Raw genomic sequence first — 57671 nt, 5'->3', positions numbered from 1 at the left:
CGCTGTTCCTCATTGCCGATGATCAGTCCCTGTGCCTGTGCGAAGGCCACCCCCTCCGGGCAGTAGGTTTCGGTCTGGACGAGCTCCGTGCGTCCACGCAGCAGATCCGCGACGGCTCCGGCGATCGACGTGCCGTGTCCCTGTCGTCGGTGCGCGGGCAGGATCCCGATTTCGACATCGGCAGGGGCGTCGGTGACGATGTTGATCTCGGCGCCGCCGACGGGTACTTCGCCGAGGTGGGCCACGAGTGCGATGTCGGCCTTGTCGGAGCGCGGCTGTGCGAATTGGGTGAGGGTCGACTCGAGGCTCTGCCACCAGGCGGCGGTGCGGCCGACGGTGTAGGCCTCACACATGAGCGCACGCCATTGCGTGAGCCCGTCGACGTCGTCGGGCTCGATGCGGGCGATCTGGACATCGACCATGACTTGAGTCGACCACGCTTCGACCCGGATTTCAAGGATTCGAGGGAGGGTCCGATCCGTCCTCAGGTCCCACCTCGGCGTTGGGATCCTCTGTGGGCAGGCGGGAGCCGATGTGTGCGTTGGGACGATTCATCACCCGGTAGACGAGGAAGGCACCCACGCTGAAGACCACGATGATGGTCAGGATGAGGAAGATGACGGCGCCGAGACCCGGCTCCATCACTTGGCCATCCGACGACGGTCGAGGAAATTCGCGAAGCGGGCCCGGAAGGAACCCATGCCGATCGAGCCGGTGACTTCGATGATCGGCTTGCGGCCCTCTGGAACAGCGTTGACCACGGACTTCACCGAGCCCCAGGACTTGGACAGGTCGTCGACGTTGACGGCCCAGTCATCGGGAACGACGACGACGACCGACCCCATTCCGGCGACGACTTCGACATGGATGACCTCAAGGTCGGTCTCGACCTCGAGGAAGTTCAGTTCGACGTTCGACATCGACGGCTCGCACCTGATGTAGGGCGGGACCTGCCACCGCCCGCGGCGGAGGTCGCTCTCCCAGCCGGCCTTGATGACCAACGGCTTGCCTGAGTCGATGGCCCGGCCCGCAGGAGTCGATCGGGCGACAGCGCTACCGGGACGGAATCGATCAGAGGGCAGTTGGATGGTGAGGTCGGAGAGGACCTCGTCGAGGTCAACCGGGAAGCGGGCAGCGTGGACCTTCTCCATGCGTTCGTCGAGCTCCTCCACCGTGATGCGACCGTCGCCGGCGGCTTCGCGCAGGACTTCGATCGCTTCGTCACGCTCTTTGTGCCCGATGCGGTAGGTCTTCGCCGGATCGTTTTCGGCATGATCGTCGTCAGGGAAATGGGAGGAGGAGTTGCTCATGATCTCTATCGTGCCCGATTCACGCGCTTGTCCACAACGACAGTGGGCGCAAGCTCACGATGGCGACGAGGAACGGGTGCGTGTGTCGTGTCAGCCGTTGGCATTAGGCTAAGCATGTGTCCACCGCACTGTACAGAAGATACCGCCCAGAGACCTTCGATGAGGTCATCGGTCAAGAGCATGTGACCGATCCGCTCAAGGCCGCGATCGAACGTGGCCGCATCAACCATGCCTACCTGTTCTCCGGCCCCCGAGGGTGTGGCAAGACCACCTCGGCACGGATCCTGGCGAGGTGTCTCAACTGTGCCAAGGGGCCGACTCCGGTGCCCTGTGGTGAGTGCCCGAGCTGTGAGGACCTGGCCAACGGCGGCCCGGGTTCGCTCGACGTCGTGGAGATCGACGCAGCCAGCCACAACGGCGTCGACGATGCCCGCGACCTGCGTGAGCGCGCGATCTATGCCCCGGCCCGTGATCGGTACAAGGTCTTCATCCTCGATGAGGCCCATATGGTGACCTCGCAGGGCTTCAACGCGCTGCTCAAGATCGTCGAAGAGCCGCCGCCTCACATCAAGTTCATCTTCGCGACGACCGAGCCTGAGAAGGTCATCGGCACAATCCGCTCGCGAACCCATCACTACCCGTTCCGCCTGGTCCCGCCCGAGGCTTTGGGCAACTACATGGAAGACCTGTGCAACCGCGAAGGTGTGCAGGTTGCCAAGGGTGTGCTGCCGCTCGTCGTGCGCGCCGGCGGCGGATCCGTGCGTGACACCCTGTCCGTGCTCGACCAGCTCATCGCCGGTTCGGGTCCCGACGGCGTCGACTACGCCGGAGCCATCGCGCTCCTGGGGTACACACCTGACTCCCTGCTCAGTGACATCGTCGATGCCTTCTCCGCCGGCGACGGCGGCGGTGTCTACCGTGCCGTCGAGCGGGTCATCGAATCGGGACAGGACCCGCGTCGCTTCGTCGAGGATCTGCTCGAACGCATGCGCGACCTCATCGTCATCAATGCTGCCCCCGAGGCGGCTCATGCCTTCTTGCCGGAGGTCCCTCCGGACCGCCTCGAGCGACTGACCCTGCAGGCCAGAGGTTTCGGCCAGGGAGAGCTCTCTCGAGCGGCGGACCTGCTCAACCAGGGCCTGACCGAAATGTCAGGAGCAACCTCGCCGAGGCTGCAGCTCGAGCTGATCTGTGCGCGCATCCTTCTGCCCGGCTCGGGTCGCAGTCGCGACGCCGTGCTCAGCCGTGTCGAACGGATGGAACGCCGCATCGGCATGTCCGCTTCGGGAACGGCCGCGAACATTCCCCCTGCCCCGCAAGAGGGAGCAGCTCAGCCGGATGTCGGTGTCCAGCAGCGAGAAGCCGCACCACAGACGGCAGTCGCTCCGCAGGCCGGAGCTGTCCCACAGGATGCAGGGCAGAACGCCACAGCGCAGCCGAATTCGGGGCAGCCAGCGCAAAGTCAGGGGCAGTCAGCGCCGAGTCAGGCGCCTGCGGCGCAGTCCTCGAGTCCAGCACCGCGCGATGATTTCGACGACCTTGCCGAGATGGCTGCCGCTGCGGAATCCATGCTCAACGAGCCACCGGCCTCGACTCCCGCGGACAGTCCTCAGGAATCTTCGGAATCTCGGCCGTCCGTCCCCGAGGAAGAGCCTCGCGAACAGCCCGTGGCCGAGCCTGCGCCTCAGGAGCAGACTTCGCGGCCTCCTGCACCAGCGAGCCAGGCTACCCAGCCTCCGGTTACTCAGCCTCCGTCTGAACAGGCCCGAACGCCTCAGCCCCAGAATGAGCAGGAGACGAACGGGCCGTCTGAACAGTCGGCGTCAGAAGCAGACTCTGCTTCGGAGACTGGAACTGTGGCTGGTGCCGGAAACATCGGTGGCGAAATCGAAGCGATTCGACGGGCCTGGCCGAGCATCCTTGCCGCCGTCGAGAAACGCAGCCGCCTGACCAGGGCGATCATTGCTGCGAATGCAATCCCGCAGTCGTACTCCGATGGTGTTGTCTACCTCGGATTCAACAACGCGGGTTCGGTTCAGGGCTTCCAGCAGAGAGACCACGCAGCGAAACTGGCGATGGCGATCAACGATGTCCTCGGCATTCAGGCGCGCATCGACATCGGCGATGTCGGTCGCATCGGCGGAAGTTCGAGTCAGACGGGTGCCGGAGGCGGAACCAGCGGCAAGGGTGCCTCGGTGCCGACTGTGAACGAGACCACCGGCAACCGGGGGCCAGCCCCCGCGCAGAGACGACCCAGTCCGCAGGAAGTGGCCGCGGTCGTCGGTACTCGCGAGGTCGACAAGCCACAGGTCGATCACGAGAAATTCTGGGAGACCAGCGGTTCACCTCAGGGCCCATGGTCCGATGACGACGAGGAGGGAGAACCGCCGGCGACACATGAGGCACCACCGTCACCGACTGGCTCCGAACCCGATCGATCGGCGGAAACACCCAGCGACGCCAACGACGCTCCGGCAGGAGCGCCTGCTTCGGCCGACGAATTCACACCGGATGCCTATCAGGCCTCGGACAGTGCTGCTGGGCCGGCCTCGGACAGTGCTGCCATGCCAGACACCCCATCGTCCACGCGCGAAGAGCCAGCGGCGTCCGCTGACCCAGTGTCGGAAGAGTCAGCCCCGGACTCGGATATCGTCGTACCCGATCTCTCTGACGATGATTTCTTCAGCGGACCCTCCGACTACGCAACGGATGAGCAATCGGACTCGCCGACGCAGACTACGTCCCAAGCACCCACTGTCGCGCAAGCGGCATCGGAAGCGCCGATGGAGTACGTGCAGCCACAGTGGGAGGAACCGACCTGGCACGATGGACCAAGCGACGGGCCAAGCAATGGGGCACCGAACCTCGGCGAGTCCCCAGACCGTGAAGCTCAGTCGCCAGATCCAAGCGACGAGGCCACGAGTGCGGGGTCGGGTGCTGTGGAAGTCGGGGCACTGGTTGTGCCTCCACCGGAAGATGATGATCTCGACTTCCTCGGTGACTACGCGGATGCGGATATGGGATTGTCGGATTCTGCGGCACAGCCACCCGAACAGTCACAGCCTCAGGTACCGCCACCACAGGCTGCACGACCGCAGGGACATGGGGGTGCGAAGCCATTCAAATCCCGGTTCGCTGCTCTTGCCGAGAAGCACGGCGGCAGCACACCACAGCCCCAGGCCGCCTCGGGAGGGAACGGATACCCGCAGAATGCGGACGGTTCGTTGACTGGAAACGCGGCGATTGACGCCGACGCGGATGCCCAACCCCAGGCCTCCGGCTCCGACGAGGACGAGTATGATCCGGAGACGGACCTTGACATCTCCGAGGCCCCACAGATCGGAGTGGCTGTGATCGCACGAGTCCTCGGCGGCGAAATCATTGATGAAAGAGAAGTATGAGCGCGGTTTACGAAGGTGCCCTGCAGGACCTGGTCGAGGAATTCGGCAAACTTCCGGGCATCGGCCCGAAGTCTGCGCAGAGGCTGGCGTTCCACATTCTCCAGTCCGAATCGGCCGATGTCAGCGCCCTGGCCCAGGCTCTGACCGATGTGAAGAAGCGCGTGCGTTTCTGCGATATCTGCGGCAACGTCTCTGAGGAGACTGAGTGCACAGTCTGCCAGGATCCGCGCCGCGATCGTTCGATGATCTGCGTCGTCGAAGAACCGAAGGACGTCGTCGCCATCGAGCGCACTCGCGAATACAGGGGGCTCTATCACGTCCTCGGCGGCGCGATCGACCCCATGGCAGGAGTCGGTCCCGACAACCTGCGCATCAAGGAACTGATGCCGCGTCTGCAAAACGGCGAAGTCAAGGAATGTGTCATCGCCACCGACCCCAACCTCGAGGGCGAAGCCACGGCCACTTACCTTGTGCGGCTGCTCAACTCGCTAGGTGTGACTGTGACGCGGCTGGCCTCGGGACTGCCGGTCGGCGGCGACCTCGAATACGCCGATGAGGTCACTTTGGGCCGCGCGTTCTCCGGCCGTCGCGAAATGGACTGAGCTGACTCCAGAGCCCCGCCTCTGCTGATCGTTTTCCTGTCGTCAGGGAGCGTCTCCTTCTGTCATTGATCGTTCGAGCCCCGTCCTTGACGCCATATCGATTATCGTGAAATATATTGTTTATCGATATATCGACTAGCGATAACTATTTGCAAATCGATGCGGTGGATTCGGGCCGACGGTTCGGAGGTCCACAGAGGTTTGCCGAAGAGACAAGGCAGGATCATGACACAGGAAAACGGAGGCGACGAACCGCCCGAGGAACCAGACGATACCGTCATCGGAAACCCCAAGGGCGGGATGAAGCGGGGAGACAGCGCTGCCGAGCGGAAGGCCTTGGGGTCGGGTTACGAACTCTGGGTCGGGATGGCGATCAGTTTCTACGTGATCTATGCCGTGACAGAGTTGATTGCCGATCTGGTCCATCGGCAAATCAAGCTGCCGCTCGAATTCGAATCCGAGACTGTGGCGGCACTGGACTTCCCCGGAGCCACTGCAACACTGAGCGGCCTGACTCAGATCACTGCGTCGACGACCGATCTCGCCACCGAGGCGATAGTCTTTCTCCTCGTCGCGAAGATCGGCCTCATTCTCGGACTCCTCGCCGGCGCGATAACGATTGTGCCGGTGATCAGGGATATCGCCAAAGGCGATCCATTTACCACCCGCTCGATTAAGGCGCTGGGGGTTCTCGAATGGTGCATCGCCAGCGGATGGCTGGTGTATTTCATCGCTATGGTTCTCGGTAGCAACCTGGTTTCTCGTGATCTCGATATCGCCAAGGATGTCGGCCCTGGTATATCAACTGTGCAGGCCTTCATTGTGATGGGAATACTCGGCGGACTTGAGCTTCTGCGCCGCTGCTTCAAGTCGGGGCAGAAGGCCCAGGAAGAGCTCGAGGGACTCGTCTGATGGTCGAGGAATTCGAATCGCTGCACGTCGTCTGTCATCTTGACTCACTGCTGACACAGAGAGGGCTCAGCCTCACCGAGTTGTCGAAGCTCGTCGACGTGTCCTTAGCCAACTTATCGGTGCTCAAGAACAACCGCGCCAAAGCCATCAGATACTCCACGCTCATCGCACTGTGCCAAGTGCTGGATTGTCAGCCTGGCGACCTTTTCACCGTCAACGTCAGACCCGAATGAGACGAGCAGGCTGCATCATCGGCGCCCACCCGAGATCGCCGAAAGCGCGGGGATTTCGGCTGATCCGCCACGTGAATCTTGAGGACCTGAGCGGTGTCTGAATGATGGGCGAAGGTGAAGTGAAGCGGCTGACCTCATACAATGGTCGAGGTGCCGGAGAGCCGACACGGCTGAAATCCTGATCGATGCAAGCACGAGGCAACCATGTTTGGAATCATGGAATCGATCGCCCGGCACGGAACTTATCAGCGATAAGGAAGAGACTGCAGTGAGCATAGTCGTCCAGAAGTTTGGCGGGTCCTCGGTAGCCGATGCGGAATCGGTGAAGCGGGTGGCCAAGCGAATTGTCGAGAACCGTCAGGCCGGTCACGAAGTTGTTGTCGTGGTGTCGGCCATGGGAGACAGCACCGACGATCTCATCGACTTGGCCCAACAGGTCTCTCCGATGCCCCCAGCCCGTGAACTCGACATGCTGCTCACTGCAGGTGAGCGCATCTCCATGGCAGTACTGGCCATGGCGATTGCCAACCTCGGCGAGGAAGCACAGTCATTCACCGGTTCGCAGGCCGGTGTGATCACCGATGAGCAGTTCGGCAAAGCGCGCATCATCGACGTCACGCCAGGTCGCATCCGCTCGGCACTCGATCAGGGATATGTCGCCATCGTGGCCGGGTTCCAGGGGGTCAGCCAGACAGCGAAGAACATCACCACACTGGGACGCGGCGGATCGGATACAACTGCGGTTGCCCTTGCGGCGGCATTGGGTGCCGACGTGTGTGAGATCTACACCGACGTCGACGGTGTCTTCACCGCCGACCCCCGCATCGTGCCGAGCGCACACAAGATCGATGAGATCGGTTACGAGGAGATGATGGAGATGGCGGCCTCGGGCGCCAAGGTCCTCATGCTACGGTGCGTCGAATACGCCCGCCGCTACAACGTGCCGGTGCACGTGCGGTCCTCATTCTCACGAAATCAAGGCACCTGGGTGACCGACTCACCCATTCCTGAAGCCTTCCGGCCGGCAAAGGGATCGAAGGCCCCGGCACCAGCGGTATCAGAAACGGAGTCCAACATGGAACAGGCAATCATTTCCGGAGTCGCCCATGATCGCTCGGAAGCCAAGGTCACGATCGTCGGCGTTCCCGACGTTCCCGGCAAGGCCGCCGAGATCTTCACCACCATGGCCACCACGGAGATCAACATCGACATGATCGTCCAGAACATCTCCACGCGCGAGCCCGGCAAGACGGACATCTCCTTCACCCTGCCGATGGATGACGGCGCCAAGGCGCTCGAAGCCCTGGACGCGGTGAAGGCCTCGATCGGCTTCGACCAGGTGCGCTACGACGACCAGATCGGCAAGCTCTCCGTCGTCGGTGCGGGCATGCGCTCTCACCCCGGCGTGACCGCCATCCTGTTCGAGGCCCTGAGCAACGCCCAGGTCAACATCGACATGATCTCCACTTCGGAGATCCGCATCAGCGTCGTCACACGAGCAGACATCCTCGACGACGCCGTCCGTGCCGCGCATGCCGCGTACGGACTCGACAGTGAAGACGACGAAGCAGTGGTTTACGGAGGTACCGGACGATGAGCGTTAATATCGGAGTTATCGGAGCAACAGGCCAGGTAGGCGGCGTCATGCTTGACCTGCTGGCAGACAATCCTGGATTCGAGATCAACAGCCTGAGGCTCTTCGCCTCGGCGAGGTCAGCGGGCAAGGTCATCGAGTTCAACGGTGAGAAGATCACCGTCGAAGATGCCGCCGAGGCGGACCCCAGCGGGCTCGACATCGCATTGTTCTCCGCCGGTGGAGCCACATCCCGTGCCCAGGCGGAGCGATTCGCGGCAGTGGGCGCCATCGTCGTCGATAACTCTTCGGCCTGGCGCTCGGACCCTGACGTTCCCTTGGTCGTCAGCGAGGTCAACCCGGAGGCCCTCGACACACTACCCAAGGGCATCATCGCCAACCCGAACTGCACCACGATGGCCGCAATGCCGGTCCTCAAGGCGCTCGATTCCGTCGCTGGCCTCCAGCGACTCATCGTCAGCACCTACCAGGCAGTGTCCGGTTCAGGCGTGAGCGGAGTCGAGGAACTTGCCGGTCAGCTCGAGGCCGGCGTCGCCGACTCCCGCAAGCTAGCTCGCGACGGCAGTGCCGTGAACCTGCCTGCCCCGGACAACTACGTCGAACCAATCGCGTTCAACGTTCTGCCCATGGCCGGGTCCATTGTTGATGACGGTGAACTTGAGACCGACGAAGAGAAGAAGCTGCGCAACGAGAGCCGCAAGATCCTGGGCAAGCCCGATCTCCTCGTGGCAGGAACCTGCGTGCGCGTTCCCGTGTTCACAGGACACAGCCTGAGCATCCACGCGGAGTTCGACTCCGAGATCACCCCTGCCCAGGCCACGGAAGTGCTCACCGAGGCGCCCGGGGTCGAGCTTGATGATGTGCCCACACCGCTGAAGGCGGCAGGCAAGGATTCAAGCTTCGTGGGCCGTATCCGCGCCGACCAGTCTGCCCCGGCAGGCAAGGGTCTCGTCCTGTTCGTTGCCAACGACAACCTGCGCAAGGGTGCTGCTCTGAACACGGTTCAGATCGCGGCGCTGCTGGCGAAGAAGGTCGAGTCACAGGCGGCCTGAGCTCTGAGCTGAAACGAACCGCCCGGGAGCCGATGCTCCCGGGCGGTTCGACGTTGCGCGGCCCGGTGCGCAGCTGGCGATCAACGCGGAGTCGGAATTCATCGTCGCCGGCGACGATCTTTTCGAGATCGGCGTTGATCGACCCCCGACAGCGGTACACATAAACAAGTTGCTATATATAAATATTTATATTAGTGGTGAGCCTTCGGGCTGAGTAATGTGAACGTCGTTGACATACCGATCTTCGCTCACTCTCTGAAAGGCACTTCATGCGCTCTTCCCTACTCGGCATCATGTCCGGGGCTATCGCTCTGAGCACTGTTGCCGCACTGAGCGGGTGCGGAGGGCAGGCCTCTGGGTCCACAGAGCTCTCGGTCGTCGCCTCAACCAACGTCTACGCCGACATCGTGTCCCAGGTGGCGGGCGACTTCGCGAAGGTGAGTGCAGTCATCGACGATCCTAATCAGGATCCGCACTCCTATGAGGCGACGACACATGACCGGCTGATGTTGTCGAAGTCCGATCTGGTCGTCCAGAACGGCGGCGGCTATGACTCGTTCATGACCACGATGCTTGAAGCATCCGACGTCGAGGTCGACACCATCGACACAGTCTCGATCTCCGGACTGCCCGGTTCTGAAGGTGTCGGCAACGAATCGCATGAGCACGGTGATGAGGAAGCCAGCGGTGGCGGCCACGTCCATGATCATGGCGAAGAAGAAGGCCACGATCATGGCGACGAAGGCCACGATCACGCACACGGGGAGTTCAACGAACATCTCTGGTATTCGGTCCCCACGATGACGAAGCTGGTTGACGAGGTCGCGACCCACCTCGGCGAGGCGGATCCCGAACACAAGGATGACTTCGCAGCCAACGCAGACGACTACACGAAGACGCTGGAGAAACTGCAGTCACAGATCGATGACGCTCGGGACCAGCATGAGGGTGATGAGGTTGCGACCACTGAGCCCGTGCCGCTGTGGCTGTTTGCGGACATGGGACTGAAGAACATCACCTCCGATGAGTTCCTCGAAGCCGTGGAGGAGGGCAATGATGTGCCGCCGCTGGTTCTGAAGAAGGCCGAGGAACAGATCTCATCTGGTGACGCGTTGCTGCTTGGGTACAATACTCAGGCGGCAGGTCCACAGGCAGAGCAGCTGAAATCCACGGCTGAGGAATCCGATGTTCCGGTCGTCGACCTCGGTGAGACGATGCCGGCCGGTGCGCATTATGCGGCTTGGATGGGCGACTACATCACCGAAATCTCCACTGCGCTCGAAGGACATGAACACTGAGAATGGCCCTTGATCACGACGTTTCTCCCCAGCGAACCGCAGGTGCCGAGCACCCACCGGTGATCCGACTGCGCGATGCCGAGCTGCGGTTCGGAGAGCGTGTGCTCTGGCACGACCTCGACCTCGATGTCTCACCGGGGGAGTTCGTAGCGGTGTTGGGCCCGAACGGGACAGGAAAGACCTCGCTTCTCAAGGTGCTGCTGGGCCAGCATGCGCTGTCCACCGGCTCGGCCGAGGTCAACGGCAGGCACGTCCACGCGGGAAACTCGGCCATCGGCTACATTCCCCAGCAGCGCGGAATCGATCCGCACACCCCGATGCGCGGTCGCGATCTGGTCCGGATGGGCATCGACGGCCACCGCTGGGGGCCAGGTCGGTTCTTGAAGCGACGTCGCCAACAGGTCGATGAACTTCTTGAGTCAGTCGGTGCCTGCGATTATGCAGACGCTCCGGCCGGGACGCTTTCCGGCGGTGAGCTGCAGCGCCTGCGCGTGGCTCAAGCCCTGGCCAACGACCCTTCAGTGCTGCTGTGCGACGAACCCTTGCTGTCCTTAGATATCCATCATCAGAAGGTTGTGGCCAGCCTGCTCCATGAGCAGCGACTCAAACGCAACACTGCCGTCGTCTTCGTCACCCACGAGATCAATCCGATACTGCCCTACGTCGACCGGGTGCTCTACATCGTCGGCGGCCACTTCCTCGTCGGCACTCCCGCCGAGGTGATGACCACCAAATCGCTGACCCGGCTCTATGGTTCCCCGGTCGAGGTGGTCCGCGTGGGCGGGCGACTCATCGTCGTCGGCGGCGAAGCCGAATGCGTTGACCACCACATCCACGAGGATGAGATGAGCACGGAACGAGGTGCGATCTGATGACGGCTCAGGAGATCTTCGGCAGTCTGTTCACCTTCGAGGACTACAGCGAATTGGTGGCGCTGCTGTCCAACTCGCTCATCGCAGCCGGACTGCTCGGCGTCGTTGGGGGTCTCATCAGCGTCTTCGTGATGGCCCGCGACATTCCCTTCGCCGTCCACGGAGTCTCCGAACTCTCATTCGCCGGTGCCGCGTTCGCTCTTCTTATCGGTTTCGACGTGGTGGGCGGATCCATCATCGGCTCGATCATCGCCGCGCTCATCATCGGCGTGGGAGGGGCCAAAGCATCAGAGAAGAACGCCATCATCGGTGTGCTCATGCCCTTCGGCTTGGGCCTCGCGATCTTGTTCCTCGCTCTCTACGATGGCCGTGCCGCCAGCAAATTCGGGCTGCTGACCGGCCAGATCGTGGCAATCACGCCGGGCCAGATCATGACTCTCGTCGTGTGTTCGCTGATCGTGCTCCTCGTCCTCGTTGTGATCTGGCGGCCCCTCATGTTCGCCAGCCTCGACCCCGAGGTGGCACGTGCCAAAGGTGTGCCGGTGTCCGGGCTGACGATCGTGTTCATGCTTGTCCTCGGCCTGGCCGTGGCGTTGAGCGTGCAGGTCGTGGGCGTCCTTCTGGTGCTGGCTCTGCTCATCACTCCGGCCGCGGCGGCCACCCAGCTCTCGGCATCCCCGGTGTGGGTTCCGGTGCTCAGCGTCATCTTCGCCGTCTCGTCCTCCGTCGGTGGAATCCTCATCGCACTCGGCTCTCCGGTCGTGCCGATCAGCCCGTTCGTCACCACGATCTCCTTCCTCATCTACGTCGTCTGCCGTCTCGTTGGGCAGCGCCGGATGAAGCATCTGCATCGTCGCCGCACGGCGCGTGCCGCCGATGAGCATGAGAAGCCGGTGGCGTTCCCCAGTTGAGCCCGGTCCCAACTGGGCGAGTGCAGACCCTGAGTCCGACTAGAGTTGGACGAATGAAGAAGCGTGCACTATTCGCCGGAGCCCTCGCGATCCCCGCGGCGGCCGGCATCTGGGGTGCGGTCATCGAACCGCACCTCTTCGCCATCCGACGCCACACCCTGCCGATCCTGCCTGCCGGGGCAGAGCGCATCAAGATGCTGCACGTCTCTGATCTGCATCTGGCCCCCTGGCAGAAACACCGGGCCGCCTGGGTCAAGGCGCTGACACGCCTGGAGCCAGATATCGTCGTCAACACCGGGGACAACCTCTCTGCCGATATCGTGCCGGACGTCCTCGACGTCTTCGACGGACTCCTCGATGTTCCCGGCGTCTTCGTCCTCGGGTCCAACGACTTCTTCTCACCCACGGCCAAGAATCCAGCCAAGTACCTGCGCTCACCCTCTGAGGTGAAACACCGCGTCGAGCCCGATCTTGATGTCAAAGCGCTTATCCGCGGGTTCGAAGGCAGTGACACGCCCGCTGCGTCCCGGGGATGGCACTTCCTCGACAACGCCGAGGCGACCATGAATATCCGTGGGACCCGAATAGATTTCTGCGGGTTGGGTGACGCCCACATCGACCGCGACAGGATCCGGGTCAGCCCCGAGGAGGGGTTCAGCGACGACGTCGCCGCAAATGGCGAGAGTCTTGCGTCTCCGCGGTTTGCCGCCGAGGCGGGCGTGAAGGTGGGCGTGACCCATGCGCCGTATTCGCGCACATTGGAGGCGTTCGCCTCGGCGGGGGCCGACCTCATCATGACCGGGCACACTCACGGGGGACAGATCCGAGTGCCGTTCTGGGGTGCACCGGTAACGAACTGCGACCTCGATCGGACACGCGCGAGAGGTCTGTTTCCCTACCGGAAATCTCTCGTCGAAATATCCGCAGGATTGGGATTCTCGCCCTTCTCACCGGTGCGTTTCGCCTGCCGTCCCGAGGTCAGCCTCCTGACCTTGGTTCCCAGAGCCTGACGTTCTCAACGATTTTTGAGAATTTGCACAACTCATATTAGTTAAACTGGTTGGCATGGTGTCTCCTGAGTCAAATCCGAATCCGACCAAGGCCGGTGCGTTCCTCCAGTTCGTCGCAGTGAGTGCGGTGGCAGGAATCGTCGCAGCTGGTCTTGCCATCCCCGGAGTCGGTGTAGCTACTGCCAGCGCAAACAGTGCCGTCGAGATCTTCAACTCTCTTCCCGCGACCCTGGAGGTAGAGGATCTGGGGGAGAAATCGACGATGCTTGCCTCCGACGGGTCGGAGATTGCGGAGTTCTACTGGCAGAACCGCGTCGAGGTGCCCCTCGACAAGATCTCGAAGAACATGCAGAACGCCACGATCGCGGTCGAAGACTATCGGTACTTCGAACACGGCGGTGTCGATATCGAGGGCATCGCCCGTGCAGCGGTGCACAATATGGTGTCCTCGACGACGCAGGGCGGTTCAACGCTGACTCAGCAGTATGTGAAGAACGTGCTGGCAGAGAACGCCCATGCCAAAGAGAACAAAGAGGGCGTGTCTGCGGCCAAGGAGTCAGAGGGCACGGCCGGCTACGCACGTAAGCTGCGTGAGGCCAAGCTCGCTGTTGCAGTTGAGAAGAAGTATGAGAAGAAGGACATTCTCAATCGCTACATGAACATTAACAACTACTCCGGTTCACCTAACGCGTATGGAGTCCAGGCGGCGGCCCACAAATACTGGGGCATCGACGCGAAGGACCTGAATATTCAGCAGTCTGCGATGCTCGCCGGCATTGTGCAGAACCCTTCGGCCTTCAACCCGCAGCGGTTCCCTGACCAGGTGCTCAAACGCCGCAATACGGTGCTGGGACAGATGCTCAAATACAAGCACATCACTCAGAAGGAATACGACAAGGCGGTCAAGACCGACCTCGACCTCGACATCCACAAGACTCCCAACGGCTGTTCGGCGGCGAAGAACAACGCGGCATTCTTCTGCGACTACGTTGAAAACGTCATCAAGAACGACGACACCTTCGGCAAGACCGTTGAAGAACGCCTCGCCTTCCTGCAGCGCGGCGGACTGACGATCAAGACCAGCCTCAATCCTGACATTCAGAAGATCGCGGACAAGCAGATCAAGAGCCGTGTCCCCGTGGGCGATCCGTCCGGTGCCGGACATGCTCTGGTGACGATTGAACCGGGCACGGGCGAAGTCATCGCCATGGCCGAGAACCGCGAATACACGGTCGGTGATGTCAAAAAGAAGGATAAGAACAAGAAGACGTCCATCAACTACACCGTCGACCGGAAGCACAACGGCGGGGGCGGTTTCCAGGTCGGTTCGACGTGGAAGCCCTTCGTGCTGGCCACGTGGCTGAAATCCGGCAAGGGCCTCAACACCACAGTCAACGCCACGAAGCGTAACTTCCCAGCGAGTTCATGGAAGTACGATGGCTGCCCGAACATGGGCGGTGACTGGGACCCGAATAACGCTGGGGACGGTGAGGGCAAGGGCTCGATGACCGCGCTGGAAGCCACGAAGCACTCCGTGAATACCGGCTACGCAGCAATGGGCAACCAGCTCAACATGTGCAAGATCATGGACACAGCCATGGACCTGGGCATTCGCTACGGCAGCGGCGAGAAACTCGATTTCAAGAACAAGCAGGGATTTATTCAGGCGCTGTCACCGTCGTCGATCCTGGGTACAACAGAGACCACCCCGATCGCCATGGCAGCGGCATTCGCCGCTTTCGCCAACGAGGGTGAGTTCTGCGGTCCGAAGCCGATCACTTCGATCAAGGACCGTAACGGCAAGAGCATCGATGTGCCCGGTGAAGGCTGCAAGCGAGTCCTCGATAAGGAGGTCGCCAAGGGCGTTGCCTACGCTCTGACGCAGACGTTCAACGGAGGCACCACAAGTCAGCTGAAGATCGGCGTTCCGGCGGGAGCCAAGACTGGTACTACGAACTTCGATGTCGGACACACCTGGCTGCTTGGCTTCACCAAGACACTGTCGACCGCCGTGTGGACCGGTGACCCCGTGGGCACTCGCGACTGGCGGACTAACGGTCAGGGTGCGGTCCGCGGCTTCGTCTACGGTGCCACGATCTCCGGTAAGACCTGGCAGGCATATATGAGCCAGGCTGTGAAGGAGACCAAGGGCAACACCGGTTTCCCCAAGCCGAGCGGTAAGTACATGGGCGGTGGAGGCTCCGGCGGCGGAGGTGGCACCGGCGGCGGTGGCACCGGCAGCCAGAACGGTGGCGGCGGCAACGGCGGCGGTGGAACCGGCGGCGGTGGCGGCGGCAGCAACAACGGCGGAGGCGGCACCGGTGGCGGAGGAGACGGCGGTAACGGCGGCGGTGGCGGCGACGAGGACGAAGCACCGGGCCTCGGCGGCAACTGAGTGCCGGGCATCCTGAGAGACAACGGGGTGGGACGATCTTTACGATCGTTCCACCCCGTTCTCGTCACTGTGGGCTTTCACACTGTGGCACGGCTGGCTGTGGGGCTGCGGGTTCTCGGCTAGTGTTGGAAACGACGAAGATCGCCGGTCGCGCTCGTGCAGAACGATCGGCGTTTCGTCCATGCAGACGCTCGCTCCGGTGACGCATCGGGGACGCGGGCACACAGATACTCAAGGAGAATCATGACCAAGTGGGAATACGTCACAGTGCCGCTCATCGTCCATGCGACGAAGCAGATCCTCGACCAGTGGGGCGAAGACGGCTACGAGCTCGTTCAGGTTATTCCGGGTCCCGACAACAACGGGCTCGTGGCCTACCTCAAGCGCCCCAAAGCCTGAGCACCCAACTGACTTGAAACACCCTCATCGAAGGACCTACCATGTCGAAGACCCTAGACCGCATTGCTGAACTCGGTCTCACCCTGCCCGATGTCGCCGCACCCGCCGGCGTCTACGTACCGGCGCTGCGCACCGGCAACTACGTCTACACCTCGGGCCAGCTGCCCGTCGTCGATGGGAAACTTCCCGCGATAGGCCACATCGGCTCGGATGTCGATCTAGAGACCGGGTACGACCTGGCACGGACCGCAGGACTCAACGCTCTCGCAGCGGTTGCCGGCGTCATCGGCGACCTCGACAAGATCGTCCGCATCGTCAAGGTCACCGGGTTCGTGAACTCGGCCGATGACTTCACACAGCAGCCAGCCGTCATCAACGGAGTCTCCGAACTCTACGGTGAGATCTTCGGCGACCGCGGCCAGCACACGCGCAGCGCCGTTGGTGTGAACACTCTTCCTCTCGGCACCCCCGTCGAGGTCGAGGTCGTCGTCGAGGTCGAGGACGATGCCGTTTAACGGACGTACCCTGGCCGTCTCGTCGGAGCTGCGTTGGCTCTTGGACCAATGGCAGTCCGACGGGCGGTTCCCGGTCCCCGAAGCACCACGCCCCGCCTCGGCGATCGTGCTGATCAGGGACTCCCTCGAAGGCTTGGAAACCTTCATCACCCGACAACTTGATGCCAGAGGAGTCGAAGACCGTAACCGCTGGGCCTACCCGGTCAGCAATCTGCGTCTCGGCGACCTGCGCAACCTGCCGCTGGCCGGATGGAACTCGGCTCGCTGCGCACGGACTCTGAGCATCGAGAACAAGTCACGGGCACTGCACCACTTCTCAGCAGCGGCCCGCATCTCGTTCGCCGCAACGGGGGTCCTGCTGGCCGAAGACGTCGACCGTGACATTGTCGCCGCACCCCAGACCGATTGGCGCGGAACACGCTCACGGCTGTTCTCCAGCGAAATCTCCTGGTCTCAGATCCTGCGCGAACGTGATCTCAAGCTGCGTCCGGATCTCTGCAAACCCTGGCTGCGGTGGATCAACACGCCAACTCAGCTGCATCGCTTCGATACCACCTATTTTGTGGCCACAGTGCCCTTCGGCCAGGACATCGACTTCCTCTCTCCGAATGAGACCTCGGGCGGGTGGAAACGGCCAGCAGACATCCTCGCCGAGGCCGGTGGGGACCCCGATAAGATCAGCGCGAGCACACGCATCATCGCCGAAAGCCTGGTCGATGTGCCCAGCGTGGGAGCCGCCATGGCCCAGGTCCGTGACCTGCATCCGCTGCGGCCCGAGGTCACCGATGACGACGGTGAATGGCGAGTCGTCATCCACCCGGGACGCGACCTCTACCGAAAAGGCACTCTGCGTGACTATGCGGTCGCCGTCGGCGATGACGAGAACGACCAGAGTCCAGGGTTCCTATCCCAGAGCGACGATGATAACAATGCCGAAACCGGCGAGGAAGAGACCGAGGAATCATGAGGATCCGCGCGAACAACCCATCCCCGATGACGCTGACGGGCACCAACACCTACGTCATCACCTCAGCCGACGACACTTCGGCAGTACTCATCGATCCGGGCCCCGAGCTGGCTGAGCACCGGGAAAATTTTCTGGCTCAGATCGGTGAGCGGAAGCTCTCAGCCATCATCCTCACCCATCAGCATGCCGACCACTCGGAGATGCTGGGCAGCGTGGAGGCATGGGCACCGGACGTGCCCGTGTACGCAGTCCTTGAGAAGTTCTCCCGCCTGAGCTCTCCTGTAGCCGATGGTGACATGATCGTATTCGGCACTGACACGGCCGATATGATGGAGGTCGTGTCGACGCCGGGGCACACGATAGACAGCATCAGCCTCATCCACGATCACGTGCTCTACAGCGGCGACACAGTGCTGGGGGAGGGGACGACGATCGTCACCCACCCGGAAGGGTCTCTGAGCGACTACCTTGAGTCACTCGACCGGCTGATCCGATTCCACGGTGACGGTGTGTTCGTGAGCATCGAGCCGGCTCATGGCCCCACGATCGAGTCTCCCGCCGAGGTTCTCGCCTACTACCGAAGCCACCGGCTTGAGCGGATCGACCAGGTCAAGGCAGCCCTGGCGCAAGGAGCGAGGACCGCATCTGCGGTCTGCGACATCGTCTACCACGACGTTGATCCCAGCGTCCGTGGGGCAGCCGAGCAGATCGTGCGGGCGCAGCTGAACTACCTCGGCGCGCTCATGCCCGAGGACGGATGAGCGGCGGTCGGACGAAGCGACGGTCAAGACGGCGAATCTGGGCCAGTCCGCGGCTGTATCTCGGGCTCAGCGTGCCTGCCATCGTGCTCACGCTCTTCCACACGTGGGGCCTCGGATACTCGCTGAGCAACCGCGGCAGCCCTGATCAGCCATGGTGTCCCGCCACGCCAGAGGGCATACCTCTCGAGCATGGACTCGGTTATGACACGAGCTTCTTCCCGCCGGGGATCAGGTGCAGCGTCGGTGCCACTGGAACCGAATGGTCGGACGAACGCTTCACTGTGCTGCCCCTCGACTTCACGATCATGTCCGTCGCCGGGATAATCGCAGTCTTCAGTGTGATCGTCCTTTTCCGGAGGGCAACAACCTCCCGGCTTCTGACCGACTCATAAAAACCTTCTCGCCGACTCTTAAAACAAGGAACTCCCCAGCCATAAAGCTGGGGAGTTCCTTGTCGTGCGACCGCGGCTTGAGATCTCAGCCGCATTCGCGCAGTGATCAGCGGGCGCGGTTGCGCATGCGCTCCATGTCGAGGATGACGACGGAACGAGCCTCGAGGCGAATGAAGCCGCGAGCTGCGAAGTCGGCGAGGGCCTTGTTCACGGTCTCACGTGAGGCGCCGACGAGCTGTGCGAGCTCTTCCTGCGTCAGATCGTGTGCGACGAGGACACCGTCCGGTGCCGGCTTCGAGAAGCGAGACGCGAGGTCCAGCAGAGCCTTGGCAACACGACCGGGGACATCGGAGAACACGAGGTCGCCCACGGTCTCGTTCGTACGGCGCAGACGCTGTGCGAGAGCCTTGAGCAGGTTCATTGCGGCCCGGGGACGCTCATCGAGCCAGGTCGTGAGGTCCTCGTGCTTGAGGCTGAGCAGCTCGGACTGAGAGACAGCGGTGACGGAGGTCGAGCGTGGACCCGGATCGAAGAGGCTGAGCTCACCGATGATCTCGCCCGGCCCGATGACCGAGAGCAGATTTTCGCGGCCGTCGGAGGACTCGCGGCCGATCTTGAGCTTGCCACTGGAGACGATATAAAGTTCGTCACCGGCATCGCCCTCGTGAAAGAGCACGGTTCCCCGACGGAGACTCCGCGGGTTCATGAACTTCATCAAAGCGCTCGTCGATTCATCGTCCAAACCTGCGAAGAGCGTTGCGCCCCGCACAACTTCAATATCCACTGTGTCCTCCTTGTCGTGGTAATCACAGATAAATCTACCTGGTCAACGGTGCTGATACCAGCAAAGGCGCGGGAGTTTGCGGCATTAGTGCAAAACAAGGGGTTTTGCTTGCGTTTCTTCCGTCCTCGCCGAGGTGGGCCACGGTTGCGTGCGAACGTTCCCGTTCGCCGGGTCAGTGTAGGGCCACCTCGGCGATGTGAGGCACGCAACTGCGGAAATCCGGGGCACGGATTAGGATGGTGAGTCGTGTTGACGGTGGCAGAGAAGAGCGCGCGGAAGTTCGCCAAGGAAACCCCATTGGGCAAGACCCGACGGGCCAGGAAGATTCATCGCATCCTCGCGGAGGTGTACCCGAATGCGAAATGCGAGCTCGACTTCGAGACCCCGTTCCAACTCCTCATCGCCACGGTCCTTTCCGCGCAGACCACAGACATCAGGGTCAATGCGGTGACACCGGGACTGTTCTCTGTCTTCCCTGATGCGCACAGCCTCGCGGTGGCCAACCTCATCGAGGTCGAGGAGCTCATCCACTCGACCGGCTTCTACCGGGCGAAGTCCCGCAACATCGTCAAACTCGCCAACGAACTCGTCGACACCTACGACGGCGAGGTTCCGAACTCCTTGGACAAGCTGGTCAAGCTTGCCGGTGTCGGACGAAAGACCGCGAATGTGGTGCTCGGCAACGCGTTCGACACCCCCGGCCTGACCGTGGACACGCACATGGGGCGATTGGCACGCAGGCTCGGCTGGACCGACGAAACTGATGCGGTCAAGGCCGAACACGACATCGCGGCACTGTTCCCGAAGAAAGAACTGACCCTGCTCTCCCACCGCGTCATCTTCCACGGACGGCGCATCTGCCACTCGCGCAGACCCGCCTGCGGAGTCTGCCCATTGATGGCCTTGTGTCCCTCGTTCGGGACCGGGGAACTGGATCCGGAGAAGGCGCGCGCGATGCTCCGATTCGAAATGGCGCCTGAAGCATGAGCGCCGAAGCGTATGAGCATTCGCAGGTGGGACAGAGTTTGACAGGGCAGGGAACCTCTGGGCAAGGGATGAGCGGGCATGACTCCGTCGCACACGATCAGACGCTGCGAACCCAACTGGAACACCTGGCTGCCTCGAATGGTTCACCCGAATGGCTGCGACTCGCTCAGGCTCCCGACGACGGTTCGGTGCATGATGCCGCCGTCCTCATGCTCTTCGGCAGGGGAGGGCAACCGCGCACAGACGCCGGCCGAGCCGAGTCATCACGCTTGGCTGACTTCGGCGTCGACGATGTCGATATCGTCTTGCTCCAGCGGGCCAGCACGCTTCGCAACCATCCCGGGCAGGTGGCTTTTCCCGGTGGCGGGCGGGACCCGGAAGACGACTCCTTGGCCGCTGCGGCACTGCGTGAGGCGCAGGAGGAAGCTGGGATTGTGCCCTCGACGGTCGAGGTGCTCGGGCAGATGGACTCGCTCTACATTCCCGTCAGCAAGTTCCAGGTCACCCCTGTCATCGGGTACTGGGCGCAGCCGGGGGCGGTGCGAGTGATGGACAAGTCAGAGTCGTATTCCGTCTACCGAATCTCTGCCGCTGACCTGGTGGCACCGGCCAATCGGGGCACGTTCTCCCGGCCGGATCTGAAGCTCACCACTCCGGCCTTCGACGTCGGAGTTCTCAAGGTGTGGGGCTTCACAGCGGGCATCCTCGACTTCGCTCTCGATCACCTCGGCTGGGCGACGGACTGGGACCGCGACGTCCGTATCGATATCGACTTCTGAGGCCGGTGCTTCCTTCGTTTCGGCGGTGAGGGCTCGCGGCAAATGTCGTGTCATTGGCGAGTACTAGCCTGTTTGGTATGGAAGCAGAGACGGTTCCCGACGTCACCACCGAGATCCACCGGTGGCATGAGGTGCTGTCGAATCTGCCTCCGGCCCTCAGCGAGGTTGAGGCGATCGCTCGGATCACTGCACTCGAGGAACTGACGTCTGCCGCGACCGCTGCCCAAGCCAGGGAAACCCTGACCTTCGACATGCACCGACGCAACAGCGAAGCCGAAGACGGAGTGCCAAGCAGAATGCAGGGCAAGAGTGTCGGCGCAGAGATCGCACTCGCCCGCAAAGTCTCCCGAGCCCGAGGCAGCACGCTGCTGAAATTCTCGCGCTCCCTGCTCATCGATCTGCCCCAGACTTATTCGGCGCTGAAATCCGGCCGCACATCCGAAGAGAAGGCTCGTGCCGTTGCGAAGGAAACCGATGGGCTTCCCCGGGACAAACGTCGACAGATCGACGAGCGGATGGCCGATCGCCTCGCCGAGGTGGGAGTCGGGCGGTTGGGCAACGAAGTCCGGGCTCTGGCACAGCAGGTCGACCAGAAGGCCGCCGTTGAGCACCTTGAGAAATGCACTGAGGAACGGGCAGTCTCGGTTCGTCCGGCCCCAGGCAACATGGCCTATCTCAGTGCACTGCTGCCCATGCCCCAGGCCGTGGCCGTGTACACAAACCTGAAGAAGTCGGCGGCCTCCCTGATTGGGACGGGAGATGCAGGCCAACGCTCACAGTCCCAGGTGATAGCGGACCTGCTCGTCGAGCGGACAACTGGCCAGGAGTGTGCCGCCGCGGTTCCGACCGAGATCCATCTTGTGATGAATGATGACAGCTTGGTGTGCGCCGGCGAGGAGCCGGCCTGGCTTCCGGGTTTCGGCCCCGTACCCGCTGGAGCCGCCCGGAAGTTCGTGGCAGGGAACGAAGCGGCCGTCTTCCTGCGCAGGCTCTATGCACGCCCCGACGACGGCCAGCTGGTGCGCATGGATTCCCGGCGTAGGGAGTTCCCCGGGCTGCTGCGACGCATGATCGTCATTCGTGACGACGTCTGCCGCTCACCGTGGTGCGATGCACAGATCAAGCACGCCGACCATGCCAGAGCCTTCGCCGCCGGCGGCGATACGGATTGGGACAACGCCTCGGGCCTGTGCGCCGCCTGTAACTTCGTCAAGGAACTCAACGGTCGGAAGCACTTAGCGACTCCCGAGAAGCTGATTGTGAAGACCCCGACGGGCAACCGCTACGAGACCCGGACCAAACCCATCGACTCCCGCGCCGGCAAGTCCTCTGCAGTCGACAGTGAGGTTGAGGCAGCCGAGAGCAAACCTGGTGAGGTTGAGGCAGCCGAGGGTGAGTTCGACGTGACGAAGCGACGACGTCGCCCGGAAACCAGCCGGGCCCACGGCCCGCCGAAAAAACGAAGACAGCCACATGACAAGCCACGATCACGTCGCGAGAGCAGCCCGGTCGAATTCCTGTTCGGCGAAAAGATCTGCGCGTACATCATCACAATGCCTGCCGAGTGAATGCACTCGGTGGCGCCGGGCCGAGCCCGACGCCACCGAGTGTGGAGCTGTTCTGCTGTGCTTTGTTGCGAGATCTGTCAGTAACGCGGACCTGAAGGGTTCTTCAGTGCGCGCTTGACCGAGGCGAACAACGACTTGGCCGAATCGATCGCTGTGCCCGGAACCGGGTTGCCCTTCTTGAACAGCGGCAGGGCAATCAGAACGAGGATGATGGCGAGCACCGCGAGGATGCCGAAGACAATGAGGAAGCTTCCCCACCACGGCCAACCCAGGCCCTCGTGGAATGCGGCGGCCCCGGCGAAAATCACCATGAACGATGACAAGAACAAGAAAAACAGGGCCACGACAGCAAGTGCCGATCCAATGCCCAAGTTCTTCGCCCCGGCTGTGGCTTCAGCCTTGGCCAGCGCAATTTCTTCCTCGGCGATCGCTTTGGAATCGTCGCCGATGCCTTTGATCAGTTCGCTGATCGACCTCTCAGCCATGAGTGCTCCTATCGACAAAAACTTGGACAATCTTTCTTAAGAGTAGTCTGAACGCGCCCGGTGACCAAAGAAATACGGGCAGTAAAACGAGAAAAACCCGCCAGATGAATCCGGAACGGCTCTTTGCGAGCATCCGTTCTCACCGGCGGGTTTGCCTCAGTGTCGCCTTAATGCAGCAGGATCAGTCCTTTGACACAGATTCTTCGATTAGATCCATGACCGAGGAGTCGGCCAGGGTCGAGGAGTCTCCCACCTTGCGGTGTTCGGCGACGTCTTTGAGCAGACGGCGCATGATCTTGCCGGAGCGTGTCTTCGGCAGTTCGGACACGATATGAACCTTTTTCGGCTTCGCGATCGGCCCGATGTCCTTGCCGACGTGCTTCCGCAGCGTCTCGGACGTTTCCGGAGAGTCCTCGACATCGTTGCCCACGATGACGAACGCGACGACGGCCTGGCCGGACGTATCGTCGGCAGCTCCGACCACAGCTGCCTCGGCGACATAGGGGTGAGCAACCAAGGAGGACTCGATCTCAGTAGTCGACAGACGGTGCCCCGACACGTTCATCACGTCATCGACACGCCCGAGGAACCAGATGTCACCATCTTCATCGCGCCTGGCACCATCCCCTGCGAAATAGGTGTCCTCGAAGCGTGACCAATAGGTCTCTTTGAAGCGCTCGGGATCTTTCCAGATACCGCGCAGCATGGACGGCCACGGCTGACGAATGACGAGCAGCCCGCCCTCTGGGCCGGCGGGGCTGTTGCCCTCATCGTCGACGACATCGACGGAGACGCCGGGAATGGGACGCTGCGAGGATCCTGGCTTCGTCGACATCACACCGGGAAGCGGAGCGATCATATGCGCGCCGGTCTCCGTCTGCCACCAGGTGTCGACGATGGGGCAATTCTCACCGCCGACGACGCGGTGGTACCAGCGCCAGGCTTCCGGGTTGATCGGTTCGCCGACGCTGCCGAGCAGGCGAAGGCTGGAGAGATCGTACTTGGCTGGGATCTCCTCGCCCCATTTCATGAACGTGCGGATCGCCGTCGGTGCGGCATAGAGGATCGTTGCCTTGTACTTCTCGATGATCTCCCACCAGCGGCCCTGGTGAGGAGTGTCGGGTGTGCCTTCGTAGACAATCTGCGTGACGCCAGCGGCCAACGGACCGTAGGTGACGTAGGAATGTCCGGTGACCCAGCCGACGTCGGCCGTGCACCAGAAGACATCGGATTCGGGCTTGATGTCGAAGACGGCCTTCATGGAGTAGAGCACCTGAGTGAGGTATCCGCCTGAAGTGTGCAGAATGCCTTTCGGCTTACCTGTCGTTCCCGAGGTGTAGAGAATGAACAGCGGGTTCTCGGAATCGAAGAACTCGCATTCGTGTTCAGGACTCATGGTTTCCATGGTCTCGTCCCACCACTGATCCCGGCCGTCGACCATTTCGACGTCCTGACCGGTGCGGCGGACCACGAGAACGGTTTCGACGGGAGTGTCTCCGTGCGACATAGCTTCGTCGACGGCGGGTTTGAGGCTGGTGGCCTTGGTGCGGCGGTAGCTGCCGTCCGCGGTGATGACCACGCGTGCCTCGGCATCGATGATGCGTGAGCGCAGCGCGTCGGCAGAGAAGCCGCCGAAGACAACAGAATGGGCTGCGCCGAGGCGGGCGCAGGCGAGCATTGAGATCATCGCTTCAGGGATCATGGGCAGGTAGATTGCCACGCGATCTCCGGCTTTGACCCCGAGGTCGGTGAGGGCGTTGGCCGCTTTGGACACTTCGGCGAGCAGTTCTGCGTAGGTGAAGGAACGGGAGTCGCCGGGTTCCCCCTCGAAGTTGATGGCAACGCGATCGCCGTTGCCCGCGATGACGTGGCGGTCGAGGCAGTTGTAGGCCACGTTGAGTTTGCCGCCGATGAACCACTTGGCGAATGGAGGGTCAGTCCAGTCGAGCACTTCGCCGAAGTCTTCGTTCCAGTCAACGAGGTCACGAGACTGCTCGGCCCAGAAGCTCAGGTAATCGGCATCGGCACGTTCGTATTCGTCGGCCTTGACATTGGCGGCAGCAACGAACTCTTCAGATGGGGCAAAGGTTTCGGATTCTGCTGTGCTGTCGGTCATTTTTCCCTCCGGCTTCATTGATGGATCGAAAATTCTAGTTGCACTGTATACCCGAGAAGGGCCCCGGGGGCACCGTCGTCCGTTCGATGAACGGTGGTTTGCGGGGGTAGCAATCGCACAGAGCCTGTGCTATACGGCACACTCTATGAGCCGAGTGAAACGGGAGCGAGGCCCATCCTGATATTCAACGACAGCTGACAGGCGGCACAGAAGGAGTGCGCAGGGGGTCCTGTTCTGCAAGGATGGGGTCGGAGTCTGTCAGGATGGAAACTAGACAGACACATGAAGTTTGACGACCCTGTCCCCACGAGCGACTGGAGCAATCGATGAGTTCGCCGCAGCACCCCACCGGATCGGGACCACAGCAGTGGCACGATCCGCACGCGCAGAACCCCGGGCCGAGTAACCAACCACCGTTCGGCCAGGGGCCGGCGTACGGATCAGGACCTGCTTTCGGTGCCGGCCATGAATCTCAGTCGTCCGGGCCCGGAGGGTACGGCGGTGGTCCTGTGGGTTCGGCTGGCCCAGGTCCCTATGGTTCAGGTGGACCGGGACCCTATGGTTCAGGAGGCCCAGGGCCTTACGGTTCAGCCGGACCAGGACCCTACGGTTCGGGTCCAGTCCCGCAGAACACCGGCCCGAGCCCTTACGGTTCAGCTCCAGGACCCGGTCCCTACGGCTCAGCGCCGGGGCCATATGGTTCGGGAGGACCGGGACCCTATGGTTCTGCGCCTGGTCAGTTCGGCTCTGCGGGGCCTGGCGTTCAGAAGAGTCCTCGCACCGGACCGGGTCTTCTCGGTCCGCTGACCCTGCGCGATCTGTTCCTGCTCTTCGCGGGACTTCTTTCGCTGGTTGTTCTCTTCGTGCCGTTCAAGACCGCTGGATTCGTCTCGTGGTCGATGTGGCAGTGGTCCATCGACGCTATGGGCACCCTGACTTTCGATGTGTTCGGAATCTGGTTGATCGTGGCTGCTGTCCTTGTCGGCAAATTCGGCAACGGCAGTCTCAAGGTCGGTTCCCTCAGTCTTGATCAGGCGATCTCGGTTCTCTCCGGTGCTGCGTTCACCTTCGCATTCGTTCACCTGCTGACCTCGGTTCAGTTCTGGCACGTCGGAGCGTACCTCGCGTTCTTCGCAGCTTTGATTGCCTTCTTTGCGGGCGTATTCACAATGCTCCCCTTCTTCAACAAGGAGTTCGTGATTCGCGAGGACGTTGCCGCGCATCCGAAGGCACGCCCGGTGACCAAGAGCGTGCCGCACCCAGCCCCAGTAGCGAATATGCCAGGTGCCCACAACGGCCCGGGTGGGTTCGGTGCGCCCTACGGTAGCCAGCCCAATGGCGGCCAGCCCAACGGTCCGATCGGTTCGCAGGGTCAGCCAGGTGCCCCTATGCATCCGGGACAGCCAGGCGGCCCCGGACAGTACGATGGACAGAACCAGTTCGGCGCAGGGGGACAGCCAGGACAGCCCGGTCAGCCAGGTGGCGCCGATCAGTTCGGACAGCCCGGTCAGCAGGGTGGAGCGAATCAGTTCAGCCAGCACGATCAGCAAGGGCAGTTCGGCCAGCCAGGCCAGTCGGGGCAGTTCGCTGCGCCGGAGCAGAACGGCCAGCCCGGTGGACAAGACCAGATCGGTCAGCCGATCGGAACCGGTGGCAACAGTCCATATGCTCCACCCGAGCAGCAGGCGCAGGAGTCGTCTTTTGACTCTGCAGCGGCTGCCGATGACTCGGCGGACCAGGCAGTGCAGAGCACCGGGTCAGGTCAGACCTACCTGGGCGACCAGCACCCACAAGACCCACAGCACACTCAGAGTGAACCGACGCAGACTTTTGGCTTCGGTGCTCATCGTGAAGAGTCGCCGTGGAGCAACGACGGTGAAACAGCAGTTCAGGCTCCGGTGCCTGCTGACAGTTCAAACGTCAGCGCCCCACAGTCTGACAGTGGTGACAACGATTCGTTGGGAGCGGGCACGACTGCTGCTGTCGCAGGTGCAGGCGTCTTGGGCGCCGGTGCAGCTGTTGCTGGAGCCGCATCCGCGAGCTCGGATTCGGACCGGAGCTCGGATTCCGAAGACGGTTCTGAATCGGAACGTCGGCGCGGACGGCATGCCGCCCCCAGCACGGACACCGAATCCGAGGCAACTGGCGCACAGACCGACAGCGAAACCGATCATGTTGCAGGTGAGACCGCGACATCGTCTCCGGAAGAGTCCTCAGCACTGATCGGCGACGATTCTGCTTCTCCTGCGGAGGGCAGTTCGTTCGCCACGAAGGTCAACGCTCACGACTCGGACACCAACGTTCGTGCCTCCGAGGGAGTAGCGCTGAAGCCGGAGAACGATTCGAACGGCTCGACTGACTCAGCCGATTCAGCCGACTCTGCGAATGCCGACCGCAGCGAGGGCAGCACAACAGGAGGCGACGCCACTGTCGTCAACGGATCCGCCGCAACCAGCGTTGCAGAGTCCGATTCGGAACGTCAGACTCATCCGGAAGCTGACGAACCGACGCAGTATGTGCCCGTCGGCGGTCACAGCAATGACGACCGCAGCAGTAACGGTCACAGCGGCAGCGGCTCGGACACCGGAGAAGCAAGGGGACGTGCCGGAGACAACGCCGAGAATGCGCCCTCAGCTCCACAGTTCGGAGCTGCGAACGTTTCATCGAATTCGTCGTCGAACACCTCCACGATCGACGAGGACGAGACTGTCGTCCAGAGTGCAGTTCAGCCCGGCAATAATCCTGACGACCGCGAGGACGGGTCGGGTGAGAACCGGAATGACGCTGATCAGGGCGGGGCCAACCACGGAAATGGCCAGACCGTCATCCAAGCGTTCTGGTTCGCCGTTCCCGAACCGCGCGAAGCCGTGGATGCGACCACCGGTATGCCGGTGTTCACGATCTACCCGGGAGACTGGTTCCTCGGGCTCGAAGACAACGGTTCGTGGTTCAAGGTCCGTGATTCCGACGGTCGTGAAGGACTCCTGCGCAACACCGAAGGTGTCCAGCGGGGCTGATTCCATATCGGTCGACTCGTGTGCTCGGGCTTGTGGACAATGATCCGAGCACACGACGTCTGACCAACTGAGCTGAAAGCGCCGAACCGCGCCCATGGGGCACATGGCCAGGCCAGATGCTCAAGCCGACCAGACAGGGGCGGCTCCTGTGACTTAAGCGCACAGGAGCCGCCCCTTCTGTGTTCTGTCCACAGGCTGTCTATCCGTGCTGTCCTCAACGAGGAGGGCAGGACCACGCTGTCACCATGCAGGTAGCACTCATCACCGACCTCGGCGCCATCACCGACGAATGCGCACGAGTGGCCGAAAGCATCGGCATCTCACTCAAGGTTCTGCCTCCGGATTCGGGCGGTTGGCAGAACGCTTCGCTCATTCTCCTCGGCGAGGACGTTCGCGAAGCCCCGCCCACCGACCATGCGGACCGCATCCTCGTCGTCCTTGACGGGGATGAACCCAGCTCGGCATGGAAACGTGCGGCCCACCTCGGCGTCGAACAGTTGGCGGTTCTGCCCTCTGCCGCCGAATGGCTGAGCGGACGCATGATCGCAGCCGTCGAACCACCTGTGACACCTGGTGTGACTGTCGGAGTTGTCGCCGGGTGCGGAGGAGCGGGCGCTTCGGTGCTCTCGTGTGCTCTCGCCCGCCGCGCCGGACCGGATGTGAGCACCGTCCTCGTCGACGCCGATCCCCTGGGCGGTGGACTCGATCTGGTGCTCGGAGCAGAGCAGGTCCCCGGACCCCGTTGGGCCGATCTCAGCGCTTCACGCGGACAGCTTCGCCCCTCGACTCTGAGTCAGGCATTGCCACGCCACGAGGGCCTGGCGATCCTGTCCTGGGGTCGGGACGACATCCTCGATCTCGACCCGGATGTCTTCGATGACTTCCTGGCCGCTGCCGGGCAGGCGTTCGAACTCGTCATCGTGGATCTGCCACGCCACGCCCCACCACAGTGGACTCGCCGCTGCCATCATGTTCTCCTTGTCTCCCCGGCACGGGTCAGGTCGGCAGTGGCGGCATCTCAAGTCGCCAAACGACTGTCCCAATCCCATCCTGACGTTCGTCTCGTCGTTCGTGACACCGGCGCCGGAGGGCTCGATGCCGAGCTCCTCGCGGAATCCATCGGCCTCGACCTCGCCGGCAGCATCCGCGACGACCGTGGTCTGTCCGCGGCCGTCGACCGCGGCGAGGGCATACCGGGCGGGGCACGGCTGGGAAAGCTCGTCGACCGACTCCTGGGGGAGTGGGTGGAATGAGCGAATGGCTCGACGCCACGCTCGTGGCGGAGGTGCGCAAGACTCTGCTCGACAATCCGGGACCAGTGACCACAGCAGCCGTCGCCGAGGCGGTTCAACGGACCGGTCGGGTGCTCGGTTCCAGCGCCCTCCTCGAACTTGTGAACCGACTGTCCGCGCAACTCTCAGGTGCCGGCCCCCTCCAATCGGTGCTGGAAGTTGCCGACACCACCGATGTCTTCGTCAACGGACCACGTGAGATCTTCGCCGACACCGGAACGGGCCCCCAGCTACTCGACCTGTCTTTGGGCTCCGAGGACGAAGTACGGTCCTTGGCCGTGCGCTTGGCGGCTCTGGGCGGCCGGCGTCTCGATGATTCCTCGCCGTTCGTCGATGTCAGACTGCCCGACGGGGTGCGCATGAACGCGATCGTGCCACCGATCTCCGGTGAGCACACCACGATCTCCTTCCGCGTTCCCCGGCACGCTGGTTTTACCTTTGACCAACTATGCGCGGGCGGATTCATTCCCGACGAGGTGCACGAACTCCTCATCGATGCGGTCCGATCTCGCGCCAACATCCTCATCTCCGGTGGCACAGGAACCGGAAAGACGGTCCTCCTCGGCGCTCTTCTGGGGCTTGTCGACTCGGATCACCGCATCGTCATCGTCGAGGACTCTCGGGAGCTCATCGTCGGGCACTCCCACGTGGTCCAGCTCGCCGCGCGCCAAGCCAATGTCGAAGGCGGTGGTGAGGTGACGTTGACGGACCTCGTCCGCAACGCCCTGCGGATGCGCCCCGACCGCCTCGTCGTCGGAGAGTGTCGCGGAGCCGAGGTTCGGGACATGCTCACGGCACTGAACACCGGCCACGAGGGCGGCAGCGCCACAATCCATGCGAACACGGCCGAAGCCGTACCCAGCCGCGTGGCAGCACTGGGAGCCTTGGCGAACATGAGTCCACAAGCCGTGTTCTCGCAATTTTCCACCGCCATCGACCTCGTCATCCACCTGCGACGAATCGGAGCGGATCGAGGAATCACGGAACTGGCAATCCCGATCCGGGAGAACAGCAGCGGGGTCACGATGGAACCCGTCTGGGGTCGTCCCTCTCCGCTGTCCGAGGGAACGTTCAATCGTCGTGCGCTGAGCCGATTCGAAGCAGTGCTCGAGCAGAAGGCAGCCTGATGATCGCCGCCCTCGGAGTGCTGATGGCACTGAGCATCATCCTCAGCGCACCGCTGGATCCGGCAGCGCGACTGCAGGATCTGCTCCGCCCACGTCAGGACCGAGACGACTCCAGCCGGGGTCGACGACAAACCAAAGAGGACCCAGAGCAGGAGAAACTATGGGCGATTTCAGCGGTGGAGAACTGTGCGCATCTGCTCAAGGTGGGCATGACTCCGCAGGCAGTGATGGCGACTCTGAGCAGGCAGAATGCACAACTGGCACCGATCTCACGTGCGATCTCTCTGGGGGAAGAGCCCGGACGAGCCATTGCCACCAGGGGAGCGGCACTGCCAGCGGCAGCGGCCGCAATATTTGCCGGCATGTCGTCCGTGTGGACCGTGTCGGAACGGTCCGGTGCACCCGCAGCCGACATGATTCTCCGGTATGCGAAGGCACAGCGCAGTGCCCTCGACGCCGATCGGGAAAGACGTATCGCCATGGCCGGACCTCGCGCGACAGTCCGCGTGCTCAGCTGGCTGCCACTGATCGGTATCGGTCTCGGCCTGCTGATCGGCGTCCAACCAGGTGAACTCTTCTCGGGCCTGCCGGGGCGGTTGAGTATCGGGGGTGGATTCGCCCTCTACTTTCTTGGTCGCTGGTGGATGAGGCGAATGATGATTCGGGCGGAGCGCTGAACGATATGACCGCAGTCCTGGTGGGCGCACTCATCGCGATCGGAGCCCTGCTGTGGTCGGGCAGGTCCGACGGGCGGCTGAGACGTCTGCTCGACGGGCAGGGTGTACGAGTTGGCGGTTCCTCTGGTCGAGATGGCGTCGACCGCACTGCTGCAGATGAACCCCGCAGGAATTCGCAGCTTGATACCCGGCCGGTTTCTCGGGTAGACGATGACCTGCTCGCCTTCGACCTTGACCTCGTGGCCATCTGCCTCACCTCCGGGCTGCCGATCCCGGTTGCACTGGCATTGACCGCCGAGGCGACAGACGACCGATCACGCCTGGGGCGAATCTCGCGATCCATGACGATCGGAGGCCAAGACCTGTCCGATGATGACCGACTTGTTCCCGTTCTCGAGGTCTTCGAATTCTCTGAACACACGGGCGTCGGTCCGGCCCCACTCATCGAGTCTGTCGCGAAGGAACTGCGGGACTCCTCCCGCCGGCGACGACAGGAGGCAGCTGCGGCCTTGGGCGTCAAACTTGTCGTGCCGCTCGGAGTCTGCATCCTGCCGTCATTCCTGCTGCTATCGGTCGTTCCCGTTGTCATTTCGCTGCTATCGGATCTGACGACCGTCTTCTTCTGACACAACCTGCCGACTTCACGCTTCGACTGCGCTCGCTGACCCCACCCGTCGTGTGCCCATTTCGGCTGTTTCAAGCGACCGTCGACCGGCCGTTCAGCTGACCTTGCTAAGGTCGGGGGATGGCACCGGTAACGCCCTTCGATCAACTGTCCAACGTCGAACAAGCTGAAGCATACGCTGACAACCTCTTCACAGGTCGGCACGTACGGCTTCGTCCGCTCCAGCAAGAGGATCTTCCCTACCTCGAACAGTGGTGGTTCGACCCCTCGATCGTGGTCCTTCAGAACCACACAGTCCTCCCGCGTCCCGAAGGCGGAGTGTCCGAAGAGTTCTCGCTGTGGAGCGCGAACAAGGACACGAACGCAGTCGGCTTCAGCATCGAACTGCTCGAGACCGAAGAATTCGTCGGCCACGTGACACTCTTCGGCCGGAATTCGGTCAACCAGTCCGCCACCCTGGCCATCATCCTCGGACCCGAGTTCCACGGCCGCGGCTATGGCTCCGATGCTGTGCGTTTGGGCATCAAATACGGCTTCCTGCAGTTGGGACTCAATCGTATCGAGCTGCAGACATGGGCGTTCAACACTCGCGGTATCGCCTCATACACGAAGGCCGGATTCGTCGAAGAAGGGCGCCGTCGTGAGGCTGTCTTCTTCAACGGTCGCCGTCACGATGAAGTCCTGATGGCGATCCTCAAGGAGGAGTGGGCAGGCAGAGGCTGACCCTTGGCCGTCTGATCCACACACTCCGTGCTTCGCAGGTTGAGGCTCAGTCGATCGAACCGACTCGAGTGCGCCAGCCTGTGGAGTCTGGCTCGACTCGAGCGTGTATCGGCTGTGGACGCTGAACCTGTTTCCACAGCCTGATTGTCGGCTCTGGACGTGAGCCCGCGTCCCCTCCAACACTGAAATTCCCTTCGCAGACCGCGAACGGGGGCTTCAACGAGGAGGAGACTATGAGCACAGGAACTAAGGCGAAGGACTGTGACGGGCCGTTGTACCCGCAATGGGGCGATGCGCGCGGCGTCGGTACCGACACCAGCACCGACACCGACCCAGATACGTCTGCAGGCGCCATCGACAGCGCAGAATCGTGGCGAGAGGACGACTCCCCAGAACCATGGGGCCCCGACGCAGGAGCGACGACCGCAGAATATGCGATCACCACCCTCGCAGCCTGCGGATTCGCAGCGCTGTTGGTCGTCATTCTGAAATCGGAACCGATCAAAGAACTCGTCACCGGCGTGATCCAGACAGCGCTCGGACTCGGAGCCTGACGTGGCGACCGGATGTTCCTGTGACCGACGAGGAAAGCAGCACCGGGATGCGGGTACGGCCACGGCCGAATTCGCTGTCGTCATGCCCGCCATCGTGCTTCTCATCATCGTGCTCACAGGAGCAGCCGCCGTCGGCTTCTCCCAGCTGAGAGCCTTCGACGCAGCCAGATCTGCGGCCCGGGAAATCGCCCGCGGCGAGCCTCAGGCAGCGGTCGTGACCGAAGCGAAGAAGCACGCCGGACAGGCCTCCGAAGTGCTGGTCCGTTCCGAAGGCGGATATTCGACGGTGACCGTCACCATCGAACTTCCCGCGGCAATCATCTTCATCAACGAGGTCGAGGCCGAGGCAACGGCGCGAACTGAGGGCGACCGCTCCACTACCAGTGAGGCGCTGGGTCCTCACACGTCAGGCGGACTGCCGTGACGAATATCGTTGCCGGACTGTGTTCGATGATCCTGGTCCTCGTCACCGCCATCGGTGGACTCAGCCAAGCCTTCGCGGCCCACAGCACGGCGCAGAGTGCCGCCGATCTGGCCGTGCTCGCAGCAGCAGACGCAGTTCGCGGACTCGCTGCCGGTGAACCCTGCGACATCGCGAAGGAGGTCGCGAAGCGCAACGGGGCAGCCGTCACCGACTGTCGAGCCTCAACGTCTGAGCAGAGCGCCTATATTCAGGTTGAAGTCGACATCCCCGGTCCCCTCCCCAAAGTGAAGGAGAAGGCCGTGGCCGGGAAGTAGAACAGATGGTCAGAGATGAAGGAGCTGGTCAGTCCAAGATGGTGCGCAACAGCCGCAAAGCTGCATCCTTCTCCAAGGGTTCATTGCCGTTTCCACACTTCGGTGACTGTACGCACGACGGGCAGCCATCGGCGCAATCGCACGCCGAGATTGCATCGCGTGTCGCTCCGAGCCATCCTTCGATGACCTCATAGCCGCGTTCGGCGAATCCGGCACCACCGGCAAGACCGTCGTAGACGAAGACCGTGGCCATTCCGGTGTCAGCGTGCCGGGCGGTGGAGACACCGCCGATGTCCCAGCGGTCGCAGCCGGCAAACAGCGGCAATAGGCCGATGGAGGCATGCTCGGCCGCATGAACGGCGCCGGGCAGGTCAGCGGCGACGATCTCAGCTTCATCCAACAGGGTCTGTGGAATCGTCCACCACACTGCCTTGGTCTCCAAGGAACGTTCGGGCAGATCGAGCTCGTGTTCGGCGATGATCGCCCCGCCACGCTTGGCCCGCATCCGGTACGCGACGACATGATCTTTCACGCCGACAGTCCCGCTGCACACCGTGACTCCAGACGGCAGAGCCCGCTGCTGATCGGTGCCGACGATGTCGATCTCGGTCTGCGACCGGGCCTGCGTCGTGTAATCGACCTCGGCGCGCTCCACGAATGCAACATGATCCTCGAGATCAAGATCGAGGACAGTGAAATCGGCACCCTGATGCGTGTAGACCGCGCCGGGATGGGCGCCGGTGAAGGCCCCGGACTCATCGACAGTGCCCAAGAGTGCACCGGTGCTGGCCTCGACCAGACGGAACTGGCCGCCACCGCTGCCACGAATATCAGACATGTTCGCTGCCGGTTCATCCTTGGCCCAGAACCATCCGGTAGGGCGTGCGCGCAGGAGCTTTCGCTCGACCAGATCAGCGAGCACCTCGGCGGAGTTGGACGGAAAATGGACAAGATCGGCTTCCCGCAACGGCACCTCTGCAGCCGCAGCACACAGGTGCCCTCCCAGAACATGCGGATTCCCGGGATGGATGACTCCCGCATCGACGGGAGCATCGAAGATGACCTCAGGATGGTTCACAACATAAGTGTCCAGCGGGTCGTCACGGGCGATGAACACGGCCATCCACCGCTGTCCCGCACGACCGGCGCGTCCCGCCTGCTGCCACAGTGACGCCAAGGTACCGGGCCAGCCGGAGATGATGACGAGGTCAAGGCCGGAGATGTCGATTCCGAGCTCAAGGGCATTCGTCGACGCAACCGCCAGCAGACGACCCGACCGCAGTGCGGATTCGAGAAGTCTGCGCTCCTCGGCTAGATAGCCGCCGCGATAGGCCGCGACCTTGTCCTTCAATGAGCCATCGACCTGACTGACCTGGTCACGGACGGTCGAGGCCAGGGCCTCCGTGCCGCGACGGGAGGCGATGAACGCAATCGAGCGATACCCTGCACACATTGCATCGGTGAGGATATCGGCGGCTTCGACCAGTCCGCTGCGGCGCTCGCCTCCCGGAGAGACCGGTGGTTCCCAGAGAGCGAAGCTGCCCTGGGCTCGAGGAGACGAATCCTGACTGACTGCGTGCACTTCGCGTCCGGTGAGCTTGGAGAACGCCTCATCTGGGTTCGCCATCGTCGCCGAAGCTCCAATGACCACTGGGTGTGCCCCATAATGGGCGGCGATGCGCAGCAGACGCCGCAGGATCAGTGCGACATGAGAGCCGAAGACTCCCCGGTAGCGGTGGGCCTCGTCGATGACGATGAAGCGCAGTGATTTGAACAGCCGCGAGAACCGTTCATGCTGCGGCAGTATCCCACGATGAAGCATGTCCGGGTTGGTGAAAATGATGTTCGCATGCCGCCGGGCCCAGTCCTTGGACTCCTGAGGCGTGTCACCGTCGTAGGTCGCCGGCCGCATTCCCTGGACGATGAGCTTCTCCAAGTTCGCCATCTGATCGGCGGCCAACGCCTTCGTCGGTGCGATGTAGATAGCCGAGGAGGTGCGCAGCTTCGTGCGGGTGCTCTGAATGGCTTCGAGGACCGGAAGCCAGAATCCCAAGGATTTCCCCGAGGCGGTGGGGGTGGCTATGACGACATCGGATCCGTCTCGCGCGGCCTGTGCTGCCTCGCACTGGTGGTCCCACAGCTGATCGACGCCGATGGCATGACAGGCGTGTTTGAGTTCCTCATCGATCCACTCCGGCCAGTCCGACTCATGTTCGAACCGCTGTGGAATATCGCGCACGTGGACGATCCGGTCATCCCGGGCACCGAAACCGGTGACGATGTCGAGAAGAGCAGAAGAGGCCATGGCCCCAATTATGGCTCAGTCGGACACATCGGGGCACAGTCGTTAGGATCTGTGTGTGAGTGAACAAGACATGACCCTCGTGGCAGACCGACTCTACAAGGCTGGATACACAGAGCCGCGACTCCGACAGTTCTGGGGTGGACCCATCGCCTCCGCGCTGGTGCGCAACAACGCCGCCCCCGCGATCCACCACTGCCAGAAGGTGTTCGAAGCAGCCGAGACACAGACGACTTTTGACCAGCACCTGGCGGCGCTTGCCATGCTCTTTCACTTCCATCGTTCGGTCAGCACCGAAGCGGCGCGTGCCGCACTCGGTGAGGACGCGTTCGGAGTCGCCATCCACAGTGGACTGCTCGAGACGAGCAACCACGCCGAAACCAGCACCCGCGCCGAGGTGGGGGATAATGGACGCGTGTCCGCTCCGTTCGCGGTCACCCCTTATGACTTGCCGGTCGGCGTCCCTCGGGGATTGCGTCACGGTGACGAAAATCTCTACCTCGTCAGTGACCATGGGACACTCATCAATCCCGAAGTCCTCGACGGCGACTTCGTGCTCGGCCTCGGAGGGGCAGGACGCACACTCGTGTCACTGACACCCCGCGAGCACGTCAGACTCTCCGCCGACATCGGCACCGGATGCGGAATCCAAGCTCTGCTTCTGGCCCGCCACAGCGACCGCGTCATCGCCACCGACATCTCACAGCGAGCCCTGCACCTGACCGGACTCAGCGCGAGACTCAACGGCGTGGACAACATCGAATTCCGGGCAGGGTCCATGCTCGAACCACTCACCGAGCCAGTCGACCTGCTCGTGTCCAATCCTCCCTTCGTCATCACCCCGCGCACCACCGTGACCAACTTCGAGTACCGGGACGGTGGAATGACCGGCGACCGGTTGGTGCGGTCCCTGTTCACCGCGATTCCCGACCATCTCCAACCGAAAGGACGGTCCGTGTGCCTCGGGAACTGGGAGACCACCTCGGCGGTGGATGCAGGGCCGGAAGCCTGGGTTACCGACCCGGACACCTCAGTGCTCGTCATCGAACGTGAAGCCCTCGACCCCGTCGCCTATGCGGAGACGTGGATTCGAGACGGCGGAATTCCTCGTGCCGGCCAGGATTGGAACGAGGCAACCGCAGCCTGGATGGACGACTTCGATACACGCGAGGTGAGCGAAGTCGTCTTCGGCTACGTCATCATGCACAAGTCAGAACAGGCATCCTCCACGTTCAAGACCAAGGTCAGGACCACCTCGGCGATTGCGAACAATCCGCATGGACTCGGACAGTTCGTCGCGACCACATTTGAGCTGAAGTCGTGGCTGGCCACGGCTGGGGCCGAGGAGATCGCGGAGACGGTCTTCACCCGATCCCCGGACCTCGTCGAACACCGCCACCATGTGCCCGGGGAATCGGATCCGAGCTCGATCACGTTGGAGCAGGGGATCGGATTCGGGCAGGTCTTCGACCTCGATACGGCCTTAGCCGGTTTCGTCTCGGTTGCCGACGGCAGCCTGTCTCTGCGGCAGACCGCGGTGGCTCTGGCACAGCTGCTCGACGTCAACCCGACCGCGCTCGAAGACCAGCTCATTGCTCAGGTGAGACAGCTCGTCGCCGCTGGCGCAGTGCTGCCTGTGAACGGTGGGAAGACGGAATAACGGTAGGATCGAATACCGTTGCCGTAGAGATTCACTGCATCAACCCGATGCAGGTCGTGCACGATCATCAGTGTTACATTGGGCCGGATCGTCCGTTTATTCGATCATCCGGCGCCGTGAGAGGAATGTGAAAGCGTGACCACAACCGAGAAGCAGCCCCGCCGTCTCGTCATCGTCGAGTCCCCGACGAAGGCGCGAACGATCGTTGGGTACCTCGGAGAGGGTTACGACGTTGAGGCGTCGGTCGGCCACATCCGCGACCTTCCCACCCCGTCCGAACTCCCGGCAGACATGAAGAAGGGTCCGTACGGCAAGTTTGCTGTCGACGTCGACAACAACTTCGACCCTTACTACCGTGTCGACCCGGGCAAGAAGAAGAAGGTCACCGAACTCAAGCGCCTCCTCAAAGACGCCGACGAACTCTATCTCGCAACAGATGAGGACCGCGAAGGTGAGGCCATTGCCTGGCACCTTCTCGAAGTCCTCAAGCCGAAGATCCCCGTCAAGCGCATGGTCTTCCACGAGATCACCCCCGAGGCCATCGAACGGGCTTTGGAGAACACCCGTGAGATCGACACCGCACTCGTCGACGCGCAGGAGACTCGCCGTATCCTCGACCGGCTCTACGGCTACGAGATCTCACCGGTCCTGTGGCGCAAGATCCGTGCTGGCCTCTCTGCTGGCCGTGTCCAGTCCGTGGCGACGCGCCTTGTCGTCGAACGCGAACGCGAACGCATGGCCTTCGTCTCCGCCGACTACTGGGACCTCGACGTCGACCTGGGACTGCCCGACGGCACCAGCCCATTTGCAGCGAATCTGTCGACCCTCGACGGCTCACGTGTGGCCTCGGGCCGCGACTTCAACGACAAGGGCGAACTGAAGAACTCTTCGGCCATTGTCGTCGACCAGGCCAGGGCCGAGTCCTTGGCCACAGAACTCAACGGCACCGCGAAGGACGCGCTGACGGTCACGGCCGTCGAATCGAAGCCGTACTCACGCAAACCGGCCGCTCCGTTCACGACCTCGACCCTGCAGCAGGAAGCCGGCCGCAAGCTGCGCATGAGCGCCCGTCAGGCCATGCGCACCGCCCAGTCGCTGTACGAACACGGCTACATCACCTATATGCGTACCGACTCCTCATCGCTGTCGGGCCAGGCGATCTCCGCTGCTCGCAAGCAGGTGACCGAACTCTACGGTCCCGAATTCGTCCCGCAGTCGCCTCGCACCTACTCGGGCAAGCAGAAGTCAGCGCAGGAGGCTCACGAGGCGATCCGTCCCTCCGGTGATTCCTTCCGCACACCAGCTCAGGTCTCGAAATCACTCAGCGGTGATGAATTCCGCCTCTACGACCTGATCTGGAAGCGCACCGTCGCCAGCCAGATGGCCGACGCCAAGGGCAAGACCGCAACGATCAAGGTCCGCGCCGACCTCGCCGACGGCCACGACGCCGGCTTCAGTGCCAGTGGCACCGTCATCACCTTCCGAGGGTTCCTCGCAGCCTACGAAGAGGGCACCGACGCCGGACGCTATGACAAGAAATCGGACGAGTCACGACTGCCCCAGGTCGAAGAGGGACAGTCGCTGTCCGTGGTCAAGGCCGAAGCCGACGGGCACACAACGGCTCCACCACCACGCTTCACAGAAGCCAGCCTGGTCAAACAGCTCGAAGAACTCGGCATCGGCCGTCCTTCGACCTACGCAGCCACGATCTCCGTGATCCAGGACCGCGGCTATGTCACGACTCGCGGCAACGCATTGGTGCCCAGCTGGTTGGCATTCTCGGTCGTCCGTCTCCTCGAAGAGCACTTCACCAGGCTCGTCGACTACGCGTTCACCGCCGATTTGGAGTCCGAGCTCGACCGCATCGCCATGGGCGAGGAAGACCGCAATGCGTGGTTGGCCAGCTTCTACTTCGGTGACAAGTCCCAGGACCGTGAAGGCTTGAGAGAAGTCGTCGATGACCTCGGCGACATCGATGCCCGTGAGGTCAACACCGTCGTCATCAGCGAGGGTGTGAACCTGCGTGTGGGTCGTTACGGCCCGTACCTCGAGGTTCCGGCCACCGAAGAGGGTGCCGACCCGAAGCGTGTGTCGGTCCCCGAAGACCTGGCACCGGATGAGCTGACAGCAGCCAAGGCCGCTGAACTCATCGAATCGCAGGGCGACGGTGACCGTGAACTCGGTGTCGACCCCGAGACCGGACACACGATCGTGGCGAAGAACGGGCGTTTCGGCCCGTACGTCTCCGAAGTCCTGCCCGAACCTGAAGAGAAGCCCAAGCGCGGAGCGAAGAAGCCTAAGCCTCGCACCGGCTCCCTGTTCAAGTCCATGGACCTGAATTCGATCGACCTTGAGACGGCACTGACTCTGCTCAGCCTTCCCCGCGTCGTCGGCCAGGACGAAGAAGGCACCGACATCACCGCCCAGAACGGCCGCTACGGACCGTACCTGAAGAAGGGCACCGACTCACGGTCGCTGACCGAGGAAGATCAGATCTTCAACATCACCTTGGAAGAGGCGCTGAAGATCTACGCTCAGCCGAAGCAGCGCGGCGGTCGCCAAGCGGCAGCACCGTTGAAGGAACTCGGCGAGGACCCGGTGTCGAAGAAGCCTGTCGTCGTCAAGGACGGTCGTTTCGGCCCCTACGTCACCGACAGCGAGTTCAACGCCACTCTGCGCAAGGACGATTCAGTCGAGTCGATGACCCTCTCTCGCGCCGCCGAGCTCCTGGCTGAGAAGCGTGCGAAGGGACCAGCCAAGAAGAAGGCGCCCGCCAAAAAGGCTCCGGCCAAGAAGGCTCCTGCGAAGAAGTCGACGGCTGCGAAGACCACTGCTGCCAAGAAGGCTCCAGCGAAGACCGCAGCTAAGTCGACGACTGCGACGAAGTCGACTGCGGCGAAGAAGACGACCGCTAAATCAACGGCTGCCAAGTCAACGACCGCCAAGTCAACGACCGCGGCGAAGAAGTCCACGACGGCTAGGCCGAAGACTCCCTGAGGGAGCGATTGAGGTGCTTACGCTCCGGCGTTGCGTGCCTCGAGCTTCGACCAGCTTCTTCAGCGCGACGAGTTGAGGACGATCTGTGTCGGTTTCTCCGCGGAGGATCGGCACAGATCGTCCTCGACTCGCACCTGATCGCACAGGGCAGAGCGAACACAGGCCTCAGACAATGGAGTCCGAACCATGGCAGATGCACCATCGCTTTCGATCCACCTCAATGACCCAGCCGGTGACGACGCTTTCCACGCGTGGCACGGGGTGTTCGCTGCGGCGAGCTCCCACGATCGAGGTCCGGATGCTCCGGTATGGCCCGAAGCCGAACTGAGCGCCGAACTGCGCACGCAGCGAAGCTCGTCAACGACCGAGGTCTACCTCGTACACGGAGCAGCGGAAGCCGATTCGGCGATCGGCGCAATCACGCTGACGATGCCGCTCAGCGATAACCTGCACAGAGTCGACCTGGGACTCTACGTCGAACCCGGATCCCGGCGCCGAGGTGTCGGCTCCGCGATGCTCGAATTCGTTCGCTCACGCACCCGGGAGCTGGACCGACGAGTGATCGCCTCGGAGGTCTTCCGTCCCTACCGCGACGAGAAGGCAGGCGAAGGATCTGCCGATGCCGAGATCACAGTGCCCGGGATCGCCTTCGCCGAACACCACGGTTTCGCCTCTGCCATCGGAGACCTCCGCAGTGAATGCCAGCTGCCGCTGGACCCCGCGCTCGTTCGGACGATCGCCGATGAAGCGCGACCGTTCCACGAAGGGTACGTTCTCCACTCCTGGTCCGGAGACGTGCCGGAGGCGTTCGTCGAGCAATGGGCTCTCATGGAGGGCCTCATCGAAACCGATGCGCCCACGGGGGATCGAGATGTCGAACCCGAGGTCACCTCGGCGGAAGACATCCGCGAACAAGAGGCCATCTTCGTCAGGCAGTGGCGAACAAGCTTCGCAGCGATCGCTGTCGACTCAACCGGTGAAATCGCTGCATACACTCAGCTGGTCCACTCGTCGGTCGAGGCCATGGTCTATCAGTGGGGAACCCTTGTCCGTGACCAGCATCGGGGTCATCGTCTCGGGGCAGCGGTGAAAGCCGCAGCTGCGCATCAGTTCTTACAGGCGGGCTTGGACGCCCGAGCGATCATCACCTACAACGCCGAAGAGAACGAGCACATGCTCGCGATCAACCAGAGATTCGGGTTCCGTCCAGTCGAGCGGATCGAAGAGGTTGAACTCAACCTCGACGCGTCAGGCTGAGACACAGCCGGGACTGCCTAGCGGCTACTGTCCAGCCGACTCGGAGGCGAAGGAGCACAATGCTGCACCGTCGAGGCGGAAGGTCTCCCACTCGTCCTGTGCCTGCGAGCCCAGTGAGCGGTAGAACCCGATTGAGGGCTCGTTCCACTTGAGGACGCACCATTCGAGTCGAGTCAGTCCCCGCTCCTGGCAGATCTGGGCCAAGCGTCCCAGCAGGGCTTTTCCTGCCCCGTTGCCGCGATGATCGGGGTCGACGAACAGATCCTCTAACCAGATCCCGTTCTTTCCCGTCCAGGTGGAGAAGGAGTGGAACCAGATCGCGATGCCGATGATCTGTCCCTCCACCTCGGCGACGAGCCCGTATGTGTTCGCACGCCCATCGTCTGGAAACATCACAGCGGCGAAATCGTCTTCCGTGGCTTCGACCGCCTCGGGTTCGCGCTCGTAGACTGCCAGAGCATGAACCAGTCGGAGAATGTCCGGCAGGTCGTTCTTCGTCGCTTCGCGCACATTCATGAGGTCATGGTCTCCAATCGCTTGAGTTTCGTGAGCCAGGGGTCCTGGTTGTGTCGTGGTGCAGTGCTTGTCACAGCAGGTGGGTGCCGATTTTGTCCGGCAATGCCGCCAGCTCCTCGGCGGTGGGTTCACCGGGCGTGTGCGGGTCGGCGTAGGCATAGTAGGCGGCGAACGCCTCGGCGACGGTCTCCGTGGTTACCTCCGGGTGAGCCTCACTGATCGACCCGCCCGTTGCCGGGTCCCATTCGATGCCCAGAGCCGCTTCGACGTCGGTGAGGACGGCACGGATGGGGTCGGGATCCTCCACGATCACGGATGACGAGAACAGCCAGGCGCCCGAGACCACGCGCTGTGCTGTTCCGATCGCCTTGATCCGGCCGGCCACATTCACGCTGTGCTCACCGGGGCAGTATTCGCCGGGAATCTCGCCGAGGCGGGCGTCGACTCCGATGCCCCGCAGCACCTCGACGTAGTCGCGTCCGAATCCGGTGAACCTGGCGGTCGTGTCCTTGATGAACGCGTCACTGGGTTCGATGTGGTCGATGACCAGGGATCCGCGATGATAGGCGGCGGCTCGACCGCCGAGGCTGCGCAGGGCTGGAGTGAAACCATGGTCTCGGGCCGCTTCGATGGCTGTGGGGAACCCGGGGAGGAAACGGTCCCTGGCCCCGAACGCCACTGTCGGTGCTGGTCGGTACATCCGCAGCGTCGCGCCGCGGCTGCCATGTTTGACCGAGTCGAGGAGGACTCGCGCGAAGGCGAGTTCCTCGATCGGACCCAGCCCGGTAGTCGCTACTGCTGACATGGCGGTATTCGTTGTATGCACGCAATCAAGAGTAGAGGATCAGACATCGGTGAGAAGAGATCCGGGCTGTTCCGAGAGATATGTCAGTCGCGGCAGATATTGTAGGTCTGTGAGTATGTTGACGACTACAGGACATCGACTTCCCGGAGCCCCTGGCCGGTTGGTTGCCGAAACCGCTGCCTGGGGCGCGCTGATCGTACTCGTGGCGATCAGCTATGTCGTGGCTGGCACCAGCGGATTCTTCGCCACGATCGGCGGTCGAGCCTTCACCACGACGGCGGACAGCCTTGGCGCGGGAGGCTTCGATAATCGGCTGGGAAGCGTGTCGCTTCTCATCGTCTTCGTCCTCGCTGGCGCCGGACTGTTCATCCCGCAGAAGATTCTGGCGAGCAGGGGACCCGCTGTCCGCAAACTCGCGCTGAGCATTGCCGCGCTCGTCGAGGCGGGCCTGCTCATCGTCCTCAGCCTCGCGCCGAGCGCCTGGCTGACCTGGGTGGCCGCGTTGTTCCTCGGAGCCGTCGTCGGCCTCCTGATGAGCATCAACCCCTTCACCAACGAGAAGCCGTGGCGTCGGGTCGGCATTCCCGCTGCACTCCTCGTCTTCGTGTCCTTCGCCTTCCAGATCATCGGAGGTTCTGCCGCAGGCACACGGGCTCTGGGCTGGATGAGCCTCCTGGTGGGCATCGCCATGGCCGTCGGCGCCGTGATCATCTTCCTCACTCCCGAGCGGGCCCTCCACGCGGAATCTGCGACGACAGGCGCGTTCCCCTCGAACAAGGCCCGCGTGGCCAGACCTGCCGCAACCATCAAGATGCCGTGGGTGTGCATCGCATTGTTCGCGGTATTGGGAACCACAGTCATTCTGGCGCAGCCGACCGCCGTCCAACACAGCTTCGGCCAAGCCGGCTTCGCCCTCATGATTGCGTCCTGCCTCGTGGGTTGGGCCATCGGCTTCGAAATGGGTCCCACCTTCGCGCCCGGAATGTCGAGGCCGCGCGTCTCCGCGTTCGCCCTGACCGTATCGGGGATCCTCTTGATCGCCACGGGCGCCATCAACGAGCTTTCCGGCAAGTTCGTCCTCACCGCCGTCATCGCCTTCCTCGTCGGAATCGGCGTGCGCTCACAGCCCTATGACTTCTCTCGCCGGATCGGAGCCGTCGGTGGTGCTGTCGTCGCGCTCATCCTCAATGCTGTTGACTTCGGCGTCACCATCCCGGTCGGCTCGGCCATGGAATGGATGCTGGCACCCAGCGACGTGGCGTTCGGAATCATGGGACTGGCAACTCTGGTCGCCGGAGTCATCGGTCTCTTCATCTTCGACCCCCATGGTCTCCAAGGACTGTCCGTCGATATCGTTCACGGATTCCGTCCGCCCAGCGCCGCTGAGAACGGTGCCAACGACGGCATCGGAAACTCCGCGGAACGTCTGGGAGCCGGATTCTTCATCGCCATTGAGGGCGGGGACGGTTCGGGCAAGAGCACACAGATCAAACGGATTTCACAGACGCTGGCCGATGAGGGCCACAATGTCGAAGCGACCCGCGAACCAGGTGGGACAGAACTGGGACGACAGATCCGTTCGGTGCTCTTCGACTCCGAACCTCCGAGCTCCCGCACCGAGGCTCTGCTCTTCGCCGCCGACCGTGCCCACCATGTGGCCTCATTGGTGGATCCGAGCCTCGACGCCGGCAGCATCGTCATCACCGACAGGTACATCGATTCGACGATCGCCTACCAGGCCGCTGGTCGCAACTTCGATCCGAAGACAATCCTGGCGCTGAGCAAGTGGGCGACTCAGGGACTCGTCCCGCACCTGACGATCGTCCTCGACATCGACCCCGAGACTGCCGCGGCCCGGATGGGCAAACGCGGTGAGAGCAACTACCTCGACGAGGAAGACCAGCAGTTCCACCAGCGAGTGCGTCAGACCTACCTGACCCGTGCACACAAGGAACCCGCTCGCTACGTCGTCCTCGACGCCTCGGTGTCCGAAGACGAACTGACTGCCGAAATCCTCACCGCCATCCGGACCCGCCTGCCGCGCAAGGTAAGCAGTGTGTCCGAATCCGAGGCAGGCACTGTCACCGGTAAGTCCACCGGCGCCGAGGTGGCCGGAAGCCATCCGTCCCAGGCAGCCGTCGGCGGCCCGGCCGAGGAATCGGAAGACGGAGCATCGACTACCGCCGACGAGGCGGTCGCGCCCGAGCCCGGAGCCCGATTCGTTCCGGCCTCGAGCGAACGGTTCTTCCCGCAGGCCGCTGACCGTCGCGAATCCGAAGAACGCAATGACGGGGTCGAAACGGAAAGAGTCGACCTCGGCGCTGACCTGCGAGCCCCAGATGTGCAGGGTGATGACGAAGCAGCCACGACGGTGCTTCCGGCTCACGCAAGCGAACCCGAGTCCGAGGTCGCACCTCGGTTCGAGTCCGAAGTTGCAGCCGAAGCCGAACCCGAGTCCGAAACCGAATCCGACGAGGATGCGGCCACTACTGTGCTGCCAGCCCGCGGAATCACACCGAGTGCACCCTTGGCCGATGACGATGACGATGACGATGACGATGACGATGACGATGACGATGACGATGGTGATGAGGACGCTGTGCCGACGAATGAGATCGCACGGCCCGATTCCGAGGAAGCAGAAACCCGGGTGGTCAGTCAGGTCGACCGTGGTAACGAGGACGGGACACCGCCGAGGACCGATTCTCAGCCAGCAGGCGGGACCGATGCGGGGGATGAAGACGCCGCGACAACAGTTCTGCCCGTGCGCACCGCCCGACAGATGAGTCGAGAGCGACTGCAGGCCCAGGCGGAGATCGAACGTCAGGCACGTGAGCGCCTGCGTAAGCAGCGCGAACGCAACCACCAGCGCTTCAACAACCCGGAAGGTCACTGAGTGAGCGTCTTCAATGAGCTCGTCGGCCAGGACGACGTCATCACCCAGCTCGAGTATGCACTGCACTCGCCGGGCGCGATGACCCACGCCTGGCTGTTCACCGGCCCTCCGGGGTCGGGTCGTTCCAATGCGGCTCGAGCCTTCGCCGCGGCACTGATCTCAGGCGGTGAAGAACCCAATGACGTCACCGCACGCGTACTCAAAGGCCATCACGAATCGCTGACGATCATGTCGACTCAGAAATCGGTGATCACCATTGACGAAGTGCGAGAACTGGTGACGAAAGCACAGTCTGCTCCGGTCAATTCCCCGTGGCGAGTCGTCATCATCGAAGACGCAGATCGGATGAGCGAACGTACGGCCAACGTCTTACTCAAGGCCATCGAGGAACCGCCTCCAGCCACAGTGTGGCTGCTGTGCGCGCCCAGCCCCATCGATGTTCTCACCACGATCCGTTCTCGGTGCCGGCCCGTCCGCCTGCGCATTCCCTCTCGGGATGCCGTGGCCAAGCTCCTCATCGAACGTGATCACATCGATGAGGACAGGGCTAAGTGGGCGGCCGCAGTCGCGCAGAACCACATCGGTCGGGCCAAGTACATGGCGCTCAATGAATCCGCCGGTGAGGAGCGCAAACAGATCCTCGCGATCCCAGGGAAGCTGACCTCTGTCGGGGCGACTATCCGCTTGGCGGGACGCATCGTCGATGAAGCCGCGGAGACCGCGAAGTCTCGGGTCGAGGAACGCAATGCCACGGAACGAACCGATCTGATGGCGACTCTGGGCATCGAATCGGAGAAGTCCATCCCACCCTCGGCAAGATCCCAGATCAGGAAGCTTGAGGAAGAGCAGAAACGCCGATCAGTCCGCGCCCGCAACGACGAACTCGACCGGATCTTCCTCGAACTCATGAGCCTCTACCGGGACATCCTCATGCACCAGTTGGGGATCCGCGACGGGTGGATCAACGCTGGCGAAGGCGACCTCATCTCCGAACAGGCGAATAGGGACGGACCTGACACGACTCTGCTGCGCATCGACGCTATCACCGAGGCGAGACGACGATTGCAGACGAACATGTCGCCTGTGCTCATCGTCGAATCAGCGTTCGTGCTGCTGTCGAACCCCTGGCTGCTCGAGGACCGCACAGGGGCACTCTGAGGTTCAGTCCTCGTCGAGGAGCTCGCCGACCAATGCGGTGGTGAGCTCGACTCGGCGAGGAATCCACACCTGCAGGGCGTGCTCTGTCCTTGCGTGCGACCCGCCGCCCACTGTGCCGAGTCCGTCAATGGTCGGAGTTCCTACACCGGCTGTGAAATTACCGTCCGACCCACCGCCGACGGCAACGGACCGCAATGGCGGGTGCCCCAAGTGGGCGCTCAGCCGTTGGGCTCGGGCGTAGAGACCCAGTGCCATCTTCTCCTCCAGCGGGGCCCGGTTGATTCCGCCTCTGACATCGACCTTGGCTCCGGCCACAGTAGGGGAGAGGGAGCTGAGAATGCCGTCGATACGCTCCTGTTCCGCCACCGAGGCAGCGCGGGAGTCGACGCCGACAACAGCCTTGGCCGGCACAGTGTTCGTCGTCGAACCGCTGTGCATGACGGTCGGTACAACCGATGTGCCCACGGACGGATCATGCAGCTCAGCGATCTTGACGACCTGATTGGCCACTTCGATTGTGGCGTTGATGCCCTTCTCCGGTTCGACCCCGGCATGGGCGGCGAGACCGGTGACTTCGAGGGAATAGATGGCAACGCCCTTGCGAGCGATCTTCACTGCCCCGTCGGGTGCGCCGCTTTCGAAGACCAGTGCCGCCTTGGCTCCACGGGCTTCGTCCTCAATGATCTGACGTGAACCGGGGGAGCCGAGCTCTTCGTCGCCGGTCATGAGGATGCTGACGCCATCGAGACTCCCGCGCTGTTGGCGTAGTCGCGCCATGGCATAGAGAGCGATGAGCAGGCCGCCCTTCATGTCGTCAGCGCCTGGTCCACGTACGACACCGTCCGCAACCGAATAGGGAAAATCGGTGAGAGTGCCTGTCGGCCATACGGTGTCATGGTGACCGATGAGCACAACCTTGCGAGGTCCGGTGCCGAAGCGCCACAGCACGTGCGGGTGAGAATCGGTTTCGATGAGGTGAGGAGCTGCCCCGAGAAGACCAGTGCCGATCCGCGAAACCAGCTGAGCACTGCGGGCCAGTGATTCGGGGTCCTGGGAGAACGACTCACATTCGATGAGCGTCTGGAAATCACTCATGAAGTCCTTCGAGTCGAACTCGACCACGTGCGTCACCCTTTTCTCTCTTCGAATGTCTGTCTCCACCAGGTTAACGGGTGCGGTGTCCCTGAAACGTCAGCGCACGGTGCTTCACCTGTTTCGTCGAAGATCCCTCACCTCGGTGCGGGGAGCGAAGCCAGCGGATGAGTACGCGGCGACAGCGGCCACATTCGAACTCTCCGTGCCCACCGCTGCTGACGAAGATCCCAACTGTTGCAGGGCTCTTGCCGCAGCGATCGCCATGGCCTTCCCGTAGCCGTGACCCTGGTGGTCACGGTGCACAGCCAACGGCTCGAGCAGCCCCGGCCGGTTCGGACCTGCGGGCCACACCGTCGTCACTGCAACCGGCTGGTCTGAGTCGTCATACCCCAGCAGACTCTGTGCACACGAGGAGAAAGGGCCAGACATCATCGTGTGCCACCGTTGGACGAAGCGCTGTTTGTCGTCCACGGTGTAGGGCATACCGCGGAATGCTGACCAATGAACGGCAGTCCATGCCTCAGCGCTATCCGGCCCGGCAACCTCCACCCGGAGGTCGGGTTCCTCAACTGGCAGATTCAGGTCACGATTCAGAGGCGTCCACGGCTCGTCTGCCTCCCATCCGCGTTCTGCCAACCGAGCAACGAGGCAGGTTGCTCCTCGAGCCTCGACGATTGCCGATCCTTTCCCGAAGACGGCGTTGTCTAGGGGAGGGACAGCGCTGTCTGACGGGTCGATGTCGGATTCGATCTGTTGTGCCAAAGAGTCGTCATGGCTGAAGTCCGGGTCCACGGCCAGGCGCAGAAGGTCTTCCCCGTCCAGCAGTCCGATTGCCAGGACCTTGTCGTCGCACCGCCAGATCCGCATTGCTTGAGCTGTAGCTTCGGAGTCTCTCAGCGAATACCAGCCGAGGTCGCCTGTGTGAAGATGGAGCGGTCCGTCGTCGGTCTGCCAGCTGTCGAGCACGGCGCCGATGCTGGGAAGTTCTGCGGCCGTTGGAACGGCCATCTGTGCGGTGCTCATGTGACTCCTGAAGTGCGAAATGAATGCGCGGAGAAGCCCAGCATATGTGAGTTGCGTTACGTACTGAGGTCTCAGTCATTCTCCTTTTGACCAGGAGTCCTGGTTTTGGCTAAAGTTAGGTCGGTTGCCGCCTTAGCTCAGTCGGTAGAGCGATTCACTCGTAATGAATAGGTCGGGAGTTCGATTCTCCCAGGCGGCTCAGCACACCCCCTCCCGCCAGGCTTGACGGTCTGGGGGAGGGGATTTTACTTGCCTGAAGCCGGTCAGGAATGCGGTTACGAGGCGCTTTGAGACCATTCGTCGAGCATGCCACGACGGACTCAGTGCCGAAATTGTGGTGCAGCGCGTATAGTTTCGTGGTCGTGCCGACCTCCGAATGTCCCAGTTGGGCCGACGCCAGCGCTAGTCCGGCTGGCGTGAAAAAGGTCGTACCGATGGTGTTTCTGATCGTCCTCGGCGTCATCCAGCCGAACTTTGCACGCCGAACTCAAACTGGGCCCAAATCAAACTTCGCCTACTCCAGCTACTAACTCCGGCTCCCATCTCCATGCTCTGCGCAAAAATGCGCACACTGCCTACCCCGAAGACTTCGAGACCTTCTGGACCATCTACCCCAAGAACATCGACAAACGCCGAGAACATGAAACATGGGAGACCGCGAGCAAGCGAGCAGACCCAGAGCCCATCGGCTCTTGAGCCGAGGACTACCGCGACGAGCCCAACCGGGAAGACACGTACACAAAGAACACGGCAATATGGGTCAACGCCGACGTGTGGATCAACGACTCACCATCAGATCGGGCACGACCAACGGGGCGGGTAGAGCCCCGCACATTCGACCAATTGCGGCACGAGACCAGAACCTCGCACTCCGGTCACGAATCAAAGCTGAAGAAAAGGGGAGACGACCCAGGGCAAAGACAGCTCGGAGCTTAACCATGGACCTACTGCGATTCATTGCCGACCACGACGGCCGCACACTCAACGAAGACGACCTCGACGCATGGGTGTACCCAGTCGACGAGATCCCCATAATCCTCGCCGACGACTGGAGAGTAGCGATCTCCAAGCACTATGCCGGCGAAGGTGCCGCCCATGCCCGGCCCGGCGACATCCTCGCCGAAACAAAAAGGATCCGCGACCGACGCACAGGTACATGCCGACCCCAGCTTGAGTCGAATCCGCAGCGCGTGCCCTGCCCGCCGGAACTCCGTTAGGAGAACAGGAAAGCATCATGATTGCGCTCATCATCACCGTAGCCGTCGTGCCTGCCGCTGTCCGGGCCGCAATTGAGTATTCGATGGTGTGAGCGCCACTGACTATTGCGGTTGAGCGCCACCCGATATTGCCTTTCAGCGCCACCGGGTCGTGGCGGTGAGCGCCAGCCGGACACCGACACTCACCGACAGGGTCAGCCCGTGATCGAACCGACGTGCTCGCGCATGTTCATCTCCCCAGTCGTGATCCAGATCGTGTTGTGAACGATACGATCCATGATCGCATCCGCGTGGACACCGGACCCGAGCAGTTGATGCCAGTCCTTCTTCGCATACTGGGTGCAGAACACCGTCGATGTCGTATCGTAACGACGTTCAAGGAGCTCGAGCAGCATCGAACGGACATCGTCATCGGGTTCGTCGAGCAACCATTCATCGATGACTAATAGCGTGAACGCCGAGTATTTGCGCAACCATTTTTCCCGACCGCCCGGCTTATCCTGCGCAGTGGCCCACGATTCTTCAAGATCGGGCATGCGAATGTAGTAGGCACGGTAGCGATGCTGACAGGCCTGCTTCGCCAGCGCCGACCCCAGATACGACTTGCCAGACCCGGTGAACCCCTGGAACACGACATTTTGCTGCCGGGTGATGAACGAGGCGGTTCCGAGTTGGGCGATGACGTCACGGTCGAGGCCGCGCTGGTCGATCAACGCGATCCGACGCAGATCCGCATCGGGATATCGCAGTCCAGCCCGGCGGATGAGCCCCTCGACTTTCGCATGGGTGAAGGTGGCATGAGCGTCATCGACAGCGAGCTGGATGCGCTCTTCGAATGGCATCCCCAGGGTGAGAGCGTCGTCTTGGGCATCGAATGCGCTCAGCAGGCTTGCTGACCCCATTTCACGCAGTTTCCGTTTCGTTTCGTCATCGAGACGAGTCATCGTTGTCCTCCTGCGTAGTAGTCTGCTCCACGAACGAAACCGACCGTGGACGTTGGTCCAGCAGCGGGCAGCCCGGACGGTTCAGGACTTCGTCTGCGCTTGCTGGCCGGCATGTCTTGCCCACTGTCGAGAATCGGCCGCAAATGCGCATACCGTGGTGATCGAATCCGACCCGATAACGCGATGCCAGCGGCTGCTTCGACTCGCTTAGGAGAGAATCGGCGAGACAGGCGCAGCACTGCCAGTGCCGCGTTCAGTCCCTGTTCCTCAACGGGCACGGACTCGAAGATCCGGTTGATCACCGTCGTCGTGTCTTGTCCGATACGAGCTGCCCATTCCCGCACGCGAGGCCCGTCCCATTGTTGATACCTCTCACCATGGGACAGGTCGCCATCGTGGGTGTGATGGGTGTTGATGACTCCTGCCGGCGGAAGCAGGTGACTCGAAAGCCGCGTGTGCCCGTCGAAGATCTCGACTGTCGTTTCCGTGATCCGTAAGTCGACGCTGGAGCCGACATGCGCATAGGGCACGGAGTAGAAGTTCTTCTCGAACACCACGTGTCCGTCTTTGCGGACTTTCCTCCCATAGATCCAGCGGCTGATCTCATAAGCAACCGCCGGCAGCGGTCGCAGCAGTGGCCGTTCCTCGGCGTCGAAGATCGATGCTCGTGATCCGGGGCGTTTCTGAAACGGCTGGGCGTTATAGGCCCGCATTCGTTCATAGATCGCCTCACGTAGCTGAGGCAGTGTTCGAAAGGTCTGTCCGCGCAGTGCCGCGATGACCTGGGTGGCGATATTGCCGACCGTGTTTTCAACACTGGCCTTGTCTTTGGGTTTCCTGACTCGGCCCGGCAGGACGGCTGCCGAATAGTGTGCAGCCAGCTCACGATAGGCATCATTGAGGATGATCTCTCCTTCCCGAGGATGGGAGATCACGCCGGTCTTGAGATTGTCGGGCACGATTCGGGGCACGCTGCCGCCGAACCAGTCGAACATCGCTATATGCGCCCGCAGCCAGGTGGCCTGTTTCATATCCAGGGCCGGTTCAACAAACGCGTAGCGCGAGAACGGCAGGCAAACGACGAAGAGAAAGACTTTCGTCTGTGTGCCCGCGAGCGGGTCGGCAAGCGTCATCGTTTTGCCCGACCAGTCGACTTCGACGCTTTGGCCGGCCTTGTGTCCGACTCGAGAGGCCAGGCCGGAAACGAGGACATGGCGTTGGTAGTTTTTACAGTACCGGTCATAGCCCATCGCCGGCGAGTCTGTGGTGGCGCAGGCGTCACGGTACTCGCTATGCAATAGTTTCAAGGTCACCCCGACGCGAGCGAGTTCGCGGTGGACTTCACTCCAATCAGGTTGGGCGTAGACACTCTCATGCTGGCCACGGCCAGGAAACAGTCGAGCGTAGACATCGGCATCCGGCATCCCGGCTACCTCGTCGTAGGACAGCCCCACGGCGTCAGCGGCGGCGATGACGGCGTCGACGGAATGTCTCGACATGCCCTGAGCGGCGATCTGGCGGCGAGAGAGTCCTTCAGATCGGAGGCGAAGCACCAACTTCGCTTTGATTTTGCGTACCATTCGTTTTGCTCCTTCTACCGCGTGAGTGGCCACGCAGTAGAAGGAGCCTAGAAACAGGTGGCGCTGAAGTCGAATATTCGGGGGCGCTCACGACGCCGGTCGACACCCAAGACAGGTGGCGCTCAAAGACGAGCGCAGTGGCGCCCAAGAAGCCGAATATTCACGCAATCCTCCTTGAATAACATTATGGGTGTCATGGGCGACCCGAAAGCGCCTAGAACGGGCGCACAGCGCTTCAACCTCACCAAACGCTTGGGCTGAAACGGAACCTCACCAACCACGTGTCAGGACTGAGAAAAGTCCCGTAGGTGAGGACAAGCTACAACCATGAAAGAGATATATAGTCGAGGGCGAAACGCGATCGCAGCGGAGCATCGACGGTTGCTACAGATCCAGCTCCTCAGCGACGTCGACCGGCAGGATCGCGATTGTAATTCCTTCTCTGCCCATGACCACCCCGACGAACTCTTCGCCGGCATCGAGGGGCTTCGCGAGACGCCGGGCGAATCCTTTGTTGACGTAGCCGTAGATGTGTTTCGAGCCGGGATGAGCAACAGCTATTGCGTTGGGATCGGACTTGTTCCCGGGCTCCCTGCGAAGGTGAATGCGATCGCCAACCTTCAATCGTGCGGCTGGATAGTTCTTCCACCCTCGAACGTTCAGGTACAAGATGCCCAATCTTGCCAGCGCCAGGTTGCCGGGGGAGGGCTGCTTACCGGACTCTTCACTCACGAATCGGAACTCACCGTCGCGGCGCTCAACTCGGAAGGCGAGCGTTTTAGCGGAGTCACGAACCAGTTCGGAATCAGCTTCTTCTTTCGAAAGCCACGTGTCGCTGGTAGCCGAAGCGCTGCTTTTGGTCAGATCGGAGGTATCCAGTGCAGCGGCGTCGACAGGCTGTTGAAGACTCGATGTCTTGAGGAATTTCGCCACCAACCAGCATATGAGGGCAATGCCGAAAAGGATGCCGACTATTTCCCACATGAGGTGACCTCCGTGTCTACCGTTTTCCGAACTATAGCCGAAGTCGTCGTAGAGGAGAAGCTATGAGCTGGGTCGGGAAGGCCGAAGATCACGCCAGCGCTCACCACACCTATGAGCACCTTGGGTACGGCGAGAACATGCGGATCCACAAGGTGTTCGTCGAGGGTGCGAAGTGGCAGCGCGATCAACTCCGGACCGACGAGGCAGTCGAGCGGATGGCGCAGGGGATACTCGCCACCTTCGCGGAAGTCATAGAAGCACAGGACAGGCGACTCCCGCCCACTACGGACGTGCAGCGCCGCCATGCCGAGAAGTACGCCCGTGCCGCAATCAAAGCACTTGTCGGAGAGGAGTCACGACCATGAATGAATACTTGAACGTCCTCGACTACATCACTCGCCGCTACGGGCCCGGCCCGAACCGCCACTGGTGGGGCATCGCACACCGACGTTGGCTACTCGACAGCGGACGATACGTGCGATCAGGGGAGCAACGCAGCGCACGCGCAGGGACGCCGGCAGGACTGCGTGTCGTCGGGGAGGCAGGTGCGGAACTGGTGAGACTTCGCCGCTTCGATCAATGAAGCGTGTGACGACATGGGAACCCGTTGTCGAGTTGTTATTCATCTGGTCGCTCCACCCCTGCGGCATGGTGGAAGACTCAGACTCAACGTCGAGACCAACGGAGATGAACAGCTTCATACCGCCGGTGCGGTTGCGGTTCATATCATCGATGCTGTCGGCCCCGGCGAGCATCCCGGCTACCAGGGACATGACTTTCCCACCCGGATTGGCTCCCTTGTCAGTGGGGATATGCACGCGGTCGGCCACAGCCCTTGGCAGGCCTGTGTCTTGGGCGAGTTTCACCAACGGGATCAGCCCAGTGTCGGCGATGAGGCGTTCATCGTCGAAGGTGTGGGACAGGCCGGTGGGAGTGTGATTGAATAGCACCAGCGAGGTGCTCCTTCCTCGTGGGTATTTAGGACTTAAGACATCACTATTTTCCCACGTCAGAAGGGGCATTTCCATTTTATCTGGTTGCCAATACCGCCCCAATTATCGGCGGATCAGGGCTAAAGGGTCGAAATGTTCTTTCCACCGCTCCTCATAGGTGAAAAGACGTTCAGCTAGCCTCGAGGACATCAGGCGCCTGGTCGCCCTTACACCGCAATCTCATGCATTCGCGTCCCACAAGCGTCCTTTGCGTCACCAGTGCGGATGGAACTGATTCCGCCTCGATTCGCTCACTGAACAGTCGTACCTTCTGCGGTCTGGGGTGAAGTCTGAGTCTCGACCGTTGTGTTGTGGCTTTCCGGTCTAGCGTTCCCCACAGATAGCAGAGTTCGTCGCCCTCCGCCATATGTCGATAGTGCAACAGATTCGGGTCAGTCTCCTGAACAAGTGGCTAGTGTCGGGCATTGCTTCAAGCGCAGGGTGAGAAGGTTGCTGATCGTGGGCATATTGCTGAAGTCTTGATTGAGAAGTGGGACAAGGCGGGAAGGCTATGTTCTTGAAATACGATCTAATTCATGACCACTGTCTCCTTGTGAAGCGGGTGAGTTTTATTGAAATCTACCTCATAAGTATGAAGACAGCTTGTCAAGAGTATGTAAGACTGGAGCTGAAGCACACCCTATGACCTGGAAGGACGTATCCCGCATGAGAACAGCAATGAGAGCATCAACCTTCGTGGTCTCAGGACTGTGCGCGTTGTCGATGATGGTCGGTATGGGCGCTATACCGTCATCAGCGGCTGAAGCTCGCGGTCCAAATCAAGCGTCAATTGAGGATCTGCATTTGGCACTGGAGGATCTCAAAAAGGTAGATCCTGATTCAGTCGAAGGTGACATTTCCGAGGAGGCCCTCACGGACGAGTACAGCAGAGGTGGCCTGGTCGCATATGGCAAGCCGAACGGATGCTCAACTCCTAAATCACTTGATAAGGCTGCCAAGAAGTGGAACAAAGTTTTCAAGAGCGTCTGTAATAGCCACGATAAATGCTATTCAAAAAATTCGAGTAAAGATCGTAAAACATGCGACAAGGACTTCAGGTCCTCGATGTACAATGTGTGCGGTTTTCGGAAAGACATGAAGACCTGCAAGAAGGTTGCGAATGTATATTACGCAGGAGTTCGCGCGGGTGGCTGGAGAACCTATGAAGGAAAGGGTAAAAACAATTGATTCCCTACACTAAGTCTGCGAAAGTCATTTTTGTAACACTGCTCTGTGTTACGGGAGCACTCGTCCTCTATAGTCTGGGAGTGTCAATCTGGTCACTTGTCGGAGAAGAGGGATGGGTAGCTAAGTCAGCGTGGGCCGTATTCAGCTGGATTGTCACATTCCCATTCCTGTTGGCACTGGCGATTTGTTCCATCGCTCTTTCGGCTACCAAGAGATCTAGAAAAGCAAAATATCTTGCGCGAAGGTCACCTGGAAATGTCTAAGTGATCAATTGCGCAGGAGTCCCCGCCAAGTATCAGCGTTGGCGGGGACTTTTTGTGTTCAGAATGATGATTTTGTCGAAGAGATTGTTTGCATGTAGAAACGCTGGAAACGGTGCGCTCAGGGGGGACTGATGCAAGGAGAGGTGTCAGTGTGAGTGTCATGCTGCCAAGGCAGCTCGCTCTATGATTGCTTCGTACTAAATCGGTGTCAAACGACCCAACCGGGCTTGTCGTCGGCGGCGGTGATACGTCCGCTCGATCCACGTCACGATCGCGATCCTCAACTGGTCTCTGGTCGCCCATCGGCGGCGGTCGAGCACGTTCTTCTGCAACAGTGCGAAGAAGCTCTCCATCGCTGCGTTATCGCCAGCCGCGCCGACTCGTCCCATCGACCCGATGATGCCGTGACGGGCCAGAGCCCGAGTGAATTTCTTCGATCTGAATTGGCTGCCGCGGTCGCTGTGCGTCACGCATCCGCCCACGTCACCACGCCTGGTCACGGCCATCTCGAGGGCATCGACAGCCAACCGGGCCTTCATCCTCGAACTGATCGAATAGCCGACGATGCGCGAGGAGTAGGCGTCCTTGACCGCGCAGAGGTACAGCTTGCCCTCATTCGTATGGTGCTCCGAAACGTCGGTCAACCACAGCTGGTTCGGGCCATCAGCTCGAAACTCGTGCCGGGTCTTCCCGTCGGC

At 61.8% G+C, this 57671-nt stretch carries 51 protein-coding genes, 1 tRNA gene and 1 pseudogene (1 of these 53 running past the window's edge); 37 read left to right on the top strand and 16 right to left on the bottom strand.

Translation table 11 applies throughout. The features are described from left to right. The 3 genes in view from INT40_RS15980 to INT40_RS15970 are tightly spaced (at most 31 nt apart) and all read right to left on the bottom strand, a layout consistent with a single transcriptional unit that may run on beyond the window. Positions 1-422, bottom strand: partial view of a GNAT family N-acetyltransferase gene (locus INT40_RS15980; RefSeq protein ID WP_096158356.1) — the 5' end (the start) only. It extends 628 nt beyond the left edge of the window; only the first 422 of its 1050 coding nucleotides appear in the window; its start codon is at positions 420-422; the stop codon falls past the left edge of the window. A 31-nt stretch (positions 423-453) separates the two neighbouring features. Continuing rightward, entirely contained in the window at positions 454-645 is a 192-nt protein-coding gene (locus INT40_RS15975) for a hypothetical protein (protein ID WP_125177998.1), read from the bottom strand. Beyond that, positions 642-1310, bottom strand: a complete 669-nt coding sequence (locus INT40_RS15970) for a DUF1707 domain-containing protein (protein ID WP_096158358.1) — start codon at positions 1308-1310, stop codon at positions 642-644. Before INT40_RS15970 ends, INT40_RS15975 begins: the two co-directional genes overlap by 4 nt. A 116-nt stretch (positions 1311-1426) precedes the next feature. Here INT40_RS15970 and INT40_RS15965 point away from each other — a divergent pair, with 116 nt between their 5' ends. The 16 genes from INT40_RS15965 to INT40_RS15890 all read left to right on the top strand — a co-directional run bounded on the left by INT40_RS15965 (position 1427) and on the right by INT40_RS15890 (position 18624). After that, entirely contained in the window at positions 1427-4711 is a 3285-nt protein-coding gene (locus INT40_RS15965; protein WP_193072007.1) for a DNA polymerase III subunit gamma and tau, read from the top strand. Beyond that, positions 4708-5313: a recombination mediator RecR gene (recR, locus tag INT40_RS15960; protein WP_101570751.1), complete on the top strand. Its 606-nt coding sequence runs from the start codon at positions 4708-4710 to the stop codon at positions 5311-5313. The genes INT40_RS15965 and recR overlap by 4 nt, the downstream gene beginning before the upstream one ends. A 225-nt stretch (positions 5314-5538) precedes the next feature. Then, positions 5539-6225: a DUF2975 domain-containing protein gene (locus INT40_RS15955; RefSeq protein ID WP_193072008.1), complete on the top strand. Its 687-nt coding sequence runs from the start codon at positions 5539-5541 to the stop codon at positions 6223-6225. Continuing rightward, positions 6225-6458: a helix-turn-helix domain-containing protein gene (locus tag INT40_RS15950; RefSeq protein WP_193072009.1), complete on the top strand. Its 234-nt coding sequence runs from the start codon at positions 6225-6227 to the stop codon at positions 6456-6458. Before INT40_RS15955 ends, INT40_RS15950 begins: the two co-directional genes overlap by 1 nt. A 268-nt stretch (positions 6459-6726) precedes the next feature. Further along, a complete protein-coding gene (locus tag INT40_RS15945; RefSeq protein ID WP_101570747.1) occupies positions 6727-8055 on the top strand; it encodes an aspartate kinase in 1329 nt (442 codons plus the stop codon). After that, positions 8052-9104, top strand: a complete 1053-nt coding sequence (locus INT40_RS15940; protein ID WP_193072010.1) for an aspartate-semialdehyde dehydrogenase — start codon at positions 8052-8054, stop codon at positions 9102-9104. The genes INT40_RS15945 and INT40_RS15940 overlap by 4 nt, the downstream gene beginning before the upstream one ends. A gap of 269 nt (positions 9105-9373) precedes the next feature. Then, positions 9374-10402 (top strand): metal ABC transporter solute-binding protein, Zn/Mn family, encoded by a 1029-nt coding sequence (locus INT40_RS15935; RefSeq protein WP_193072011.1) that lies wholly within the window; start codon positions 9374-9376, stop codon positions 10400-10402. A gap of 2 nt (positions 10403-10404) precedes the next feature. Continuing rightward, positions 10405-11274: a metal ABC transporter ATP-binding protein gene (locus INT40_RS15930; protein WP_193072012.1), complete on the top strand. Its 870-nt coding sequence runs from the start codon at positions 10405-10407 to the stop codon at positions 11272-11274. Further along, on the top strand, positions 11274-12185 hold the full coding sequence (locus INT40_RS15925) for a metal ABC transporter permease (RefSeq protein WP_193072013.1): 912 nt from the start codon (positions 11274-11276) through the stop codon (positions 12183-12185). The genes INT40_RS15930 and INT40_RS15925 overlap by 1 nt, the downstream gene beginning before the upstream one ends. A gap of 53 nt (positions 12186-12238) precedes the next feature. Then, entirely contained in the window at positions 12239-13195 is a 957-nt protein-coding gene (locus INT40_RS15920; protein WP_101570737.1) for a metallophosphoesterase, read from the top strand. A 55-nt stretch (positions 13196-13250) separates the two neighbouring features. Beyond that, positions 13251-15590, top strand: a complete 2340-nt coding sequence (locus tag INT40_RS15915; protein ID WP_101570736.1) for a transglycosylase domain-containing protein — start codon at positions 13251-13253, stop codon at positions 15588-15590. A gap of 243 nt (positions 15591-15833) precedes the next feature. Next, the gene (locus tag INT40_RS15910; protein WP_180958932.1) at positions 15834-15989 is read left to right on the top strand and encodes a hypothetical protein; all 156 of its coding nucleotides are present in this window, start codon (positions 15834-15836) and stop codon (positions 15987-15989) included. 41 nt (positions 15990-16030) lie between these two features. Continuing rightward, positions 16031-16504, top strand: coding sequence for a RidA family protein (locus tag INT40_RS15905; protein ID WP_101570734.1), 474 nt, complete (start codon positions 16031-16033; stop codon positions 16502-16504). Next, positions 16494-17471, top strand: coding sequence for a hypothetical protein (locus tag INT40_RS15900; RefSeq protein ID WP_193072014.1), 978 nt, complete (start codon positions 16494-16496; stop codon positions 17469-17471). Before INT40_RS15905 ends, INT40_RS15900 begins: the two co-directional genes overlap by 11 nt. Beyond that, entirely contained in the window at positions 17468-18232 is a 765-nt protein-coding gene (locus INT40_RS15895) for an MBL fold metallo-hydrolase (RefSeq protein ID WP_193072015.1), read from the top strand. The genes INT40_RS15900 and INT40_RS15895 overlap by 4 nt, the downstream gene beginning before the upstream one ends. Before the next feature lie 83 nt (positions 18233-18315). Continuing rightward, positions 18316-18624, top strand: a complete 309-nt coding sequence (locus INT40_RS15890; RefSeq protein WP_193096501.1) for a hypothetical protein — start codon at positions 18316-18318, stop codon at positions 18622-18624. A gap of 106 nt (positions 18625-18730) precedes the next feature. Here the strand turns inward: INT40_RS15890 and INT40_RS15885 are convergent, their stop codons facing one another. Next, entirely contained in the window at positions 18731-19408 is a 678-nt protein-coding gene (locus INT40_RS15885) for a Crp/Fnr family transcriptional regulator (protein ID WP_101570727.1), read from the bottom strand. A gap of 246 nt (positions 19409-19654) precedes the next feature. On the opposite strand from INT40_RS15885, the gene nth reads away from it, so the two are divergent. From nth to INT40_RS15870, 3 genes are all read left to right on the top strand, one after another. Next, positions 19655-20395 (top strand): endonuclease III, encoded by a 741-nt coding sequence (nth, locus tag INT40_RS15880; protein ID WP_193096500.1) that lies wholly within the window; start codon positions 19655-19657, stop codon positions 20393-20395. Further along, the gene (locus INT40_RS15875) at positions 20392-21174 is read left to right on the top strand and encodes an NUDIX hydrolase (protein WP_193096499.1); all 783 of its coding nucleotides are present in this window, start codon (positions 20392-20394) and stop codon (positions 21172-21174) included. The genes nth and INT40_RS15875 overlap by 4 nt, the downstream gene beginning before the upstream one ends. A gap of 77 nt (positions 21175-21251) precedes the next feature. Then, positions 21252-22742, top strand: a complete 1491-nt coding sequence (locus INT40_RS15870; protein ID WP_193096498.1) for an HNH endonuclease — start codon at positions 21252-21254, stop codon at positions 22740-22742. A 77-nt stretch (positions 22743-22819) separates the two neighbouring features. On the opposite strand, the gene INT40_RS15865 is transcribed toward INT40_RS15870, so the two are convergent. Together INT40_RS15865 and acs are read right to left on the bottom strand one after the other, a co-directional pair. Then, on the bottom strand, positions 22820-23227 hold the full coding sequence (locus INT40_RS15865; protein ID WP_101570719.1) for a phage holin family protein: 408 nt from the start codon (positions 23225-23227) through the stop codon (positions 22820-22822). A gap of 181 nt (positions 23228-23408) precedes the next feature. Beyond that, positions 23409-25343: an acetate--CoA ligase gene (gene acs / locus INT40_RS15860; protein ID WP_101570717.1), complete on the bottom strand. Its 1935-nt coding sequence runs from the start codon at positions 25341-25343 to the stop codon at positions 23409-23411. A gap of 326 nt (positions 25344-25669) precedes the next feature. On the opposite strand from acs, the gene INT40_RS15855 reads away from it, so the two are divergent. The 9 genes from INT40_RS15855 (at position 25670) to INT40_RS15815 (ending at position 34096) form a co-directional block, all read left to right on the top strand. Further along, complete coding sequence (locus INT40_RS15855) at positions 25670-28360, top strand: hypothetical protein (protein WP_193096497.1); 2691 nt, start codon at positions 25670-25672, stop codon at positions 28358-28360. A 245-nt stretch (positions 28361-28605) separates the two neighbouring features. Further along, the gene (gene ssd / locus INT40_RS15850; protein ID WP_193096496.1) at positions 28606-29613 is read left to right on the top strand and encodes a septum site-determining protein Ssd; all 1008 of its coding nucleotides are present in this window, start codon (positions 28606-28608) and stop codon (positions 29611-29613) included. Beyond that, positions 29610-30779, top strand: coding sequence for a TadA family conjugal transfer-associated ATPase (locus tag INT40_RS15845; RefSeq protein ID WP_101570713.1), 1170 nt, complete (start codon positions 29610-29612; stop codon positions 30777-30779). Before ssd ends, INT40_RS15845 begins: the two co-directional genes overlap by 4 nt. After that, complete coding sequence (locus INT40_RS15840) at positions 30779-31456, top strand: type II secretion system F family protein (RefSeq protein ID WP_193072021.1); 678 nt, start codon at positions 30779-30781, stop codon at positions 31454-31456. The genes INT40_RS15845 and INT40_RS15840 overlap by 1 nt, the downstream gene beginning before the upstream one ends. A gap of 5 nt (positions 31457-31461) precedes the next feature. Continuing rightward, complete coding sequence (locus INT40_RS15835; protein ID WP_193072022.1) at positions 31462-32082, top strand: type II secretion system F family protein; 621 nt, start codon at positions 31462-31464, stop codon at positions 32080-32082. Positions 32083-32201: 119 nt separating this feature from the next. Further along, positions 32202-32804, top strand: coding sequence for a GNAT family N-acetyltransferase (locus INT40_RS15830; protein ID WP_101570704.1), 603 nt, complete (start codon positions 32202-32204; stop codon positions 32802-32804). Between the two features lie 233 nt (positions 32805-33037). Next, on the top strand, positions 33038-33358 hold the full coding sequence (locus tag INT40_RS15825; protein WP_193072023.1) for a DUF4244 domain-containing protein: 321 nt from the start codon (positions 33038-33040) through the stop codon (positions 33356-33358). Between the two features lies 1 nt (position 33359). After that, positions 33360-33782 carry a TadE family type IV pilus minor pilin gene (locus INT40_RS15820; protein WP_193072024.1) on the top strand — a complete coding sequence of 141 codons (423 nt, stop codon included), beginning with the start codon at positions 33360-33362 and terminating at the stop codon, positions 33780-33782. After that, a complete protein-coding gene (locus INT40_RS15815) occupies positions 33779-34096 on the top strand; it encodes an Rv3654c family TadE-like protein (protein WP_101570698.1) in 318 nt (105 codons plus the stop codon). The genes INT40_RS15820 and INT40_RS15815 overlap by 4 nt, the downstream gene beginning before the upstream one ends. A 28-nt stretch (positions 34097-34124) precedes the next feature. Here INT40_RS15815 and INT40_RS15810 read toward each other — a convergent pair whose 3' ends face one another. Further along, positions 34125-36401 (bottom strand): DEAD/DEAH box helicase, encoded by a 2277-nt coding sequence (locus INT40_RS15810; protein WP_193072025.1) that lies wholly within the window; start codon positions 36399-36401, stop codon positions 34125-34127. 55 nt (positions 36402-36456) lie between these two features. Between INT40_RS15810 and INT40_RS15805 the strand changes: the two genes are divergently transcribed. The 3 genes from INT40_RS15805 (at position 36457) to INT40_RS15795 (ending at position 42312) form a co-directional block, all read left to right on the top strand. Next, positions 36457-38058: a class I SAM-dependent methyltransferase gene (locus INT40_RS15805; protein ID WP_319020914.1), complete on the top strand. Its 1602-nt coding sequence runs from the start codon at positions 36457-36459 to the stop codon at positions 38056-38058. A gap of 135 nt (positions 38059-38193) precedes the next feature. Beyond that, positions 38194-41055: a type I DNA topoisomerase gene (topA, locus tag INT40_RS15800; RefSeq protein ID WP_193072026.1), complete on the top strand. Its 2862-nt coding sequence runs from the start codon at positions 38194-38196 to the stop codon at positions 41053-41055. Positions 41056-41241: 186 nt separating this feature from the next. Then, the gene (locus INT40_RS15795) at positions 41242-42312 is read left to right on the top strand and encodes a GNAT family N-acetyltransferase (protein WP_193072027.1); all 1071 of its coding nucleotides are present in this window, start codon (positions 41242-41244) and stop codon (positions 42310-42312) included. A gap of 24 nt (positions 42313-42336) precedes the next feature. On the opposite strand, the gene INT40_RS15790 is transcribed toward INT40_RS15795, so the two are convergent. Together INT40_RS15790 and INT40_RS15785 are read right to left on the bottom strand one after the other, a co-directional pair. Beyond that, the gene (locus tag INT40_RS15790; protein WP_193072028.1) at positions 42337-42828 is read right to left on the bottom strand and encodes a GNAT family N-acetyltransferase; all 492 of its coding nucleotides are present in this window, start codon (positions 42826-42828) and stop codon (positions 42337-42339) included. Between the two features lie 70 nt (positions 42829-42898). Further along, positions 42899-43633, bottom strand: coding sequence for a biotin/lipoate A/B protein ligase family protein (locus INT40_RS15785; RefSeq protein ID WP_226831496.1), 735 nt, complete (start codon positions 43631-43633; stop codon positions 42899-42901). Positions 43634-43748: 115 nt separating this feature from the next. On the opposite strand from INT40_RS15785, the gene tmk reads away from it, so the two are divergent. Together tmk and INT40_RS15775 are read left to right on the top strand one after the other, a co-directional pair. Further along, entirely contained in the window at positions 43749-46529 is a 2781-nt protein-coding gene (gene tmk, locus INT40_RS15780) for a dTMP kinase (protein ID WP_226831494.1), read from the top strand. Further along, the gene (locus INT40_RS15775) at positions 46530-47687 is read left to right on the top strand and encodes a DNA polymerase III subunit delta' (RefSeq protein ID WP_101638786.1); all 1158 of its coding nucleotides are present in this window, start codon (positions 46530-46532) and stop codon (positions 47685-47687) included. Positions 47688-47690: 3 nt separating this feature from the next. On the opposite strand, the gene INT40_RS15770 is transcribed toward INT40_RS15775, so the two are convergent. Further along, positions 47691-48782, bottom strand: coding sequence for a M20/M25/M40 family metallo-hydrolase (locus tag INT40_RS15770; protein ID WP_226831492.1), 1092 nt, complete (start codon positions 48780-48782; stop codon positions 47691-47693). Positions 48783-48893: 111 nt separating this feature from the next. Further along, positions 48894-49805, bottom strand: coding sequence for a GNAT family N-acetyltransferase (locus INT40_RS15765; RefSeq protein ID WP_193072030.1), 912 nt, complete (start codon positions 49803-49805; stop codon positions 48894-48896). Positions 49806-49931: 126 nt separating this feature from the next. Between INT40_RS15765 and INT40_RS15760 the strand changes: the two genes are divergently transcribed. After that, positions 49932-50004, top strand: a tRNA-Thr gene (locus INT40_RS15760). Between the two features lie 739 nt (positions 50005-50743). Further along, positions 50744-51022: a hypothetical protein gene (locus INT40_RS15755; protein WP_193072031.1), complete on the top strand. Its 279-nt coding sequence runs from the start codon at positions 50744-50746 to the stop codon at positions 51020-51022. Positions 51023-51216: 194 nt separating this feature from the next. On the opposite strand, the gene INT40_RS15750 is transcribed toward INT40_RS15755, so the two are convergent. From INT40_RS15750 to INT40_RS15740, 3 genes are all read right to left on the bottom strand, one after another. After that, positions 51217-51966: an ATP-binding protein gene (locus tag INT40_RS15750; RefSeq protein WP_101570679.1), complete on the bottom strand. Its 750-nt coding sequence runs from the start codon at positions 51964-51966 to the stop codon at positions 51217-51219. Further along, positions 51963-53546 (bottom strand): IS21 family transposase, encoded by a 1584-nt coding sequence (istA, locus tag INT40_RS15745; protein ID WP_193072032.1) that lies wholly within the window; start codon positions 53544-53546, stop codon positions 51963-51965. The genes INT40_RS15750 and istA overlap by 4 nt, the downstream gene beginning before the upstream one ends. A 384-nt stretch (positions 53547-53930) precedes the next feature. After that, positions 53931-54530: an HIRAN domain-containing protein gene (locus INT40_RS15740; protein WP_101570675.1), complete on the bottom strand. Its 600-nt coding sequence runs from the start codon at positions 54528-54530 to the stop codon at positions 53931-53933. A 62-nt stretch (positions 54531-54592) separates the two neighbouring features. Between INT40_RS15740 and INT40_RS15735 the strand changes: the two genes are divergently transcribed. After that, positions 54593-54895: a hypothetical protein gene (locus tag INT40_RS15735; protein WP_101570673.1), complete on the top strand. Its 303-nt coding sequence runs from the start codon at positions 54593-54595 to the stop codon at positions 54893-54895. 330 nt (positions 54896-55225) lie between these two features. Here INT40_RS15735 and INT40_RS20720 read toward each other — a convergent pair. Then, a pseudogene (locus INT40_RS20720) lies at positions 55226-55453 on the bottom strand (IS1380 family transposase); the annotation flags it as partial. A gap of 735 nt (positions 55454-56188) precedes the next feature. Here INT40_RS20720 and INT40_RS15725 point away from each other — a divergent pair. Further along, positions 56189-56710, top strand: coding sequence for a phospholipase A2 (locus tag INT40_RS15725; RefSeq protein WP_145998245.1), 522 nt, complete (start codon positions 56189-56191; stop codon positions 56708-56710). 460 nt (positions 56711-57170) lie between these two features. Here the strand turns inward: INT40_RS15725 and INT40_RS15720 are convergent. Beyond that, a partial coding sequence (locus INT40_RS15720) for an IS3 family transposase (RefSeq protein ID WP_193096495.1) occupies positions 57171-57671 on the bottom strand: 501 nt, incomplete at its 5' end.

This window comes from Brevibacterium sp. FME17, assembly GCF_014897515.1.
GTDB lineage: Bacteria > Actinomycetota > Actinomycetes > Actinomycetales > Brevibacteriaceae > Brevibacterium.
Note: the sequence above shows the minus strand (reverse complement) of the source record. Positions and strands in the feature narration are given on the sequence as shown.

Excerpts from the sequence above, each read along its gene's own strand:
- INT40_RS15970 (WP_096158358.1), bottom strand. The coding sequence starts at position 1,310 with ATGAGCAACTCCTCCTCCCATTTCCCTGACGACGATCATGCCGAAAAC.
- recR (WP_101570751.1), top strand. The coding sequence starts at position 4,708 with ATGAGCGCGGTTTACGAAGGTGCCCTGCAGGACCTGGTCGAGGAATTC.
- INT40_RS15955 (WP_193072008.1), top strand. The coding sequence starts at position 5,539 with ATGACACAGGAAAACGGAGGCGACGAACCGCCCGAGGAACCAGACGAT.
- INT40_RS15950 (WP_193072009.1), top strand. The coding sequence starts at position 6,225 with ATGGTCGAGGAATTCGAATCGCTGCACGTCGTCTGTCATCTTGACTCA.
- INT40_RS15940 (WP_193072010.1), top strand. The coding sequence starts at position 8,052 with ATGAGCGTTAATATCGGAGTTATCGGAGCAACAGGCCAGGTAGGCGGC.
- INT40_RS15935 (WP_193072011.1), top strand. The coding sequence starts at position 9,374 with ATGCGCTCTTCCCTACTCGGCATCATGTCCGGGGCTATCGCTCTGAGC.
- INT40_RS15930 (WP_193072012.1), top strand. The coding sequence starts at position 10,405 with ATGGCCCTTGATCACGACGTTTCTCCCCAGCGAACCGCAGGTGCCGAG.
- INT40_RS15925 (WP_193072013.1), top strand. The coding sequence starts at position 11,274 with ATGACGGCTCAGGAGATCTTCGGCAGTCTGTTCACCTTCGAGGACTAC.
- INT40_RS15920 (WP_101570737.1), top strand. The coding sequence starts at position 12,239 with ATGAAGAAGCGTGCACTATTCGCCGGAGCCCTCGCGATCCCCGCGGCG.
- INT40_RS15915 (WP_101570736.1), top strand. The coding sequence starts at position 13,251 with ATGGTGTCTCCTGAGTCAAATCCGAATCCGACCAAGGCCGGTGCGTTC.
- INT40_RS15910 (WP_180958932.1), top strand. The coding sequence starts at position 15,834 with ATGACCAAGTGGGAATACGTCACAGTGCCGCTCATCGTCCATGCGACG.
- INT40_RS15905 (WP_101570734.1), top strand. The coding sequence starts at position 16,031 with ATGTCGAAGACCCTAGACCGCATTGCTGAACTCGGTCTCACCCTGCCC.
- INT40_RS15900 (WP_193072014.1), top strand. The coding sequence starts at position 16,494 with ATGCCGTTTAACGGACGTACCCTGGCCGTCTCGTCGGAGCTGCGTTGG.
- INT40_RS15895 (WP_193072015.1), top strand. The coding sequence starts at position 17,468 with ATGAGGATCCGCGCGAACAACCCATCCCCGATGACGCTGACGGGCACC.
- INT40_RS15875 (WP_193096499.1), top strand. The coding sequence starts at position 20,392 with ATGAGCGCCGAAGCGTATGAGCATTCGCAGGTGGGACAGAGTTTGACA.
- INT40_RS15870 (WP_193096498.1), top strand. The coding sequence starts at position 21,252 with ATGGAAGCAGAGACGGTTCCCGACGTCACCACCGAGATCCACCGGTGG.
- INT40_RS15865 (WP_101570719.1), bottom strand. The coding sequence starts at position 23,227 with ATGGCTGAGAGGTCGATCAGCGAACTGATCAAAGGCATCGGCGACGAT.
- acs (WP_101570717.1), bottom strand. The coding sequence starts at position 25,343 with ATGACCGACAGCACAGCAGAATCCGAAACCTTTGCCCCATCTGAAGAG.
- INT40_RS15855 (WP_193096497.1), top strand. The coding sequence starts at position 25,670 with ATGAGTTCGCCGCAGCACCCCACCGGATCGGGACCACAGCAGTGGCAC.
- ssd (WP_193096496.1), top strand. The coding sequence starts at position 28,606 with ATGCAGGTAGCACTCATCACCGACCTCGGCGCCATCACCGACGAATGC.
- INT40_RS15845 (WP_101570713.1), top strand. The coding sequence starts at position 29,610 with ATGAGCGAATGGCTCGACGCCACGCTCGTGGCGGAGGTGCGCAAGACT.
- INT40_RS15840 (WP_193072021.1), top strand. The coding sequence starts at position 30,779 with ATGATCGCCGCCCTCGGAGTGCTGATGGCACTGAGCATCATCCTCAGC.
- INT40_RS15835 (WP_193072022.1), top strand. The coding sequence starts at position 31,462 with ATGACCGCAGTCCTGGTGGGCGCACTCATCGCGATCGGAGCCCTGCTG.
- INT40_RS15830 (WP_101570704.1), top strand. The coding sequence starts at position 32,202 with ATGGCACCGGTAACGCCCTTCGATCAACTGTCCAACGTCGAACAAGCT.
- INT40_RS15825 (WP_193072023.1), top strand. The coding sequence starts at position 33,038 with ATGAGCACAGGAACTAAGGCGAAGGACTGTGACGGGCCGTTGTACCCG.
- INT40_RS15810 (WP_193072025.1), bottom strand. The coding sequence starts at position 36,401 with ATGGCCTCTTCTGCTCTTCTCGACATCGTCACCGGTTTCGGTGCCCGG.
- INT40_RS15795 (WP_193072027.1), top strand. The coding sequence starts at position 41,242 with ATGGCAGATGCACCATCGCTTTCGATCCACCTCAATGACCCAGCCGGT.
- INT40_RS15790 (WP_193072028.1), bottom strand. The coding sequence starts at position 42,828 with ATGAATGTGCGCGAAGCGACGAAGAACGACCTGCCGGACATTCTCCGA.
- INT40_RS15785 (WP_226831496.1), bottom strand. The coding sequence starts at position 43,633 with ATGTCAGCAGTAGCGACTACCGGGCTGGGTCCGATCGAGGAACTCGCC.
- tmk (WP_226831494.1), top strand. The coding sequence starts at position 43,749 with ATGTTGACGACTACAGGACATCGACTTCCCGGAGCCCCTGGCCGGTTG.
- INT40_RS15770 (WP_226831492.1), bottom strand. The coding sequence starts at position 48,782 with ATGAGTGATTTCCAGACGCTCATCGAATGTGAGTCGTTCTCCCAGGAC.
- INT40_RS15765 (WP_193072030.1), bottom strand. The coding sequence starts at position 49,805 with ATGAGCACCGCACAGATGGCCGTTCCAACGGCCGCAGAACTTCCCAGC.
- INT40_RS15755 (WP_193072031.1), top strand. The coding sequence starts at position 50,744 with ATGGACCTACTGCGATTCATTGCCGACCACGACGGCCGCACACTCAAC.
- INT40_RS15750 (WP_101570679.1), bottom strand. The coding sequence starts at position 51,966 with ATGACTCGTCTCGATGACGAAACGAAACGGAAACTGCGTGAAATGGGG.
- istA (WP_193072032.1), bottom strand. The coding sequence starts at position 53,546 with ATGGTACGCAAAATCAAAGCGAAGTTGGTGCTTCGCCTCCGATCTGAA.
- INT40_RS15740 (WP_101570675.1), bottom strand. The coding sequence starts at position 54,530 with ATGTGGGAAATAGTCGGCATCCTTTTCGGCATTGCCCTCATATGCTGG.
- INT40_RS15735 (WP_101570673.1), top strand. The coding sequence starts at position 54,593 with ATGAGCTGGGTCGGGAAGGCCGAAGATCACGCCAGCGCTCACCACACC.
- INT40_RS15725 (WP_145998245.1), top strand. The coding sequence starts at position 56,189 with ATGAGAACAGCAATGAGAGCATCAACCTTCGTGGTCTCAGGACTGTGC.